This is a genomic window from Natrinema sp. DC36, from assembly GCF_020405225.1.
GTDB lineage: Archaea > Halobacteriota > Halobacteria > Halobacteriales > Natrialbaceae > Natrinema.
In genome coordinates, this window is record NZ_CP084475.1 from 115,343 (window position 1) to 161,989 (window position 46,647).

Sequence of the window (46,647 nt, forward strand, 5' to 3'; positions counted from 1 at the left end):
AGACGAGGCGAGTACGCGACGCCAGCTTTGTACATCGGCCACCGCGCCATGGCGAACGAAAGCGCCGTCAGCGACAGAACGGACAGCGGTATCCCCAGCACAACCCACTTCCGCGTATACATTGGAAAGTGACGTTGCAGTCCGAATCGCTGGGTAAACCGAACGATCGCTCCCATCGGACAGAAGTAGCACCAGATTCGACCGAGAAAGACGAGGCTGAGAAGCATAACTGGAGTCCACCAAAGGCCGAAGAACGCGACGTTACCGAAGTTAGTTGCTGAATCCGTTGGACCCACCGCGGCCCGATAGATCGCGTAGAAGAAAATCGCAACGGTGACTAGGTTGACTGCGTGTTGGACGTTCTTGTTCGTGAATAAGAACCGAATCATTCGGTTGTTCGTAATTGTGATCCCTGTACCGGAGTCATGTTGGTCGGGAGTGGTCTGATTTGACCGTTGCTCTTCAGTCGCCATAACTGGCCTTCGCCCTCAACAGTCGTTAGTCGCTCTGGTACAGCAGTCGAACCTACAGATTGTGAGTCGGTTATCGAGAGACGTTATGTCGACACCGAATTGACCATCGCATTCAGTTTGGTTATCTGAGAATCCGAGTGATGCGAGCCTACATTCTGTCCTTTGACTTTTGGATCCAACTGTTGGTGTTCGATGGAAGGACGGATTCGACTGTGAGTCCGAAGGTCTCCTTCCTTCTTAGTAGTCTGCAGAAGTGTAGAACAAATAAGACTTCAGCAGAGCCATTCAACGACAAATTCACTGTTCTGATCGAGTAGTTATCAGGAGATAATAGCACAATTTCTCTATTTAGAAGGAACCGTGAAACCCGCGGTAAGTACAGTCCCTATACTTACCGTGGTTTTCGCGGGCTACTCTGAAGAAAGAAGCCGTATTATCAACTACTATTATGGCCAACTTTCCCTGCGCTGATGGTGGATTGTAGCGACCGATCTCGAGGTTATGAAATCCGTCATAGATCGGAGTACCCCGTTTTCTATTTGTGAGGTCAGCTGTTGGCTGGATCGACATTATTCGAATCGGCTACTCGTTCATTTTCCGACTCTGGATACGTTACTATCTCGTCTTCTATTGTTGCGAACCGTGTGAGTGAATGTTCTTCAGACCGATTTGCATCAAAAATATGAATAGCATCGTGGCCACGTGCGAGCAACCAATCGGAGATAATACGTCGGTGACAGTGCCAGTATACCTTCTCTGCACACATATACGCTACCGTGAACTCCTCCCCGAACTCGAGCAGTTCATTCAACCCAGTTCGAAACCCCTCGGTAAGGGCATAATCAGCGTAAGCATGGAATGAATCGTTAACCCACGCTGCATTCGGAGATTCATTCAACTCAACGTCCTTGTACCCGCCCAGATTACCGATATGTTTATATGATATGTCATGTTCTGGGAGTCGTTCTGTCAATCGGTCACTGTTAAACTGTGGGTTCGTCCGGGAGCGAGGAAAACTCCGAACATCAGCGAGGAGGGTGATCTCGTATTGATCAAGAATCGATAGAAGTTCGTCGAACGATCTCGTCGAGTGACCGAGAGTATAAAACTGTGACATAGGTATAGTACTGTCCCCAAAGGAATAACAGGAATGGTGAGATAGAGTCGTTCTCTATTCTCGTTTCAGTAAACCCAGCCGACAATAGCTGCGACGAGCATCGTTGCAGTATCTGAGTCGGTGACCGGGATATAGCCGGCGATTCCGATGCCGGCACACGTGACAAAAACGACAATCAGGAACAGACCCGTGATCATGTACCGGCTTCCGTCGAGCAATATCCACCGTTTGATCGGCGATTCCTGCAGCCGCTCGTGGACAAGACCACTTCGACTTACTTCCCCGTCGAGTTACTCATTCGTATCGATACTGCACTCATCCGCACTTATGTCGCCGGTTTCTACACTGAAGCGGAAAAGTATAGAGTCGACACAAACTGCAATAACAGCTCTGAACTATCTATCCGCAGCGCTCGCGAATCAACTATCTGTTGATAAGATATTTACCGAAGTGGAACAACGGCTTGCATAATGCCAGAATGTGATGGCTGTGGTTCTCATGTTACCGAGAACTACTTCCGCGTTTTCTCTGTTCAGGGTAATCTTCCAGCATGCATCCATTGTGCCAGCAATCGTGATGCTCGAGAGGCAGGAATCCCTCGACAATAGCTATTGAGTAGGCCAATTTTTAACTCTTGTTTTATCGGATCTGCTCATTCTTCGATATCCTCAGTTAATTCTGGGGAAATGATTACGTTAATCGCCCCCACCGATCGTCCAAAATATACTCTGAATCGCTTTTCCGAAGAAGTACCCGACGAGAGCCCAGAGGATACCGCTCTCTATGCCGTGAACTGTGATGCCGACGATACCACCGATGACTCCCAACCCGAGCGCAAGATAGTGTACTGTGATCAATACCGATTTCATATTATCTCCGAACACATGTACCGAGGAGGATGTTCGTCCGAACATCTTCGTTTAATAAGCTATGCTAAGAGATTGGGTGGATTTCACTATCGTGAGAACGTACTTAGTAGCGTTTCCAGTTCTGAAAGATTGAAACATCCTACCAGACAAGCCACTCGGTTAACAATACGATGACCATAAGGAATACATGTTCGCCGTCGACGACAAACCCGTAGTATAATGGGCCGCGGTCCGACGTTGCGAAAGGGATATACATACTGACGTATGCGTTCATCGCGAGTACAACTAGGTACCGTCGCGAGAGCATGCCAGCCGCTATGAGGAAGACGACTGCAGCGGCGACGACGACTGTGGCAACCAAAGAACTGATACGGGCCCACCCCGGGCCGAAGCGGTTGGGGACTGTCGAAATTCCCTCTGTGCGGTCCCCCTCAATGTCTTTTATGTCGAAGATCACTGCAGCGATCGTGATCATAGTCGTGATATAGACGAACAGAAACAGAATCTCGAGTGAGCGGAGTTGGCCGTAATAGTAACCGACGCCCAATGGGATCGTGCCCCAGGCGAGACCGACAACGAGATTTTTCACGAAAAATAGTCGTTTGACGCCGCCGACAGAATACAGTAGGACGACCACCAGCGGTAGGAATAGGTATGCGGCCCCAGACAGGCCGAGTGTAATCGCAACGCCGACAGCGGCGATGTAGAGCGCAATACCGGTGACCAGCCAGTACCGACCGTACCGCTTCGTAAACGCTGCACGCTGGGGGACATTCTGCTTGTCCTCCTCGATGTCAGTGAACCGATTGACTGTATAGACGAACATCGTAGCCGCGAAAACAATAAACAGTGGCAGCGACTCAAGCGGAAGATTCGCGAGAAAGATCGTCGTGACGGCGACACTGACCGTCGCCAGTGAGATGAAAAGGTTGCTATGAACCAGGAAGCGAAGGACAGCGATTATCAATGACGTCAAGCCCCTCCTCCACTGTATTCTGGTAGGATTATGCACGGAAAGCCTCGTATACCCTATGGAGAGGCTGACTTTGAATGCTGTGCCGGTCTCGCACGAAGTTGGGCGACACCACCGTATAGCTGGAGCCGGTCGTGAGCATTGTTTGACTTAGGGCTGAGCGGGTTCTCATATGATCATTACGCTTCGTTTTTGAATACACGAATAGTCGACTCGTGTAATCATATGGTTGATCCAGATAACCACCTCGAAACATGGTAACCCATTTCGATTGGACTAACGTCGGTGCGACCAATGCTGGCGACGTCGTCTCGGCGATTCACCTTTCAACGACCCACGAGATGCACAGTCCTGGTGACTCGGATCACGGCTACAAGTACACTCGCTTCGGAAACCCTACACGCGTGACGCCCTTGAGGACCGGCTCGCCGAGCTGTGAATGACCATGCAATTGCATGTACGTCCGGAACCGCTGCGATGGCAGCGACCTGCCTGTCAGTCGTCGAAGCCGAAGATCACGTCGTCGCCTTCGACGGAATCTACGGCGGGACGCGGTTGCTCTTCGAGGATCTGCTCGTCGATCCACTCGGCGTTACAGTTGGCTACGTGGATGCGACGGATACGGATGTCGTCGCCGCGGCAGTCACCGAAGATACAGCGTTGATTTGGATGGAATCACCGACGAATCCGTTACTACAGCTTTGCGACCTCGCTGCTGTAGGCGTGATTGCAGCGGACGTCGATGCGACGTACGTCGTCGATAACACGTTTGCAACACCATACTTTCAGCGACCGCTAGAGCACGGGGCCGACGTCGTCGTCCACAGTACGACGAAGTATCTGAACGGCCACAGCGATTCGATGGGGGTGCTATCCTGACTGATGACGATGAAATAACAGATTCAGTGCGGCACACACAGGCTTACGACCTCGGTGGAACGCTTGCTCCGTTCGACTGTTATCTCATCCTCCGAGGTCTCCGGACGGTCCCACTTCGAATGGATCGTCACGAAACCAACGCCGCCAGACTCGCGCGGTTCCTCGACGGTCATCCAGCGACGCTCAGGTCAATTATCCCGGATTGCAGCAGCATCCCCAACACGGCCTCGCTCGCGAACAGATAGACGGGTTCGGCGGTATCGTCTCGTTCGAGTTGGACGCGACGAGTGCCGAAACACGAGCTGTCCTCGATGAACTCACTACGTTCACGCTTGCCGTGAGTCTCGGGGGGACCAAATCGCTCGTCGACCATCCCGCGACGATGTCTGCATCGTACCTCTCCGACGCGGAGCGAGAGGAAGCCGGAATTCCGGATTCGCTCGTTCGCAGTCCCGTCGATATCGAGCACTTTGACGACCTCCGCGCCGATCTTGATCGAGCATTTTCACATCTTTAAAGTGATGTGATTTCAGGATTTTATAGACTACCGAAATTGGCGGATTTCATCATTAGAGCCAGATTCCTTATAGCCCCATTCTTCCTCTGAGTACCTTCTTAAAACCGGCCTTCAAGTAAGTTGTAATTTTATCAAAATTTTATAAGATAATAGTAGGTTTCTAACCATTGGGGATCTGATCTACATTTATAGTTAAATCAGTTCTATGAACTATAGTAGGCGTTAGAACTTTCTACTCAGAAACTGTAGTTGGATGTAATGGATCACCTTGACGAGATCTCTGTCGAGGAATTGCAAGATGCTCTCGACAATGCTGAGGGAAAGAAGCCGACCCAACGGCTAATAGCCGCAATAGCGTACAAAAATGGTCTTACACAAACTGAACTAGCCGAGTGGTACGGCGTTCAGCGACGGACAATCTATAGCTGGCTCAAGCGACTCGTCGGTCTCGAGTCGCTTGAACAGGCCATGACTGATGCTCACTGATCTGGAAGAAAACGAAAGCTCTCAGAAGATGAGCAAAAGATGTTCGAAGAAACTGTCCACAAATTTCCTGCGGAAGTTGGGATCGACGCGCCGGCGTGGACGCCGGCGCTTGTCCAGCAGTATCTGGAGGAGACGTACGATGTCGAGTACTCAATCCCGAGCTGTCGGCGCTTGCTCAAAGAAGCGGGATTGAGTTACCAAAAACCACGCCGTACAGCCGCCGAGTCTGATGCTGATGACCAAGAAACGTTCCGCGAGGAACTCAAAAAAAGCGGCGGGAGATGGACGCCACAGTAGTCTGTATCGATCAAACCAAGAAATCCGTGCAGGTCGAGCCGCGTGCCGCGTGGTTTCCGCGCGGCACGCGGCCAGCTGTTGAATTATCCGGACAACGCGACTGGACGTGTCTTTTGGGCGCAATTACCGAAAACGGTGATCGCTTTTTCTCTCGATTCGAAGAGTACGTGACTGCCGAACACGCGAAACATCTCATTCTCACATTATGCAACGAATTCGAAGATAATTTGATTATTGTGCTGGACGGAGCACCGTATTTTCGGGCGTCGGCCGTCACGGACCTGGCGGCCCGTGACGACCTCGCCTTCGTGAGATTGCCAGCGTATTCGCCAGAGCTCAACCCGGTCGAGGAGTGCTGGAGACAACTTCAATCAGCACTAAGCAATCAGTTCTTTGATTCACTTTCTGAACTCACAACAGCGATTGATACCGCTCTTGATCGGCTCTCTATACCAAAGGTGAGCAATTACTTCTAATCTCTACTATAGAATCATCGTCTCCTCTGGTAGTTGTCTACTCGCGCCAGCAAGAGACTGGCGCGCGTCGGTGACCGTACCGACGGGCGTTGAAGTGGTTCAGATGCATATGGTCATCTACGCGCTCGTAGAGGCATCGACAGAAAACGAAGCATTGGCTGCAGGGAAAACAGTGTTCAATCGGTTAGTCGGCTCTGAGCCGCATTCCTGCGCAGTATTCGACTATTTTGTGACCTTCGACGAGGAGGACACGTCCGTTGCGGGGAAGGCGCGATGGGGTGAGCTCCCGACTGCAGCCCCCGTCGACTCCGATGACGGCTAGGATCTCCTCAAGCGTGGGTGGGAGGCAACGAAGGAGGAGTTCGAGCGCAACCTCGAACGGGTGAAAAAGGCCATCGACGAGCTCTCCGACGAGGAGATCATGCGCGACGAGGACCTCGCCCGGCACGTCTTCCACCAGGTCGGTGCGTACGACGGCCCGACGATCTTCCTGTACACCGAACACGGAACCGGCATTCGCCACCGTGGACAGTTGGACCGACTCCTCGAGGAAAGTGAAGAGCTCTGGGTCGTGCCCGCTGACGTCCATTTCTGAACAATGCCGCGCATCACCAACTGGCGACGAGAGAGTCGCTCGCCGACACTCGCGTATCGGAACACCGAGACCGGTGCGCGAGCCGTCCTGCATCGAGCCCTGGGCTCCTACCGGTACAAGTGGCGTGGAGCAATCATCGTCGACGGCTACCCGGTGTGGTCGCGGGGGTACGAGACGAAGGACGCGACATCGTTCCGTGACGAGCTCCGAAAGCGGCCCGCTCCGGAACTCAGCTGTCCGGAGTGTCCGAACGACGACGTCTGCGTCGGCGAGAAGGCGGCAGACGGGGCGAAGGTCCAGCGGTGGTACGACTGCCCCGACTGTGGGTACGAGGCCCCCTCACGCATCATCTACGGCGCCGAACGGTGAGTGAGTGAATGCTGGGCGCTGTTTTTCGTCCGGGCACGAGGTGGTGGCCCGGGACGGCCGGGTTAGTCAACCAATGACCCTTGAAGTACCTGACCGACACAGTGAGGCACTGTTCGAGTTCCTCTGGTGCCCCGTCTGCGGGCAGGAGGTCTTCACTCACATCCCCTTCGAGGGGGTTCTGCAAGAACTGCAACACGCAGGTCGAACTCCAAGAATCCCGAGAGACACGCGGCTACGAGGAGGCCGTGCTCGCCTGCTTCGATTCTACCACGACCTGGAACCTTCACGTCGACGAGAAACTGCGTCGCGACCTACCTGATGGGTCGGCGCGAGTGAAGATCCTCGGCGCACCTGGCGCCTACGAGGTCGACTGGTGGAGTCCGGAGCCGGGTGAGGACTGGGAGCCTGTCAAGCGCGGCGAGTTCGACGACGTCGAGGAGCCTGAGGAGGTCTCCCACCTAGCGTAACGAGTAAATTTTCGTTGTGAGAGTGAGAGGGCCACTTATCCGAGTAGCGGGTGTAAGTGAGAGTGTATGCCTGAAGAAGTCCTGTTCAAATCCGAGAGTGCCCAGAGTAGAAACGAAATCGCGTCGTACCTCCGGAGCGTCGCCGAAAAGCTCGAACAGGGAGATTCGATCACCCTGAGGGCGGGGGAAGAGTCCGTCACGATGGATCCCCCGGCACGGCCGACATTCGAAGTCAAAGCCGAACGGGAAGGGCCGGCCGATGTCCCTGGAGAACTGAGCATCGAGTTCGAACTCGAGTGGGATGAAAACAGTGAGAGTGCTGAAGGAGGAACGGGGAATCTGGAAATCGAGTAAGTAGCTGGCATCAGTGTTTGTGGTGCGCCGGTGATGGGCGCCGGCGCACTCGTGCCGGCGAGTACCGATGTCGACACGGAGTCAACTGCGGTTTATGCAACGAGTCGAACAGACCACTGAAACCGAAGGCGACGCCGACCGTGTTGCACAGGTGTATCGCCATTCGGATGGATACCCGGCAAGCGTCCTGCAGGATCTCACACAGCTGAAAGACCTCCTCGATGCGACCTGCGCCGAGAGAGGACCAGCCTACACGGCAGCGGCGTTGGTGTTCCTCGACAAGCACTCGACAGTCAGTCTGTATCTGGATGGGGATTCAGAGCGAACGATCGACGCAGCGCAGCCAGCGGACCTCCTTGAGCCATCCAATATGGAGCACCTCGATCAACCGCTGTTCCTGCTGAGCCATGGCGTTGAGGATCCATCTGACGGCATCCACAGCGACGAAGAGTACCTCTACTTCGTCGAACTCCCGACGCGGAACCCGTTCGACGAGCCGACCGAGTGGAGTGCCAAGGTGAGCGAGCATTCCGGGCACCCGCGATAGGACGGCCCGACCGACGGGGCCTTCAAGCGGGCGAGTTGGCAATTCCACGGGTCGCTCGAGGACGCTCTCACAGAACTGGGGTCGGGACGAAGCAGTCGTCAAGTAAAATCCCAAATCGTATTTATATAGTTAGGATTTAGAAAGACCCAGATGATTACGAAGGCCGGACTCGCCGTGCTTGACGCGCTGAGTACCGGCTGTGAACCAACACCGGAGGAACTCGCGGCTGAAACCGAGTACTCACGAGAACATCTGTACGACGTACTCAACGAATTGCTCGCAGCGGGATTGCTCGCAGAAACCTGGTGCCCCAGCAATCAGCGTCGAGTCCGCATCGCGGAACATCCCGTCACCGAAGCGTATCGAACGCTCCAGTCGGAGTTCAGCCACGTAGACTGGACGGAACTGCTCTCCCCAGCCACACTCCGCGTGTGTTGGTATCTCGATAGGCCACGGCATATCGCTGATATCGCAGACCGGCTTGGAATCACCCGACAAGGTGTCCACAGCGCGTTATCACCGCTCAAGCACCGAGCATTACTCTCCAGATCCGATCCGAAGTACGCCCTCCGTGACGAAGTCTCGCCGCTGCTGGCGTTCGCTCGGGCCACCGTAGAGCATGAACATCGAGCACGAGTCCGGGAAATCGCCCCCAGCGCCACGATCGCGTGGTGCGATCCGAAGCGATCCCTCGTCCGCGTACAGACCGCTGAGGATGCGGACGCGCTCCAAGCAGCTCCAGACTGGGAGATGACCGGACTGGGCCGGTTTGCAGCGTATGGTCTACAGTTTTTCCTCGCCGGCGAGCCTCCGTTCTGGTATGCTCCAGACGAGGAGCTAACGCCTGCTGAAGCCGTGTGCCATACGCTCCTTCTCGGTAGCGGATCCCGTCGCGTCAGTTATTCGATGCTGTTGATCGAGACGCAAGATATCGATCAAGAAGCACTCATCGAGACCGCACGGTGGTACGACCTGGAACCTACTGTGGACGCGTTGTATCGGCCACTTCAGGGTGACTACGACAGGACAGATGATCTGCCAGTCATCCTTCCAAAGAACGACGAATATATGGCACTCAAAGAGCAGTACGGAGTTTCGTAACAACAACGCCCGCAGCCCGGCGGAAAATTGCGACCGATTAGATGATGCCGCCGATCACGAGAACGCCGAGGACGATTAACAGGGTCGCAACCACACTCCCGCCAGCCAGCAGCTTGTTCTCCATTGCCTTCTCGTGGAGTGGCATCTCTGCGTACTCCTCTCGGAACGACTCGAGATTCTTCTCGTCGTAAAAGTACTTCGTCTTCAGCGCGAACCGTTCGGTCACCGCACAACCTGTACAGACCGGTTCCTCTTCGAGCCGTTCGGTCTTGATGTGGCTGTCGCAGGCGATCGCCCCGCAGTTCGGACAGTAGGTGTACGTCCCGTCGACGCCGCTCGTCTCGCAGTGGACACACCGATGGATCCCGTCCTCCAGAGTGACCCGTGAGGGGCCAGCGGCATAGTGTTCGTACGGATACGAATACTCCAGTATCTCTGTCGTCTGCCGAACCTCAGGTAGATACACCGCCTCAATCGATTGCACTGAGATGTCCGAGAGATTCGGCTCACACGTCTTGTTGTAGGTGACGTTGTTGTCGCCGGTGTAGGTCACCGTCGTCGTGTGGTAGTCCTGAAGGCGGTCAACAGCCCACTCCTTGTACTCCGTTTGGGTCTGGCCAAACCGGCGCTCCTCGACGTCATCGAATACCTCGGTAAACTGCCCGGTATCGAGGGGGACCGTCGCGTGGAGATTCTCGGTGACCAGCGTCGCGACATCGTCGTCGGCCACCTTCGGATGGCCGCGCTCAGCGTGGACAACGAACTGTGTGCGGTCGTTGATCCGGTGGATGACACCGACGGAGGTCTCGAAGACAGTGTTCGTGTCGGCGGTGATCGCGACCACCGGCCGAAACGTTACCTGCGAGTGCGGCACCGGCAGATCCGCGGCCTCGATGTGCTCGATGTCGCGGAACGCCTCCTGGACAGGTGCGTCGACATCCACCGCCGGGTCATACGGCCGTAGTGTCTCGTCACAGAGGATCTCGATGCGGCCGTTGTAGAGATCGAGAGCGATCTCGTCGGCGATCTCCCGGAGGTCCTCGCCATCGATCAGCTCGATGGGATGGGGATCATCGTTCTGCTGGAGACGCTGGGCGTACTCCTGGGCGGGATTCGTGAACCGGCCGGTCGTCACGACCATCCCGCGTTTCGGGCCGTCAAAGTCGAACGTCGCGATCGCCGAGTGGAGCTTCTGGACGACCGGGCGCCCGACCGTCCCCGTGTGCTTGCACTCCACGATGATCGCGCGCCGAGTGCCGTCGACGACCTCCTCCATGATGACGTCCCGGCCCTCGTCAGCGGTTCGCTCAGCCTGACGGACGTTCTCGTACCCGAGATTTCGGAAGACGTCCTCTATCACGTCCTCAAACTCGAACCCTGAGAGATCGTCCAGTACAGCCATCCCGATATACCTGAACAGTACGTTGCAACTGCCAAATACGTTGCCGAACGCAGTCCTGTCCTGTTTTTGAACCCCCGAGAGGGGTGCGGGGGTAATCGGACGAGCCTCCCGCGAACCAACCTATGAGTGGAATCAGCGACCCACGTTCGCACGTACAGTCACGGACCTCGGCTGATCCCGACGTCATCTACGTCGGTTACCGTCGTCGAGGCCGCGCTATCGTCGAGAACCAATCGGACCAAGAACAGCTCACGCCAGAGCGGAGTCTGGAGGTGGCGAATCACAGTCCTTCGGGATTCGAATGGGGATATGGTGGCAGCGGGCCGGCCCAACTCGCACTCGCCCTCCTGCTCGATTACACTGAGAACGAGGAGTTGGCGCTTGCGGAGAACGAGGAGTTGGCGCTTGCGGAGAACGAGGAGTTGGCGCTTGCGGAGTACAAGGCGTTCAAGACCGAAGTAGTGAGCCAGCTAGAGTGTACAGGACCCGACGGCTGCTGGCGACTCACCGGCCGCGAGATAGATGCAGCCCTTCGTGAGATAGTCGACGATCCAGTCGCACCGTCCGTCAACTAACGATCACAGAAAGCAATCAATGTCAGAACACACCCAGCAGCCACGTACGGGCCTAGAATCGCCGCAGAACCGTGAGTGTCAGGCACCAACCGAGTACGTCGAGCGAAGCGATGTCGGCGTCTCACTCACGGTCAAACTTACTCGCGGTACTGGCACCCGCGATCAAGACAAGATCACGGCCAAAGTGAAGGGTAAAACGCTCGAAGACGCCCGCGAAGATATGGAAACCCTCCGCGAGTATATCCACGACCTCGCTGAGGACACTCGCCAGATCCAGCCAGCCGACCCACACGAATAGTATTTCTTTTGACTATTGCACAGAATCGTGTAGCCTTAGAATGTACGAAGTGTGCGGTGAGAAGGAACTCAAGGTCATCCTCGCACTCGACTCAGATGATTCCATCTCCGGTGTCGCGTCGTGAATCGGCTCGAGGAGGCGGGATACGTCGCGTACGACAATGGGAACCATCTCGTCGATCAGACACTCCGAGACGCCGGTCTCGAATTTCTGACGGCGGCAGCAGACACCTCACCAACGTCGATCCCAGAGGTGTACGTCCTCCCGCAATTCGCGGGGATGGAGTATGCATACACTGGCATCGATGCGGTCTACGTCTGGACCCGCGGTGGCTACCAGGTCGCTCGCGACCCAGAGGACTATCCGCTGTTCATCGCCGTCTACGAGTCCGACCTCGACGCCTGGACGGAGTTCTTCGATCGGTTCGGAATCCCGACTTCGGAAGAGCGCCAGCCTACTGAAGATCTCGATGGCACCATCCAGGTCGTTCTGGAGTCACGGTCACAGATCGATGCCGAGATGGTCGACGGACGGCCCGTCATCCCACTCAAAGAAACCGTTGCGTTCGCAAACGAGCACTACGCGCACTTCCAGTCAGCACTCGACATGCTCGGCCGTATGTACGACGAGGTCAACACTGACGCGAACTACCGCCTAAACTAACCTGGGCTGCCAACAGAGTATCCAGGGATGTTTAATTCATCGTAGAGCAATGGCGGAGACATGGCCACGGATCTCACCGAACGGGTGCTCTCACGGTACGTGAATGACGAAATCGGTCGAGAAACAGCGATCGAACTCGTTGGACGTGACTGCGTCAAGCGTGCAGAACGCGAACTGCAGGCAGTCGAAGACGATGTTCGGTGGGGTCTGAGTGCGTGACGTGCAGCTGATAGCCGGTCACGGAAGCAGGTCAACCTAGAGCCGTTTTTTCTCGCCTCAAAAGTGCGGAGGCGAACATCAGTGAGTGATCCATCAGATCAATCTGTCGAATCGGGCGGTCTTACGCCAAAACAGCGTCTCGAGCCACCAAACACGCGGCTCATCAACGCCGGTATCGTGACAATCAACGACATGGAGACGTTGCGAGCCTGCGTTGCCTACGAGAATGCAAACCGGGGAAGCGTTCAGATCCTCCGCCGGCTTGAACAGCAGGCCAACGAAATCCGCTCACAAGAGGACTGACGGGACATTCGGAAATGTCTGTCGGAGCCTTAATGGTTGCTAGCTCGAATAATTGGCCCACTGAATTAGAGTTTTGACTATTATAGTTCAGACTATTATAGTCTGATTCCTAACTTCGGAGCATATATGTACCTCCCACAACGACTCGGGGTATGGACCAGTTCGTCAATCGTATCGATGAACTCGATCGGTTGCAGGCCCTCTATGAGAGTGACGCTGCAGAACTCGCAATTATTTATGGGCGCCGCCAGATCGGCAAGAGCGAACTCGTCCGCCAATCGATTGCCGACCGCGACGATGCCGTGTACTATCAGGCAGTCCAAGGAACAGCGACGACACAGCTCAGGCGATTCGTCGAGGCAGCAGCGACGACCTATCCAGACATCACGGCCGTCAAAGAGGAATGGGAACCGCTCTTAACGTACCTCACCGACAGAGACGCCATCATCGTCATCGACGAATTCCCGTACCTCATTGAATCGAACGAGGGGCTTCCGTCGGTTATTCAACACCTGTGGGATACAGCTGTCGAGGAGAGTCAGGCGACGCTCGTACTCACAGGCTCTGCAATCGGCATAATTCATACCCACGTCCTCGATGGCGGTGCGCCACTCTACGGCCGGGTATCCCAGACACCGAATGGCCGCCTCGAACTCACCCAGCTGCCGTTTCGTTCCATCCAAGAGTTCGTGCCGACGTACGATCCCGAAGAACGGGTGTTCGTCTATGGCGTCTTCGGCGGCACACCCCGATATCTCAGCCCTCTCGATCCATCACAGAGCTTTGGAGAGAACATCACGCGGCTGTTGTGCGACCCGGATGGCCCACTCCACGACGAGCCCGAAACCGTCCTCCAGATGGAGCTCAACGAGGTGAACACGTATTTCTCCGTACTGGAATCGATGGCCAGCGGGAACCGCAGTCGAAACGAGATCGCCCAGGGAGCCGGCATCGAGAGCACCAACACGTCGTACTACTTCGACCGGCTGGAAACGCTCCAGATCATCGAGAAACACCATCCAGCACTCGCCGACCCGGCACGCAGCAAGCGGACGCGATACCAGATCCGGGATCCCGTGTTCCGGTTTTACTTCCGCTATCTCTACGGCCGCGGGGGACAGTACGAACTCTACGGCGAGAACGCCTACGCGGATCTCATCGAACCGGAATTGCCCGACTTCGTCAGCGAAACGTTCGAATCGCTCTGTCACCAGGCGGTGCCGGCGCTCTATGCAGACTACCAGCTCACACAGGTGCCAAGCCAGTGGTGGTACAAGGGCCGGGAGGTAGATGTCGTCGCACCAACTGACGAGTCAACGCTGATCGCTGGCGAAGCGAAATTCACCAACACCCCCCTCGGTTATGACGTGCTCACGGATCTCGAAGACGACGTGGAGCACATCGACTGGACACCCATTGGAGGTGGTGAGCCGACGTATGAATTCGCCTTGTTCAGCCGCTCTGGGTTCAAACGCTCGGTCGAGGAAGCTGCAGACGAGCGTGATGATCTTCGTCTCTTCGATCTATCTGATATCGTTGCTATTCTTGAGAGTAAAACCGACCAGTAACACCAGAGGGTAACAGCTGGGAATGGTTTTTCGACCCCCAAGGGGGCGCGAGGGAATCGAACGTACACCCATAGGTCAATAAATGAAAGAAACCAATGAGACGACAGCGTCTCGAGTAACGATCACTCTCGATAGCGCCGAGCTCCCTGTCGACGAGCAAGCCCGCAACGCGCTTCTCACCGAGTTCCGTTTACGAGTCGGCCATCTTGTCGATTGGCTTCGTGGCATCGACGCTGAGCAAGATGACATCGACATCAGTACGGGCTACCGATATGCGCAAGTTCCGGCAACGTGCCCACTCTGTAGCGAGCGACTCGATCTCCAGAGTGTCCATCTCGATACAGAGAACGGAGCCCTGGCTAGCGCGGTGTGTTCGAGCGAGGAGTGTGACTGGAGCGGTGATGCAGTTTATCGAATCATCGACCCCGAGGGCAGCGAAAGCGACGCCTTCGAGAGTAGTGTACTGACCGGGGATATCGCGCCGGACTACCTCCCTTACTGAACTGAGATCTGCGAGGTATCTCTGCTGAGCCGACAACGTAGCAGCCCCCACAGGGAACCAGCCTGATTAACCAACATGGCATATCCAGTAGCAACCGATGTTGGTTAACGGCTAGCCGCCGGGAGCAGTTTTTCTCCCCCAGGAGGGGCGCGGGGAGAGTTCCCGCGTTGATTCATTATGGCACTCACTGCGAGTACGACCAGCAATGCAGCTAGCGAAATTGCAGCTGCTCGGCAGGCTGACCACGTGGCGTTCCTCCATCGAGTTCCGTTCGCATATGACGCGCGACGACTCGGCTTTCTTACAGGCTTTCGCGAGGACTGTACCTACCAACAGCAGCAGTTCAAAGCGTTAGAGTTGTCTGTTGGGATGCTCGATAACGATTTTCGAAATCCAGACCTAGAGCGGTACGTCGAGCGCTTTTTCGAGCACGAGCCCCAGGTCGGGGTGATTGGCGATGCCTACGGAGTCGAAGAAGTGGACCGATACGTCGCTGCTGCTCGCGAGATCAAAGGAAGCTACCCAAAATCGGACCTCGTCATCGTCCCCAAATGCCGTGGCGCGATTCACGCGGTCCCTGATGACCTCGTCGTCGGGTACTCCCGGGGATACGCCGATCGACTCGCTCACGAGTTCTCAGAGCCGAGTGATTGGCGTGGTCGTCGCGTCCACATACTTGGAGGGAGTCCGCCGAAACAACTGGACGTCATTAAGCAGCTCACCCGTCCCACACTGACGGGAGACCCACCCGCAGATATCGTCGGCCTCGACTGGAATGGTCTTCACCGTGGCGCACAGTTCGGCGAGTTCTGGACAGCTAATGGGTGGGACGACAGTGGTCGCGACGCCGAGCACATGACGATCCGAAAAACCGTTCGGTGCAGTCTCGCGAAGGTTCGAGAATTCTGGCAGGCACGAGGCGTATGGCCCGAATCGACAACTCGGAAAGACAGCGTCGAGTTCGAGTATCGCGGCCCGTCACCGAGTGATATCGAGAGTGCAGCTTGTACTGAGTGCGATGTGAACGTTTGGACGACTGAACGGGGTCCCTTCGTAGCAGAGTACGATACGGGAGTGATCTGTGGGTACTGTAGCTACGACTGCTACTTCACGCATCGGCATCAGAACCAGCTCGAAGGGCTAGCCGGCGAACAAAGCGTCTACTTCCCGCCAGCCTGAGCAGCGAGCTGTTTTTTGCGCCCCAAGGGGTGCGGCGCGATCTGAATCGGCGCAGTTGCGATAATTCAATCCTGAAAACAATGGCTACGAGTAGTGATTCGTCGGTCTCGTTCGAGAAGACCGACACCCGACACGACGAGATGCAAAGTACCATCGAAGAGTGGATCGACGACCTCGTCGACCGCGTCGACGATGCACAAGCAAGTGAGGAGTTCCAGGAGTGGTTGGATGTCCAGAGTCGTTTCCACGACTATTCGCACCGAAATACGCTCCTGATCAAGCTCCAGCATCCAGAGGCAACGAAGGTCGCAGGCTACAATACGTGGCGAAACGACTTCGATCGACACGTCCAGGAAGGCGAACAGGCCATCTGGATCTGGGCTCCGATCATCACCAAGCGATGTCCCGAGTGTGAGAATTCGCCCAGCTACCACGAGAAAATCGGCTGTGAGTACAACGAGACGTCGGCGGATGAGTGGTCGAAAGGCCTTGTCGGGTTCAAACCAGCACCAGTCTTCAACGTCTCCCAGACGGACGGAGAGCCGCTCCCCGAACTGAAGACCGCAGCGATGGGCGACGCCAACGACCTGGTGCCAGCGCTCAAAGGAGCAGCTGATAAACTCGGTGTGACGGTACGCATTGTCGATGCTGACGACTGGGAGCATGGCGACGCGAAGGGAGTCTGTAAGTACCGGAGCCTACACAACCTCCAGCCAGTCGTCGAAGCGATAGCCCGATCGAATCAGGCAGATCTCGCTGTCACGCTGATTCACGAGTACGCCCACGCGTTGCTACACTTCGATATCGAGGATGAACCCGAACGGGCAAAGCGCGAGGTCGAAGCAGAAGCCGTCGCGTACATCGTCGGTCGGTATTTCGGACTCGACACGAGCGGATCTGCATTCTATCTCGCTGCTTGGCAGGGCGATGACTCAGAAGCAATTCAAGAGCGCCTCGGTCGAATCAGTTCCACTGCTCAGGAGATCATTGGATCACTCGTGGAGTAACGATTCAGACAACTTCTGGAACTCGTAACAGTCGAAACTAATCGAGTGAAGTTCCGGGTGCGTTGAAAGCGGTTTTTCACGCCGTCGAAGGGCGACGGCGTGCGCGAACTCGTCACGTCGATTCAGCCGAAATCATGAGCGAACGAACTGACGACGTCGAGACACAGAACGAAGACGAAACAGAACACGAAGAGCGGGTGTACTCTCCTGATGGTGGAGTTGTAGCATCGACTCCTGCAGCTTCAACACCTACTGAAGCTGTCCAGCAACCCACCATTGGCAAAGACCCGTCTCAGGAGGAACTCGAGCCTCGCACAAAGCGAGCTCGAAACGAAGAGATGGACGTCTCGCTACTCCAGAAGGGAGGAATCTACGAGGTGCAATCGGAGTCAGGGAACATCTACGAGGTCGACATCGCGAGTAAGACGTGTACGTGTCCAGATTTTACGAAGCAGAATCCAAGCGGTGGATGTAAACATGTACGGCGAGCCGATCTCGAAATTCGGAGTGGGAACGTCCCTCGTCCCGATGGCCGTCTCCCGGAGACGATGGACATGGTCGAACAACTTGCAGCAGAAATTCGTGAGTTGGACCAAGAGATCGAAGAACGAGAGGAGCGACGACGAGAACTCGAAGCTACAGCGTTGGTTATCGAGGAGTTCACGATCCAATAGACGAGAGATTTAACCAACAGTTCTAAGATATTGGCCAACAACGTTGGTTAACAGAGCCGTGACCCATGTCATACTCTCCACCAGACCCACCTCGTGAAGTCCCAGCTGACATTGTTTCGAAGCTCGATGAGCAGTCCTCAGAGGTACTCCGACAAGTCGCTCGATTCGCCGAGAAACTTGCCGAGCATCGCGAGCGAGAAGTACGATTAACTGAAAACGAGAAGGATGAGGAGGTCGAAGAGCGACCAGAGGACCTCCCGGATGACGTTCCTTCGAAGGCGACGATCACGATTAAGGAGATCAACGACAACCGCTACTACTACTGGCAGTGGCGAGAAGGAGAGAAGATTCGTTCCCAGTACAAAGGCCCCGTCAGTCCCGACGAGTAGACGAGATCGAACCATAGCTGAATGTTTGTTTTAGTACTATCGGAAACGGAACAGACGACACCCCCCAGAGTGTGAATGGGTCCGATCAATCCGGACGAGGGAGACTTGGGGGGAAGACACTCACCCCACGTTTCCGTCGTTACTGGATGTGGATGGAGGGGGTGCGGCTGATTTCGAAGGGATCACACCCCCCGCATTTCCGTCGTTTCTCCACGACGACGTAGGGAGAAGCTACGATTAGTACTAGGTAGCCACTAATTATGTTGGTCTAGGAACAATTTATAGATGAACTAACTGCTGCAATACATAGATTAAAGTAACATAGCTGAGAAAAGCCCACTAAGTGTACTTCGACAAAAGAGGAGACGAAGTACTTCGCCTCCTCAGGTGAAATAATCCTCTCCAGCTGATTCTGTGGATGACTGGCTATGGACGATCAGACCCATCTCGTCTTGGTAATCTCGTCGTGGACGTCTTCTTCAAGTCCCCTCCCCACCTGTTCGCTGATTACGACGGAAACGTGGGGTGTGTGGGTTCGGAATCCGAGATCGCGGCCACGCTTCCGTCTTCGGGTTTCCTATCTCACGTCGGAAACACGGCTATATTGTCAACAATCCAATTCCAGCGAATTATGGCATCTTCACGCTGATATCGGACAAGGAACGTCGGAAACGTGGGGTGGTGTCCTCCACTAGATTTATACTTCTTCCGCTCACACTGTGTGATATTCAATGACGCCCGACTCTTCACCCAATTCTGTCGACGATCCCCTCTTTGAATCCGGGCATCGTATCTTCGCGAACAAGGATCTCCTAAAAATCGGCCATGTTCCAGAGGCTGACCGGATCGTCGGTCGCGACGAGGAAATCTCGAAACTCGCAAAACGCCTCAATGGCGCTGTCCACGGGTACTCTCCGGAGAACGTAATGATCTACGGGAAAACAGGGACCGGTAAATCTCTCGTTTCAAAACACGTCTGTCAACGAGCTCAAAATGCTGCTCAGGATGGCGTCGAGATTGGAACAGCGTATCTCGACTGTGCAGAAGACAATACCGAGACCCAGGCAATCTCCTCACTTGCCGCGAAGCTGAACGATGAATCTTCTACTGGAATCACCGTTCCTCATACCGGCCTCAGTACGTCGAAATACTACAAACTCCTCTGGAAGACGCTTGACGCTCAATTCGATTCTGTGATCATCATCCTGGACGAGATCGACTTGATGAACGACGACAGCGTGCTGATGAAACTCTCGCGCGCTGAAGAGGCGGGGAAAATCGACTGTAGCGTCGGTGTCATCGCGATCAGCAACAAGATCCAGTACGTCGACAACGTGAACGAGCGCGTGAAAAGCAGTTTTCAACACAAGGAGCTGTTCTTCAAGCCATACGACGCCAACCAGCTCCGGGAGATCATGTTCAATCGCGAGGACGCCTTCCAGGACGGCGTCCTTTCCGAGGACGTGATTCCGCTCTCGGCTGCCTTCGCCGCACAGGAACACGGCGATGCTCGGAAGGCGATCGATATTCTTCGCCACGCCGGGGAGGTCGCCTACGAGGCCGGGGCAGAGCAAGTGGCGGAGGAACACGTCCGCCAGGCGCAGCAGCACGCCGAAAAGGACCGGTTCAGAGAACTCGTGAACGGTGCACCCACGCAGGCGAAGGCGGCATTGCTGGCGCTAACGGAATTGAGTGTCAACACCAACGACGATGCTTTCCTCACGAGCCGGGTGTACGACCAGTACGAACGCATCTGCAACCATCTCGATATGGATATCCTCTCCGTCCGTCGGTTCCGCGACATCCTGAAAGAGCAAGCCTTCCTCGGGGTTGTCGAAATCGAGAAGATCAACAAGGGGAGTGCGGGCGGCATCCACCTCCAGAACCGACTCATCGAAGATCCCCAGGTTGTCCGCGAAACGATCCTCGAGGACAGCCGGATGCAGAACTGGACTCGCGAGTAGGGATCCCCCTACTACTGAGTGGGCGCGGACGACGGAAATCCGGGGTGGGGCGTGAGGAAACGACGGAAACGAGGGGGGTCGAAAATTACGTCGGAAACGTGGGGTTGGATCGAAACGACGGAAACCAGGGGTGGGGTCCACTATGACAATCCGTCGGTGGCTCCGAACGAGCTCAAAACAGCGTCCCTCTCACCGGAGAGCTCTCGGCGAATGTCGGAGCGGTCCCACCCGAGCGGTGAAAGCACGCTCTCGACGGCTCTGACCAGCTGCGTTTCGTAGTACGAGGCGTCGTAGGTCTCGATCGCTTCGTGGGCGAGGGCGACACGGTCTCGCGAGGATTTCTCGTCGTCGACGACCACGTACTCGATATCCTGGCCCGGGTGGACTGCCAAATCCTGCTCGCGAGCCCGTTTCAAGGCCGCCACGTTCTGGGTGTTCTGTGAGTAGCCTCCCAGCGGCTTGGAAACACGATTCCGCTCGACGAGCCGCTCCACTGCTACGTTGCCCGCCTGCAGTTCGTCGATTGCTCGTTCGAGACGTCCGAGCACCGCGTCCGGTGACCGCGTGGCATCGAGCCGGTCGAGACAGTCCCGCTGGATGTCCTCAATGAACGGCGAGGTTGAGCGCTGCCGGGCTTCGATGCCTCTAATCTTGAAGTCGTCGTCGCCGGCGACCTTCCCGAAGTACTTCGTCAACGCGCCGGCGTCGCTCTCGCGCTGCGGCACGAACGCCACCCAGTCGTAGTGGGCCTCGTGTTCGAGCCGAATCTCGACGCGTTCCGTGATCTCCGTCGCGAGCGTCTCGAGGTCCTCGTGGTCCTCGTCGTCGACGTCGGGGTCCGGGGTCACCCAGATGGAGTCGACGATGCCGTGGACGACGCGCCAGCCGCCCGCTTCCAGCCGCTGTTTCGCCGTCAGCAGAATCTCGCGAGCAAACGCGTTGATCGCTTCGTGACACTCGATGCGGCCGAATTTCGCGTTGCTGAACCCCTGATAGCCGAAGCAGGCGACGAGGATCCACTTCAGCGCTCCCGACCGTCCCTCGAGTTCTGCCAGCCGGTCCTTGTCGGGGTTGTCCTGTTCCTTCTCGCGACGGATGGCCGCCTTGATCTCGTCGCGAGCGTCGATGATCGGCTGTAGCACGTCGACGAGGTAGCCCCGGTCGTCGCAGATCGAGTACCCTAGGCCGGGGACGTCGTCGCGGTCGCTGTGGCAATCACACCGGATGACGTCCGGTGAGACGTTTCGAGTACAGATGATGTTCGGGTACAGGCTCGAAAAGTCGAGTTCGTGGACGTTCTCGTGGAGGCCGACCTCGGGTGCGAAGATGAAGCCGCCGCGGTCGGCATCGTGGAGCGTTCCCATCGGCTTGTAGAACTCGTGGCGCCAGGAGTTCCAGGGGACGAGGACGCCGCGGTCGTGGGCCTCGCAGATTTGGATTGCGGTGAGCACGTTCCCGATCGACGCCCACGCGAGCTCCTGGACGGGCTTTTTCGAGCGCGACACGAGGTCGAGGACGCCGTCGAGATTAGTCTCCCCGTAGAAGAACGTGTTCGACTCGTCGATGATCGCCCGGCCGGGCACGTTGTACCGCGCCGGGGAGTGACCGACGCGACCGTAGCTCGAGTATGTCGACCGGCTCGCAAGCTGCTGGTAGTCGACGTCCGGCCACCGACTCAGCGAGAAGTCGTCGGCGCCGGCGTCCGTTGCCATCTCGTACAGCGTCGGGACGATCTCGCTGGTTGAGCAGACCAGGACATCCGGATCGTGCGCTTCGAGTGCACCTTGGACGGCGGTCAGGATATCCGTCGGCGAGCCGGTGACGGCGTCGCCGGCGACGGACAGTTTCTCGTAGACGTCGTTGCTCGTTTCGGTCACCGGAACACTGAGCCGGAGCGTCGACAGCTCGCTCGCCGGCGTCGGATCGGCGCCGGTCTCCAGACAGTACCGAAACTCTCGCGAAAAGTCCACGTTGAAACAGGCGAGATCCCCGACTGGATAGTCCGACAGTTGACGCGCCTGCCGGGCGAGTGGAGTGACGCGATCGATGTGGGCAACGTCGACTGCGAGAACGGCCTCCTCGTCTCGTCGAAAGCCGGGGCGTCGCGCAACCAGTTCGGTCGCGACGACATCCGGGTGCTGGTCGTACACCGATTGGAGCGTCGTGAGGTCGATGTCGGACGCTGGGTCGCGAGCGGCGACGTAGAAGCGTGGGGTGTAGTCATCGCGCTCGGTCGCGACGGCGCCGTCGGCGGTTGCCTCCCACTCCAGGACGCGGCCGTCGTCCAGAAAGTCGATACTGAACGGCATCGTCACGGGTTCGCGTCCGGTGGGGCACTCTCTTGATCATCGCTTGTTGCGACCGCGGCTTCGAGCTCCTCGAGGCGTTCTTCGTGGTCGTCGAGGCGGACCTCCTGTTCGAGATCGATGCTGAGCAGCGCCGGCAGCAGCGGGTTCTGGTGGTTCAGCAGCCCGCTCGCGTCGGCATGCTCGCGGGCGTACTCGAACAGTCGGTCGAAGCGCGGCTGGTCGCGACGCCGCAGTGCCCGCCGGAACTCCGCCCAGCGCTCTTCGATGGCCCGGAGCGCATCTCGATAGGTAGGGTTCGTCCGCCCCATCGCTATTGACCTCCTGTCCCGGTCGCCGTCCACGCGTCGAGCAAGGGGTCGGCGGTGGCCGACACGGTCTCACCGTCAGCTGTGACGCCCATTCCGACACCCTCCGGGGTCGGCGTCGACGGCGCCGGGGTCGTCGGTTCCACGCCGACCTGCGTGGCGCGTGCCGCGAGCAGCTGCCGCCAGTACGCGAACGTCGTCTGGTAGTACGCGCCGCCGTCGACGGGATAGACGAGCGTCTCGAAGTCCTCGCCGACGACCCGTGGCCCCATCCGGGTCTGCTCGCACTCTAGGTGGTAGTCGGCGACCGTCGCGACTGGCTCGGTGAATTCGTTTCGTTCGTTTCGCGTAACGAGCACCGGGATGTCGTATCCCTCGGCAAAGGTCGCCAACTGGGCGAGGGTTCGGGCCTGGAGGGTTTTCGCGTGGGTCTCGCCGAGGGTATCGTCGGCGCGGTACTGGGCGTCGACGGCCGGCGCGACGATGAGGGCGGGTGTGTGGGGCGACGTGTCCTCGTCGCGGCCTGGTGCCCGTCGACTGGCCGCCCCGGCGTCGGTGGTGGACATCTGGATCGACTTATTCACCGCTGACGGGAGATCACAGACGGCGCCGTAATGCTGGTAGGAGGTAAATCCGCGTGCCACGTGGATTCGGTTGAGCAATCGTTGACTGGGGGCTATCTGCGTCAGCGTGGCCGTCGTCGCATGGCCGTTTGCGTCAATCCAGAAAGCGGGCCCGTCGTGCAAGAGGAGATGATCGAGTACCAATGACTGAAGGATCGGAACACCCCGATCACCTTCGACATCGAGGAGCGTGATACCGTCATCAAGGGAGGGAAGCAGCATTCCGTCCGTCGCGGGATCGGCTTGATTAGCCAGATTCTGGTTGCGGTCAGCGCTTCGTTTTGGCTGGTCTACCGCCAATCGGTTCGACGTCGATGTGGAGCGGTCGGGCATACTCCAGTAGATGGCCACGTACCAGATAAGCCGCGGCGTGTCGCTTCCGCATTTCCAAGGAATGACTGAGTAATGCGGTAAATCGGACTCAGGCGCTGGATATTGGCGATCGTCCGAAGGTTTCCGAGAAGGCTTCCAAAATGACTTTGATTCGAATGACTCGTAACGAGTGGGCCATCCTTTCAGGCTGGGTCTGAGCGACAACACGGCCCCACAATCCAGACGCTATGGCTCGTCTGGATGTTCCACCGCCTCTAGACCGGCTTCGATAATCTCTTGATAGGCTTCTTCGAGGTCCTTGTCCTCTTGTTCGGCGTAGTCTTTCACCCGCCCGTTCAGTGTGTGCGAGATGTCGATGTTCGGTCGCATCGTTTGTGTCCAAAAGACATTTAGACATTCAGGTACAAATGTCTGTTGTCGTGAGGCGAACCAATACGTTCGCGGTGCGACCACTCTCCGAGCAGGATGAGCAACTGCTCCGCGAGCTGTTGGACGCCTCCGCCAGCCTGTGGAACGAACTGAATTACGAGCGCCGCCAGAACTTCTTCGACGGCGACTCCGTATGGGATACTGCCGACTACCGCAAACAGTACGTCGGTGTCCTCGGGTCCGCTACTGCCCAACAAGTCATCCGTAAGAACAGCGAGGCGTGGCGGTCGTTTTTCGCCGCCTGCGAAGATGGCGAGGACACAGCCCCTCCCGGTTACTGGGGCAACGAGGAGGCCGGTAGAGAGTTGCGGACGTACATCCGTAATGACTCCTACACCATCGAAACTGGTGAACGGAGTCGCCTCGAAATCCCGGTCGGCCAAGACCTGAAAGATGAGTACGGACTTGGCTACTACGACCGCCTGCGGCTCGAAGTCTGCGGCGCTCCCAAGTGGGACGGCGAACAGGGCCGATTGGAACTGTACTTCGACGAGATCGACGACACGTTCAGAGCCATTCAGCCTGTCACTGTCCCGGATTCTCGACAGGATTCACCACTGGCTTCCGAAGAAGCCGCTCTAGACGTGGGCGCGAACAATCTCGTCGCCTGTACCACCACCACCGGCCAACAGTATCTCTACGAGGGACGCGACCTGTTCGCCCGCTTCCGTGAAACCACCGAAGAAATCGCGAGGCTCCAATCGAAACTCCAAGAGGGCCGAAACAGCAGTCAGCGGATTCAATCCCTGTACCGCAAGCGAACACGCCGCCGCGACCACGCCCAAGACGCTCTCGTGCGGAATTTGATCGAGCGACTATACGACGAAGGTGTCGATACGGTGTACGTCGGCGACCTTACGGACGTGCTGGTGGACTACTGGAGCGCGGAAGTGAACGAGAAAACCCACCAGTTCTGGGCGTATCGCTCGTTCATCGATCGTCTCGCCACGACCGCCGAGGAGTACGGTATCACGGTCGAAGTCCGCTCAGAAGCATACACGACGGCGGAATGTCCAGTGTGTGGCGAACGAGAGAAGACGGAACGAGACGGTGACGTGTTCCGCTGTTCGTGTGGCTATGAGGGGCACGCCGACCTCGGTGCGTCACGGACATTCCTCGAGCGACAGGCTGGCGTAAATCTGGACGTCGGGTCGATGGCACGGCCTGTGCGCCTCACGTGGGACGACCATATCTGGTCGGAGTTATCACGCTCTCCCGAGAGGGCCAGTCCCAACGAGGAGCGCACAAACCGGAGTACCCGCACGGGGAAACTTGCCTCCGTGGGTGCGGCATAGCCAATATCCCCACCGGAGGAATCCCATTCCCCTAAGGATGGGAGGATGTCAATGGGCGCGATCTGGGCGAGTGTCGTCGTCGCGTGTCCGTTTGCGTCGACCCAGAAGGCGGGCCCGTCGTACAGGAGGAGATGGTCGAGTACGAGCGACTGCAGGATCGGGACGCCGCGGCCTCTCTCGACGTCGAGCAGGGTGATGCCGTCGTCGAGCTGCGGCAGCAGCATCTCGTCCGTAGCCGGATCGGCCTGGTCAGCGAGGGACCGATTGCGGTCAGCTCCCCGTGTCGGCTGGTCCACCGCCAATCGGTTCGACGTTGAGTGTTCTCCCATACTCGACTAAAGGTCCACATTCCCGATAAGCCGCGGCGTGTCGCTTCCGCGTTTCAGGGAACTCGACTTGATCCCCTCCAATCCCGGTACAGTCCCGAGTAGTCTCTGTTTGGATCCCGTTTCCGAGAATAGTTCCTGAATCGAGCGTTCTTCGTGTTAACCAACACCCGGCCGTATTGACGGCGGTGTGTTGGTTAAACCTACACAGCTGCAGTCTCGTGCCTGACTGCTCGGAATGTTAATGCTCGACACCACGTTGGAAGAGGTGCTCTATGAGCTACCCACGAACTCACGTCGACCACCGAAACCCCGACCACCATGAGTCAATGCATCCAACTCGAAATATCGTGAACGCCCACGTTGTTGCCGGGGAATTCCTCACTTCACGATACCACGATGCGCTTCAAACTGTTCTCCATCCTCTCGGTGAGTCTTTGGACACCAAAGACCAACATGCGCTCAACGACCTTGGCATCGTCCATGCTACTGGTTCCTTGAACGAGCAATCCCCTATTGTTCGCACATACGTCAAACTCGACGAGTATTGGACACGCACCCATCGTACTGCGCTCAACGAATTATTCGCTGATCGACGTGCTCACGTCCTGAGTTGCTGTACACGGTTCCTTTCTGAGTTCTCTCGACACACACTCGAAGTCGAATCTGGCCGTTCCGGAACTGCGCTGGATAGTACCCTTGCTCCACTCCTGGAAAGCGGAATTCTCTCACACACAGACGATGAGAAAACGCCTTATTCTGTTGATGAACACCACGCGCTGTATCGACCGACTGAACGGCTCTTCGACGCACTTCTTGACCAAGCAGCTGTTCTCTGTGAGCTACTGCCCCCGACCGAACTCTAATCGAACGATTCAGAGCCGTTCCCATTTCCAGATACGTTGAAGACTCTCCCGGTCGGACCCAGATGTATGTGTGGCCGGAACTCGCTCTTCATCGACCAGGCTGACCTCGAGACTCGCTTCGACGCCGAGGTCGTCACGGACGGGGGCTATACACCCCGATACAACATCGCACCTGGCGACGACCTCCACATCATCACGAACGAGGCTCCAGACGAGATCGACACCTACCACTGGGGGCTGATTCCGTTCTGGGCGGATGAGCCCGGGGAGGGCATCATCAACGCTCGCTCCGAGACTGCCGGCGAGAAACGCGTCTTCGAGCGAGCGTGGGAATCACGTCCCTGTTTAGTCCTCTCGTCGGGGTTCTACGAGTGGAAATCGCCGAACGGCGGGACAAAACAACCCTACCGGATTCACCGCGAGGACGACCCCGCGTTTGCGATGGCCGGGCTCTGGGACGTCTGGGAGGGTGACGACGAGACGATCTCGTGCGTCACGATTCTTACGACGGAGCCGAACGACCTGATGAACTCAATCCACGACCGGATGCCGGTCGTCCTCCCGCAGGACGCGGAATCTGACTGGCTCGCCGCAGACCCGGACACCCGCAAGGAACTGTGCCAGCCGTACCCGAAGGACGACCTGGACGCCTACGAGATTTCGACGCGGGTCAACAACCCAGACAACGACGATCCCCAGGTCATCGAGCCGCTGGACCACGAGCAATCGGGCCTCGGCGAGTTCAGTTCCTGATAGCTGACGGGCTTACGGTCACTGCATCGGCGACGCAGCTGCTGAATCGACGAGCGAGTACTCTCGATCCCGACTCGTCCCCTCCGCCTCAAGGAGGTTGTACTGCTCCATCTTCGAGAGGTACGTGCGGATAGTCCGTTTCGTCCGTGGGTCATCGACCTCCTCGGAATAGCGCTCGTGAATCTCGCTCGGCCCGACCGAGCCGTGCTCGCGAACGATGTCGTAGACGACGCGCTGATGGGGGGTGAGTGAATCGAGGCTCTTCTGCTTAATCTGCGCCCGGGCATCCTCGGCGGCGTCCAGGAGGATGTCGTCGGTGATGCGTTCGTGGTTCTCGCGATCGGCCTTGCCGGCGGCCGTTCGGAGGATGCCGATTGCGAGGCGGGCGTCGCCGGCGGCCGCGTCGGCGATCCGGTAGAGCTGGTCGTCGGTGATGACGTCCTCGTCGAGGCCCCACTTCGCCCGCGCACTCAGAATGTCGTACAGCTGCTCGTCGTGGTATTTGTCCATCCGGACGTGTTCGCTGGAGCGCAGCCGGCTCACGAGGCGGTCGTCGACGCGGCTGAACAGCTCCTCTTCCTTGTTCGCGATGCAGATGATCGCGAACTGCGGGAGGCTGTGGAGATCGCAGATGACGCTGGGGTCTTCGAGCTGGTCGACCTCATCGAGGATGACGACCGTTCGCGGGCCGTCGTGCTGCTGGAGGCGGTCGACGAGTTCGTCGTGCGGCGTCGACTGTCGGTGGATGTCGATGGTCGCGCCGAGGTCGTCGAGGATCTGGTAGAGCGTGCGGAACCGCGTGTAGTTGCGCCAGCAGTTGACGTAGGTCGTCTCGACGTCGAGGACCTCTTCCCGGAGTCGTTCCGTGACGAATTGCGAGATGCAGGTCTTGCCGGCGCCGCTGGGTCCAGTGACGATGGCCGTGTCGGCGGGTTCCCCGTTCGTGATGGGCTCGAGAACGCTGGAGAGATGGTTGACTTCGGCGTCGCGATGCTCAACTTCTCGAGGGACGAACCCGGCGCGTAGAACGCGAGCATCGCGGATCATTGTGTTAGTGAGTGACTGGTTCTGCGTCAGACCATAAATACGTGACCGGGTTGTTTCCGGAAAGCAAATCTCACCAATTGGCCATCGGTTGAATACCGGGTCTCTTTGTGGTGATTCGGGAGGAATCTGTCGTGGTGGCTTTTCGGAAGTTCACGGAAACACGAACCTTCCTGAATAGAAGATATCCCCTTGGGTTTAAATATCCAAATTGCGATGTATCGCCTGTGACACCAAACGAAAACGACCCTGTCACCAACGTGCCGACCGTCGAGGTTCAAAGCCCCACCGGAAGCCTTGACGTGAATGCCCTTATCAAATCAAACGGGGAAGACGATCCGTTTGCCGGCCTATTCGAGGACACTACTGGAGGCTCCGATACGACATCCGTTCCAACCACAAACCAACAAAACACCGATGTCGTCGATCTCGGAAAAGACCTCCTCGCCGGATACGCCGACTGGAAAGGTGGACAAGTTGATCATGATCCACACGATGATCCACTTCGTTACCTTTGGCACGACGCCCCTGAACTCATTATCGCTGCCGCCGTGGCAGGCTATTTCACATACAAGGGCGCTCAAGGACTTGGTGGCCTAGTTTCATCTGGTTCAACAACAGATGAAACCGGCACGTCGACGCAGCCGCGTCTCCCTCTGGAAGATCGGCCGTATCGGGTGTTTGTGAGTCACTCGTGGAAGTACTCCGAACAGCGTGAACGCATTGAGGAGTTCCTCGATGATGAAAATCGGCTGGACTGGCAGAACTTCTGTGTCCCAGAGGACGATCCGATGGAGTTTGAAGATAAGAATGATCTTCGTCAGCAGCTCTACCAGCAGGTTGGGCAGGCAAATGTGGTCGTCGTCGTCGCTGGGATGTACGTCTCGCACAGCGAGTGGATCGAGGAGGAGATTGAGATGGCAGACCATTTCGAGAAACCTATTATCGGTGTGCGACCGAACGGGAACAAGCGACTTCCAGCTGTGGTAAAGGAGGAAGCCGATGAGATTGTCGGTTGGCGGCAGAAGTCTATCGTAAACGCCATCGCGAAGCATGCATGATCTACCCTCGGACGAGTATGGCCCAAGACAGAGGGATGGCAGTACACGATCTTCACCCAGACGGCCAGAGCGTGATAAGACGCTCATCAATCAGTACAGGCACTACGCAGAAAGCGTAATGGCGACCGAACAGCGTTTGGATCTGAACTGTTTCTACGGTCCCCTATTCTTAGAATGGCGCAAAGCATCATTCGCCGACACCTTAGCGGAATATGTCTGAATCAACTGACGAGACCTCTGGCGAGAGCGAGCCGAATAATGCAAATCTTGGCGAAAATACCGAGGACAAAGACACGCCTGAAACAGAGCCGGAACACCCCGAAGAGGTTACTGGGGGAGATCCGGCCGAATCGGCCGAGCCCAATGCCGTAGAGAATGGGCCGTTAACGAATCTGAACGACGAAGAGACGGATCGCTTGATGGATCAATACATCCACTATGGAGAGGTGGCAATCGAGACTGCGAATCAGCGGGTCCAGATGAACCGATTTTTCGGCTTGATTTTGACGTCGATACTAGCCGGACTCTTCGCTCTCGCCCGAGGAAATTTGACGACTACGAGTGCTGCAATCGTTCTATTCGCCTCTGGATTTGGAAGTCTGATCTGTTACTTTTGGTATCAGAGTTTACAGTCGTATCGCCGGCTGAACAAGGCCCGATATGCTATTCTCAACCAAATCGAGTCTGCCCTTCCTGTCCGAATGTATCTTGATGAATGGCGATACCTCAAGCGGGAAAAGCCCGATCCGGACATCGTTGAGCCCCGACCTGATGACGACCCAGATCACCGCTCGCATACGATTGTCGAACAGTGGTTTGTCCGTCTCCTTGCCGCTGGATATCTTACTGTCGGAGGATACGCTGGCGGGTTCATTCTAACTCCTTTGCTCACGAATGCAGGCTATTCTCTGCCGTCTCCGACGGCAGTCGGGCTAATAACCGGTGCGACCGTTATGGCTGGTTCGATAGGGCTATTCTGGATTCGGAGCTGATGACACCTACTATGAAACGATTCGATATTGGAGACACGGTCCGAATCGATATCCCGGACGTGACAGATCCAGATCACGAGCGTCTCCATGGACGTCGAGGAACAATCGTTGAGATCCTCTCAGACGATGCAGGAACTGTGACTGGTGATCAACGAGAAGGCTATCTTTTCCGGGTTGAAATCGCCAATGGTGACACTGTTGACGTCCGCTGGCGGGATCTTCGGCCAGTTTGATTGGCTATTGTCTGGTGCCACCTCTGTAGTCTAAGTTCACTAAACACTAAGTTAGCGTACTGAATACATCTCGGCATTACGATGCTCTCGCTTCCTCCGCTTGTCGATAACGCCAATAGAACACTAGAAGACGCTTACAAGCGGATTATTCCCCAGATCGAGGAAGGCCGTATCGCAACTGGCTACTTTTATCTCTCAGGATTCGACCTCTACCGGGAAGACCTTGAAAATCTGGCTGACCCCGAGGAACTCGGCCACGCTCCACTTCGGATCTTGATGGGACGTCAGACGAATAGGGGAACTGCTGACGAAATCGGTGAGGGGCAGAATCTCAAAGAGGAGCTCAAAAGAGAGGTGAGAGAAAGCATCTCGGAGCTGAATAACGCTCAGATCGGGCGACTAGACCGGCTACGAGACTTTATCGCCGAAGGCGAGGTGAGCGTCCGTGTGCGAAATCCTGAAAACGGTTACTTCCACGCAAAGGGTGCATCATTTCGAGCGCCACTCGAAGACGACGAAGATTGGGGACAAGACGAGGATGAAGACACCCGTCCATGCGCTACAGTTGTCGGCTCCTCGAACTTCACCAAGAGCGGCCACCAGAACAACATCGAACTGAACCTCACGAGTCAGGATCGACACAAGGCCGAAGCGTTCGAGGAGTGGTACGACAACCAGTGGGCCAACGCCGAGGAGTTCAGTGAGGAGATCATCCGAATCATCGAGAACAGCGAGGAGTACCAGGACTGGAAGGAACAGCAGGAGGACGAGTCCGACAAGGAGACGTCACCCGAGGAGCTGGGTACATATCTCGAACCGTTCGAGCTCTACAAGCTGCTCGCCTACGACGAACTGAGTGGGAACGTCAACATCCGTGACAGCCCACTGTACTACTTCCAGAAGCTCGGGTACGAGAGTGCAAAGGAAAAGCTCTCACAGTTCAACGGGTGCATCGTCTCCGACTCGGTCGGCCTGGGGAAATCATTTATTGGAGGTGAACTCCTCCACGACTACCGCCAACGTGGCGACCACTGTCTCCTCATTGTCCCGGCAAACCTGACTGATCAGTGGGAAGACCTACTCCAGAACGACACTGACAAAGACGGCAATCCGTACTTCGGGTTAGAGGTGGACGGCACGCACCTTGATGTGATGAGTATCAGTAAGTTCCAGAATCTTTCCTACGGCGAGGTGCAGGACCTCAAAGATGAGTTCGATGTCCTGCTTATCGACGAGGCTCACCGGTTCCGGAACTACGGGAAGTGGCGGCCGAACCCGGACCACGATGACGACTACAAGGGGACGCGACGACACGCGAATCTCAGGCAACTCCGCGGAAAGACGATGATAATGCTGACCGCGACCCCGATCAATAACAGCGCTACCGACCTGAAGAACCTCATCAGCTTGTTCACCAGCCCGGAGGAACTTCGGAACAAGGCGTCACTCGACTTTGATGCGTTCGACGAATATATCGAGCTCTCGGAGACGCGAAAACGCATCGCAGCCGGGAAAGAGGAAGTCGGCGACGACGAACAGCAAGAAATCACCGAGCAGCTCCAGCGACACTCCTCTGAGATATCGAATATCCTTAACGAAGTGATGGTTCTCCGGACGCGCAAGCACGTCAAAGACCAGATACAGGACAGCGAAGACTTCGAGATGAGCTTCAAGCCGCCGAAACTCAACAAGCAACAGTACTCCCTGCCGGCGGCCTACCAGCCAATATATCGGATGCTTCCCGACGTGATGGACGCCCTCCACCTACCCCACATCACAGTCAAAAACCCGAAAGCAGGGAGCACGCTGAAAGCTCTCTACAAGCTGAACCTCCTCAAACGGCTCGAGTCCTCAACGTACGCGTTCGTCCAGTCGATCGAGACGCTACATCAGAGCGAACGCCAGCTTCTCGGCCTTCTTGGTGAACTTCCCGAGGACGAAGACATCGATATGCTCCGAACTGTTCGGGAAGGGGATGACTCTGAACTCGGTGACTTTGTCGAAGGAGCCGACGCTGCTGAAGATCTCGAACAAACACTCGAAGAATTCGGTTTCGATACCACCGCTATTCAATCGGAAGAAGGAGCTGATACCGAGGGAGATGAACTGGCAGACGCCACCATCGGCGAGGTGAAGACGTACATCAGGGAGGACCTCACCCTTCTCTCGTATTTCCTCTCGCAGTTCATCGGTGATGTCGCCCGTGATGCGGGTGATGTGAGTGATTATGCGGTTTCCACGCGGCAATGGCTCGCTGACCACGACGCTGGTGTCCTCCCAGATATTCCTGAAGAAGAGATGAATCCGATTCTCTACCCGAATAGTGACCTGAGCGAAGTCGACCCCGCCACACGCGACTTTTACGAGGCCGTCTTTTCACTCCGCGAGTTCCGCGACCCGAAGATCGACCGACTTGCAGATGTCCTCACTAACCACGATCAGAAGGTGCTCATCTTCACGCAGTATCGGGCAACTGCAGACTACGTCTATCGAACCCTCTGTGACAACGAGGATTCACCACTCACAGAGGCGAACAGTGCCGTCGTCAAGGGTGGCGACGAGAATAAACAGGACATCATTCAACGCTTTGCTCCCGAGGCGTCAGGCTACCAGCAAACGCTCGCCGAGTCGGGGGACTCAGAGCTACAGTACGTAGTGGCCACTGACACGCTGAGTGAAGGGGTTAATCTCCAGGACGTTCATGTGGTGGTCAATTACGACCTGCCGTGGAACCCGATGCGGATTGTCCAGCGTGTCGGGCGAGTCGACCGGATCGGGAGTACCGCCGAGAAACACGTCCACAACTTCTACCCGGACGGCGACATCGAGGCGGCGATTAAGCTCCTGAAACGCCTGCAGGCAAAGATCAACGATATCGCGCTCATCGTCGGAAAGGAGAACAATATCCTCGATCCGAACGAAGACCAGATTCTCGAAAAGACAGGTGTAGACACGGAGAAGACAATCGGGGAATTACAGGTGGACGAGATTGAGGACTCTCTCCAGAAGTCCCGTGAAATTGACGACGTGAATGAACTCGACGACACGAGCAAGAATCCGCTCCTCCGCAATGCTGGGAGTAATGAACACGCTGCGTTCGAGCGGTACCTTCTGAAGCGAGAACTGAACGAGGATTATGACCTAACTGCGGAAGACTTCGAGTACGCTGAGGACTTCTTCGATGACCCGCCCGAAGAACGGGAATTCCTCTACACGAATGTAACTGACCACGATGCCGGTCCTCGTCCGGGCGTATTCGCCCTTGCCCACCTCTGGTTCGACGATGATGACCACGAGTCCCCGCTTGGTCGCGTCCGTCGTGCTTTCTACTACAAGCCCTTCGCCGACGAGGTCAAAGAGCGGCCCGTGAGCACGCTCAACATTGACCCTTCAGTTGACGGCGACCCGATTACTGGAAATCCAGATACGGTGTTATCGAATCGCGGTGAGATTCAAGCAGTGCTTGACGAGCGCCTGGAGGTGATTCGAGAAGGCCAAGTTGAGGGTGCTTTCAAACAGGGGGAGGCCTTCTCGAAGGAACAGGAGACGATCCTCGATTTCATCAGTCACTACGTTCAGCCGAATCACGGCAATGAGCCGGCTCCTGTCGAAGAGTTCGAAACGATAGGAGAATGGGCTACCGACATCGAAGAGCGGCTGCAGGAGGTAAAGCTGGCGAACACGGATGAAGACCGAATCCTACGAGAGATCTTTCGCCAGAACGAGCAGTACGACTCTTTCCCAGAGTGGCCGACCGGGGAGTTCCTCAGTCAGCTTGAGGAGTTCTTAGAAGAGAACGTCGAAGCCTCTACTGAATACCAGACGAAACTGATGGGAGAGAGTGATGTACAAGCGAAGCTCGTATGTTGGGGGGTTGTCGGACAGTGATTCGGGAGCTACGGTAGGGGCCCCTTCTGATCCAGTAAATCATATTTCTCCAAGACCAGATCGAAGTACATCTCGTCCATCAGCTTCGGATTCTCAACGCGATGGAAGTCGTCGAGAATAAACTTCACGTCACGACGTTCCAGGCCATACGCGTGGAATGCGGCCGCGTCGATTTCAGCCTGTAATTCTCTGCGTTCTTGATCTTCTACCGCTGCCTCGATTCCGCCGAGTCGCTCACGCATTTCTTTGAATTCTTCCCCGTAACAGTTCAATCGGGCAGCTCGTTCAGCGATATACTGGAACCAGTCATCTCCGTCGGTGAGCCGTGGTAGCTGGGATTCCAAAAGCTCGCGCTTGACGATGTGCGTCTCGACTTTAGTTCGCATCAGGAAATCGAACGCAATGCTGTTCAGGAGTCCCGTTGCCACGAAGAGTTCTTGATCCGTAAATCGCCGGACGTAGGGTGACCGAAGTGGGGACTCTGTGAGGTGTTCCTCTTCCGGTTCAATAGCGAACGGCTTGAACGTGTTAATGGTGTGGAGACAGATGACGTCCTTCGGAAGTACCGTCGCTATTATCGTCCGCTCGTCCCGGGATCGAGAAACGTCTCGAATGCCAATTCGGTATTCAGTACAATCAAGCAAGACATCTTCTTCCTCAAGTCCGTGACCACGGTGTTCTTCGAGTAGTTCATCTACGAATTGAACTTGAGACTTGCTCGTCTCTGAACCTCCAAAGGCGTCGTAGATTGCTCGCTTGAGGTTCCCCCGATTGAATTTCTTCTCTCGAACACGGTACTGGGCACTATTCGGTGGATCATACATCCCCCGACTCCAATACCGAGGGTTGTCCAAACTCTCTGTGTGGGTATTATCGTGTTCGAATTGGTGGATATTCGCTCCCCCGTATACGGGATAATCAGCATTATCAGGGGAATCTTGCAATCGATCTTTATCGGTGGACTCGACGAACTCCTTCGTCAACATATCCACTGACCAAGCACCTTCGATATTTTCATCTAGAGGCGGTTGAGTGACAACCTTGCTGAGGACGTCGGCTTCGACCTGTGATGTGATCGAGGGGAAAATTCTACCCTCAGGAGAATAATTGAGAAGCACTTGACGTGGGATTTCTGCGGCTACATCCTCGATATTATAGACAACGTCCATACTCCGTTGATTAAAAATACCCCGGAGTCGACTGGTCTTACCACCATACTCAAATGTCAGAATGGCAAATCGGTACTGTCGATGTATCTGCTCAAAGATCCCCTTATTTTCGAATCCGATGAGGTTCTCTATGTCTGTATGGTCCAGTAGATGCGTTCGAAGGTCTTTCCCCATCACTCCCCCGAAAATAGTCCCCGGGAGAAGTAGACTCACCTTCACGCCGTCTCTGGAGAGTCTGAAGACCCGCTCTAGAAAAAGAGCCGAAAGTTCGTTCTTTGTCGGCATCGTCCGACCGCCCACCACCGGAGATTGGAGCTTGTAGACATCTCCCTGCGTGAAAAAGTCTGCCTGAGTTTCCATCGATTCCTTGTAGTCCTCCCATTCCCACGCAACTTCAGGGCTTGAGAGGAGGTCTTCCATCACACCGTCTTTTTCCTCCGACGGATAGGTACGGAACTGCTCATCGTAGCGAATGAAGAAGTCGTCGCGATTCGCGTAGAGCATGTCCCACGGCGGGTTCCCGATGAACACGTCGAATCCACCTTTCTCGAAGACATCGGCGAACTCCAACGGCCAGTGGAAGGGGGACCACTCCCGAATTTCCTCGATCGTTATGTCGTCAAAGCCAGCGTCTTGAAATTCTCGCTGAAGGATTTCGTCAAATTTGTCCCGGTGTTCCTCTATTCTGTCTTCTGCCTCCTTCCGCCATTCTTGAGCTTCAACACTGGTTTCCGCTTTCTTGTGCTTCTTGATGGCCTCTTTCACGTCCTCAAAACGAGTTTTCACCTCCCAAGAATCGAGATCGCTGTCTCCGTCTTCGTTACTCTCGATGTCCGTATCGAGTTGACCAATTAGGCTGTTGCCCTGTCGTACGTTGAAATCGATGTTGGGGAGCGGCTCCACCTCGCTCGGTTCATCCTCGATATCAGCGACCATCGACAACCAGAGCCTGAGCTTGCAAATCTCAACAGCACCTTCGTCGATATCGACTCCGTACAAATTGTTGAGTATGGCCGTTCGCTTTGCGTACAGTGATGAGGAGCCTTTTCCAGACTCGATTTCCTCTATCTCTTCTCGCGTTCTGGATTCTAGCTCCCATCCTTGCCCCTCGGATTCGAGCCGCTGGAAATACTCAATGCATTGCATCAATTGAGCGTCTCGCTATTGGCTGTTTTCGACTTGATTTACGAATGCTCGTGAAATGCGAGCTGCTTCTTACATACTACGCAACGGGTGGATTGACCAGTTCAGTCGAAAGTCACCCTCGTATCCATCATTTTCATATGAGTAAAGCAACTTTCAGGTGGTATGACTCTCCAGCAGATCACCGCATCCGATATCGCGGGCTGGGACTCTTTACAGGATATAGCGAACTCCTTTGAAAAACGCGGGCTCAAACCACGCCCGAAATTGGGCGTGTTTAGACGCTAGTAAGAGCGGCTAAATGTCGAACTTACTAGGAAGTGAAGCGGGAAGACGGGTTTGTGTCCAGCAAACTCGCCCGCTTCACTGAACGCGTTGTCTCGCTTGCTCAAAAAACCGTCGTCGGCGAGCCGTCTCCAGCAGTCAATAAAGGAAATGGAGGGTACGCAGACTGGGTAATTATCGCAATTCACGGTCTCCAGCAGTATCTAGACCATCCGTATCGGCGGCTGCTAGATGTCCTTTACGAGATGCCTGGAATCGTCTCGACACTCGGTCTAGAGGTGGATGAACTCCCTGATTTTACCACCGTTAAGGTACGGAAGACTGCCGAAATCAGGGTTCTGCTTGTCTTCTGCGAGGTATTCGAAGAAGAGCGGTTCGTAGAACTCTTCGTAGTGGTCACCACCCTCGTCAACGACTTCATTCGGCTGTTCGTGAAGGTAATTCGGGTTCCGATCAAGAAGGCGTTTTTCCTGGATGAAGTATAGGAAGATCATCCGGTCAAGAATGACCTGCACATATCGTTGCTTCGCATCACCACGATCGTCAGGGATGCCTGTAACCTCTTGAATGAGATCTGTCCGGAGTTCCTCGAACTGTTCATAGAACTCCTTGACAAACTGAATATTCTCACTGCAGACAAAGGATATGACTGGTGGCTCCTTCGCCACAGACTCCGTGCAGAAGGCGTTAAACCAGTAATCAAGCACCGAGAATCTGGGTGGTACGGTATCGCCAACAACTTCTTGCTAGATGATACTATCTACCATCAACGATCGAACGTCGAATCGACATTTTTCGCGCTTCGACGCAAATACGGCGAGATCGTTCGAGCGAGAACCTGGTTTGGTCAGTTCCGCGAACTTGTCCTGAAATGCGCCGTCAGAAACATCGAACTCAGCGTTAGCACCTCACAACCGTGAATTCGTCATCATCAAGCTGGACTACGAGTTCGTTATCGCCCCCTAATTTCGGGGGCCTTGTTTAGACGCGTGAATTCACGGTTGTGAGGTGCTAACGCTGAGTTCGATGTTTCTGACGGCGCATTTCAGGACAAGTTCGCGGAACTGACCAAACCAGGTTCTCGCTCGAACGATTTCGAGACCTTCACCTTCATTACGCGAAAAATGTCGATTCGACGTTCGATCGTTGATGGTAGATAGTATCATCTAGCAAGAAGTTGTTGGCGATACCGTACCACCCAGATTCTCGGTGCTTGATTACTGGTTTAACGCCTTCTGCACGGAGTCTGTGGCGAAGGAGCCACCAGTCATATCCTTTGTCTGCAGTGAGAATATTCAGTTTGTCAAGGAGTTCTATGAACAGTTCGAGGAACTCCGGACAGATCTCATTCAAGAGGTTACAGGCATCCCTGACGATCGTGGTGATGCGAAGCAACGATATGTGCAGGTCATTCTTGACCGGATGATCTTCCTATACTTCATCCAGGAAAAACGCCTTCTTGATCGGAACCCGAATTACCTTCACGAACAGCCGAATGAAGTCGTTGACGAGGGTGGTGACCACTACGAAGAGTTCTACGAACCGCTCTTCTTCGAATACCTCGCAGAAGACAAGCAGAACCCTGATTTCGGCAGTCTTCCGTACCTTAACGGTGGTAAAATCAGGGAGTTCATCCACCTCTAGACCGAGTGTCGAGACGATTCCAGGCATCTCGTAAAGGACATCTAGCAGCCGCCGATACGGATGGTCTAGATACTGCTGGAGACCGTGAATTGCGATAATTACCCAGTCTGCGTACCCTCCATTTCCTTTATTGACTGCTGGAGACGGCTCGCCGACGACGGTTTTTTGAGCAAGCGAGACAACGCGTTCAGTGAAGCGGGCGAGTTTGCTGGACACAAACCCGTCTTCCCGCTTCACTTCCTAGTAAGTTCGACATTTAGCCGCTCTTACTAGCGTCTAAACACGCCCAATTTCGGGCGTGGTTTGAGCCCGCGTTTTTCAAAGGAGTTCGCTATATCCTGTAAAGAGTCCCAGCCCGCGATATCGGATGCGGTGATCTGCTGGAGAGTCATACCACCTGAAAGTTGCTTTACTCATATGAAAATGATGGATACGAGGGTGACTTTCGACTGAACTGGTCAATCCACCCGTTGCGTAGTATGTAAGAAGCAGCTCGCATTTCACGAGCATTCGTAAATCAAGTCGAAAACAGCCAATAGCGAGACGCTCAATTGATGCAATGCATTGAGTATTTCCAGCGGCTCGAAGCTGAAGGGCAAGGCTGGGAGCTGGAGAGTCGTAGTCGTGAGGAATTAGAAAGTATCGAGGGTGGGCATGGTGGGGAGTCGCTATACGCCAAACGCTCGATTATTCTGGATAATCTCTACGGGGTGGATATCGACGAGGGCGCTGTGGAGATCTGTAAACTCCGTTTGTGGCTCTCGATGGTTGCGGATATCGAAGACGAGCCAGGGGAGGTCGAACCGCTCCCGAATATTGATTTCAACATTCGGCAGGGGAACAGTCTAATTGGATTTACAGACCTCATCGAAACCGTCAATGAACAGGGTGATACCTCACTCACAAACTATGGAATCGGTGAAGAAACACCGGTTAGCGAGTATTATGAGGACGTAATCCACGCTCAGCGGAAACACAAACGGGCAAATTCCTCAAAAGAAGCAACCAACGCCCGTCGTCAGGCAGAGTCGCTCATCACCAGCTACAGTCAGAATCTGGACAACAAGGTGCTAGATGAGTTCCATAATGCCGGCGCTGAAATCACTCTGGATCAAGTTCAAGAATTCCACCCCTTTCATTGGATTCTCGAATTCGCGCTAGTCTACGACCAGGGAGGTTTTGATCTTATTATCGGGAATCCTCCTTGGGACCAGCTTCGAGCGAGTCGCGATGATTACTTCGTCAAGTTTGATGAGCAGTTCCGGTCCCGGATGCCTTCGAATAAGGACGAGATGCAGAAACAGCTGCTGGAAGACGAGGAGATTGCCGAGGGATGGGAGGAGTATCAAGAGCAGATAGAGAAGCAAATGCGGTACTTCACTGATGGTTCTGAATACATCCTCCAGAAACCTGTTATTGATGGACGGAAGGATCCAAATGAAAACAATCTTGCGGCACTCTTCTTTGAGAGATTGTTCGATCTCGTGAGCGACGAGGGGTATGTAGCGCAAGTTCTACCCGGGGTGATCTTCAGTGGCTCTTTCTCGAAAGATCTCCGGATGAAACTTTTGAATGATGCGGAAATACAGTCGTTGGTTGGCTTCGAGAATCATGGAATATTCGGTGATCTCCATCGACAGTATCAGTTCGCTGTTCTCACGTTCAAGAACCAGGGGGAGTCGGAGCAAATCAAGGGAATATTCGATCAACAGGCACTGTCTAGTTCTGTACCTCCTCGATCGGTGTCTTTCCATCGAGAGCTTGATGCGGTCTCTGATGGTTGTAGTAATGCATAAACTGTTCAAGCCACTCGCGGACGCTCGACCGACTGCCCACCCACGAAGTATGGAAGCGGTCGGTACGCATTTTGAGGGTGTGAAACCATTTTTCGATGAGATTTCGGTCGGTATAGTTGACTCGACCGCTCAGTCCTAATCGAGCAAGGGCAGTCCGGTAGCCGAATTGATCAACAAGGAACTCAGCGTCCGAGAGATCGTGTTTCTCGGTGAGTCGATGGAGAAACGCAGCCGCCGGATCTGTGCCATGCCGCCCAAACAACGCAACATCGAGAATTAATTTTGTCTCGATGTCTATTGCAGCGTACAACCAAGACCATTCGCCGTTAATCTTGACAGCGGTTTCGTCAACGGCGACCCGCTTCGGCTGCGCCTCAGGCGGGTCGCAACCGCTGTCAGTCAGCCGATGTACCCAGTTCCAAACCGCTCCATGAGAGCGTTGAACGCCTAATTCCGCTAAGATCGTTGTTGTCTCTCGAAGCGAACAACCGGTCTGATGGAGGCGGACGGCGAACGCCCTGACGGGCGTCGCCGTCCGCTCATTCTCCCAAGATTCTTCTAAATCCGATTCATAGCTCTCGCTGAGCAGGTCTGCGAGCATCTTTGGACAAGAAACTCAACGACCTGCTCGCTTCTCAAACTGACTCAACTAGACAGTGCCGATCAACATGATGTTTCTGTCCTCCGTCATTTCGACGAGAAAGCGGTTGAGATCCCACGAGAAGTACTAACCCAATATTCGTTGAAAGCGCGGATATTCCCCAATATTACCCATCCTGAGGAAGTGGGTATCTTGGAGAGTATTGTCTCACACCCTCCGTTGGGAGAAAAAATCGACAATAAATGGAACGTCACTCCGCACCGTGAACTGGATCGATCACGGGCGTCTGACCGCTTCGTCGAAGAGGAAAATGAAGGTGACTACCCTGTGTACGGTGGAGCAAACATTCACCAGTTCCAGCACGACAATACGTTCGATTCGAGTCTTGATTCCCCTTCACTATGGAGTGTCGATGAAGATCAGCCTGATCTGAGCGCTAAATACCGTGTTCGGGAACGGGCGTACAACGGTGGAACGCCGAAAAAGGACATATACGAAGCGTTTGGTGGACCGAAGACCAGCAAATCACAGAAGGGATTCGTCAACGATCTTCTTCAGAAACACCGTGGACAGGACCTCTGTATGGATGATCTCCTTCCAGACTTCACGGAATACCGGATTATCTACCGAGATATCGCCCGACCTACCGACGAACGGACAATGATTTCGACTGTGTTACCCAAAGGGCTCGTTTGTGTTCACACACTCCAGACATTTTCGCCATATGAAGTCAATCCGGAGCAGGACGATCTCTCAGAGTATCCCCTGCGTTCAATCTATGAACGTGCCTACGATGACAAGGAACTGTTCGTCATCACCGGTTTACTGAACAGCATTCCGTTCGATTACCTAATGCGGACGAAGGTCGATTCACACATTGTCCGGTTCAAACTGGAAGAATCACAGGTCCCGCGTCTCACAGAGGGCGACAACTGGTTCCACTATATTTCTGACCGGGCGGCCCGACTCAACTGCTACGGTGAGAAGTTCGAGGAGATGCGGGAACGGCTCGGCGGAATTGACCCCGCTAAAGAGGAATCAGAGCGTCGGCGACTTCAGGCCGAAATTGATGCAGCTTCTTTCCACGCCTACGGACTCGATAGGGAGGAAATGCAGTTCGTTCTTGATGACTTTCATCGAGTGTCGAATCCTCGAATTATGACGGAAGCCTACATCGATAGGGTCACTGAGAAATACACTCATCTTGGAGACGTAGGGCCAATGGAGTAACTTCTGAGCTAGCACTACGCCGGTTCTTGGATTTTAGTCCAGTCAGGCTTACTGATGAATGCTGTCCAGCGCTCGTCGGGTCATTGCTCCGTCGACATTCAGATATTGACGTGCAGTGGTGATGTCCTCCCACCCGAACATTGCTCGGAGAGCGGGAAGATCTAAGCCTCTTCCGGCGTGATAAGACGCTGCTGTGGCACGTAATCCATGTAATGAGGTTGCGTCGTTAGACAATTCTGGGGACAATTTCAGGGCCGTTTCTAGACGTCGCTGTAAGGTCGAGAACGAATACGGCCAGCCACTATGTTCGTCGAGTAACAATTCAACCGCGACTCGAACCCGATACGAAAAGTGGTAGGGAACTGTTCGAGATGCGGCTTCTGTTTTCGGGAGCCAATAACGCTCAGCAAAGCTCTGAAAATCCGTATTGGGATTGTGATCTAGCCGTTGTTTCACCGCCTGCCGGCAGTATCCACAGATGCCACCATCCCGTCCCTTCGTACAGTTTTCCTGTGTGGGAATCTGGATCATCTGCCGCTCTAGGTCAACCCACGATTTCGACAAGTGTGTTGTTTCTCCTGGTCTAAGTCCAAGACGGCCTCCAAGGAGAATGGCCGCTCGTGTTTCGAGTCTCTGTTGTGTATCATCTATTCGCCCAGCACCTTCTAACAGTAGTTCGAACTCGCGTTCGCTAAGGGCCCTCTCTCGTGTTGCTACCATATCCATCGCTGTCTGTCGATACAAAGATAATCCGCTTCTTCTTCTTCGAGTGGCAAGGTGAATCGGTTCACAGCCGGGCAGAATTGCCGTCTGATATGACAGGAAGTACTTATGGGTCCCCTCCGGACGAAGCGTATGGGACTCTTTGAGACCTTATTTAGCTCATCCACTGGGGATACTGTCCCTCAGGCACAGCAACCGAGTCAGCACGAAATCTTCCCCGAGGACAAGTACAATGTCGCATACGCTGTAGCCGCTCGGCGTGAAGAAATTCGGGCGTTAGAACACCTTCTAGAAGCGGATCAGACCTCACCTACCGCCCTGGAGGCTGAGCCTTTCCTTCAGGATATAATCGAAGAGATGGAGCGGGATCGGGAATACTCCCTCCGCCTTCGCACCTCTGGGGAGGAGCTCGTCGACGATATCCGTGAACTCATAGAGCATTGGGACAATCAGGTAGATGAGAAGATAGGGACGATTTGGTGGCCTATCGGAGCAGATACGAGGTTCAGGTTGTACCTCCATTATCTGGAACTCCGTGCTGACGCGGAGGATGACCAATTTTCGTTCCCGGAGTCTGCTGGACAGGTTCACACTCTCGTCCAGCGTGGTCTCAGTGCAATAGAAGATGATGACGACTCGAAGCTCGCTGTAGTCCATAAGCGAGACATTCCTTGGGAAGAACCAGCTGAGGACAGCTGATCCAGTTCGCTCCTTCTCAAAGAGACCGATTAATTGTATCCAGTATCAAACCCAGTTATGGTAGAAATATCAGACTCCCTGTGTTCGCTTTTCACTGCGAAAATTAAGGAGGAGGATGGCACTTTCGTCATCGAGATTCCTCCGAGTGAGATCAAGCACGGGGCGCTGACCGGTGATGAAACGTACCGCATCGCTCTCCTTGATTCCTCCTCCGAAGCTGAATCAACATCTCCACAGGCCCCACGGCATCCCGCCTCTCAGGGGAGCACGAGCCATGATTCATCTGGTCCTCCTGTTGATGAGGGAGAAGTGCGCGACGTGACAATCGAAACCGTCGGTGATCAAGGAGACGGTATTGCGAAAGTCGAACGGGGGTACGTCGTGATCGTTCCCGGCGCTCAGCCCGGCGACGAGCCAACAGTCGAAATCGAACAAGTTCAGGAGAACGTCGCGTTTGCGAGCATTGTCGATAGCGATCCGTGAGCACTCTAACCTGTTGTCCCTTCTGTGGATCGGTCTTCTTCTCGGTAAACCATCGGTGTGAGAAGGCTCCGTTCGCGTTTGTCTGATGGAGGTGGTTCTGAAAGTCACGTCACGTTTTCTTCACGCGCTCGCGATGGCACAACCTTCCAAAGCCGAAATACAATCTATGACAAAGGAACCGATTGAGGTACTCGACGACCTGGCCAACCAGGTCGCCGATGAGTTTGAGGCGTATAGGCAGCCGGACGAATTCAAGGATGTCTCGCTCGTGATTGAGAACAGCGACGAGGAACATCCGACGCTGATCGTCCACGTTGATAGAGAGGACGCGGAGTCCCTTGCCGACCGTATTGATGAGTTCCTCCGCGAGCATGGTGCTCGTACTGAACGGGAACGACACTCAGCTACGGATGTCCGTGTGTTAGCGACGGTCGACTGACACCGCCCCTCCAATTTTTGACTGACTGTAAACACCGCTGAAGGACCCTATCTTCACTTCCGATCAAGGGGGTCCCGACCGCTTCAGCTCAGGTGGTTAATCTGTGCAGACAGATACTCTTGGAGAGCGGTGACCGTTTCTTCTGAGACAGCTGAGGCCCCGAAGTCACTCCGGAAACCGTGTTTGAGTTCGTCGCTCTCTAAGATTTCCAGTCCACGCTCAAGTTGCTCCCGGAGCGCATCGTCGTCCCCTCGCCGCAGGTGAGGTGTGACAGCGTCAAGGTCGATTTCTTCTGCCACTGCCAGGACATCTCGAAGGTCTGTTTCACGGCCGCTGTGAAGCTTTGCCGCGACGAGGACTGCCCCATCGATGACTCTGGCCGTCGTCGTCACTGTACCTCCGCTCACCTCCTGTTGGTGGCTGTGGTCGTACAGGTAGTCGAACGACCACTGTGCCTCCGTCTGGCGACACCCGAGTCCGTTTACCAGGAGATCGAAGCCGATCGGCTGGTGCGGCGTGAGCCGCTTCTCGTACTCGATTACTTCGGTGTCGTAGAACCATTCTTTGGCGTGGCTGTCCGTTTCCTTGAAGTCCCGATATTCGAGGAACTCGGCGAAGTCAGTCTTGGAGTCCGGTGCGACGACGATATCGAGGTCCGTGGAGAAGCGAGCATTGAACGCTGAGACAGCATAACCGCCGACAAGGACGTACTCGTGGCCCTCTTGAGTGAGGTCCTTGAGCAGTTCGATGAGCGTGTCACTTCGGTTGTTGAAGCTCATGGCTGTGCCCGTTCGGTCTCTCGATACGTGACGCTGAGGTCGAGGTCCTCGTACATCCGGTCGAGCATCGCCAGCCCCGACTGGAACTGGGCGTAGTTCTCGCGCATATACTCGATTGTCTCTGCTCTCGGGATCACCGGGTACCCTTCGACGTGCTCGATATCGAGTGACCTGCGTGGCTCGAGGACGATCTGCAGCGGTCCGTCCAACTCGTCTCGGGGCTGTCGTTCGAATGCGGTCGGGAGGTCGAACCACTCGAAAAATGTCTCCCAGGCGTCGACGTCCTGCTCACGAACAGCGAGGAACAGTGGATAGTCGCCGGGCTCGCGACCGACCTGGTAGCCGCCCTGAGTCCACACGTAGACGGCGTCGATCCGTGTGAACGCGAACGGCCAGTCACTGAACTGTGGGATGACGTACGTTTCCTCGATGGAGGGTGGACTGACGCCGGCGCTGGCAGCGACGAGATCGAGCGCTGCGTCGCGTACGCGCTCGTCGACTACAGTGAGGCCGTCGTCATAGGAAATGTAGCCTGCGTCTTCCAGCCGATTGACGGCCTGTCTCACTGTCTCGTAGGGCGTGTGGAGGTGTTGGGCGACACGGTGGATGGAGTCACCACTCTCGATGGCGAGGATAGTCTGTGCCGCCGTGTCGTCGAGCACCTCATACATCTGGTGGTTACCAATAATCCGGTAACAGTTAAAACTCTTACTCGACTGGCCATAAAGCACGATCTCCCCACTTGTCTCGAAGGTAGTCCAGATCCCTCCTAGAAACACATGGAACGACTATAATGAATTCAACGAGCAAAACGAACAGAACTAGAAAAACGAATGGATTGAACGCATTCTGAGGAACGAACTGGTTGAGGATGAGCTGGTCGGCTTCTACTCGGTGAACAGAACGAGTGAAACGAACGTAACGAATAGAACGGAT

The 46,647-nt window shown here is 55.4% G+C and carries 41 protein-coding genes and 9 pseudogenes (1 of these 50 running past the window's edge); 32 read left to right on the forward strand and 18 right to left on the reverse strand.

What is annotated here, in order from left to right:
* The 5 genes from LDH74_RS24870 to LDH74_RS24885 form a co-directional block, all read right to left on the reverse strand.
* Positions 1-473, reverse strand: partial view of a 4Fe-4S binding protein gene (locus LDH74_RS24870; RefSeq protein WP_226043195.1) — the 5' end (the start) only. Its footprint begins 886 nt before the window's first position; 473 of the gene's 1,359 nt are visible here — the first part of the coding sequence; it begins with the start codon at positions 471-473; the stop codon falls past the left edge of the window.
* A gap of 547 nt (positions 474-1,020) precedes the next feature.
* The gene (locus LDH74_RS24875; RefSeq protein ID WP_226043196.1) at positions 1,021-1,590 is read right to left on the reverse strand and encodes a DUF488 domain-containing protein; all 570 of its coding nucleotides are present in this window, start codon (positions 1,588-1,590) and stop codon (positions 1,021-1,023) included.
* Between the two features lie 65 nt (positions 1,591-1,655).
* Entirely contained in the window at positions 1,656-1,787 is a 132-nt protein-coding gene (locus LDH74_RS26595; protein WP_255681146.1) for a hypothetical protein, read from the reverse strand.
* A gap of 498 nt (positions 1,788-2,285) precedes the next feature.
* Positions 2,286-2,459 carry a hypothetical protein gene (locus LDH74_RS24880; protein WP_226043197.1) on the reverse strand — a complete coding sequence of 58 codons (174 nt, stop codon included), beginning with the start codon at positions 2,457-2,459 and terminating at the stop codon, positions 2,286-2,288.
* 139 nt (positions 2,460-2,598) lie between these two features.
* Positions 2,599-3,423 carry a UbiA family prenyltransferase gene (locus LDH74_RS24885; RefSeq protein WP_226043301.1) on the reverse strand — a complete coding sequence of 275 codons (825 nt, stop codon included), beginning with the start codon at positions 3,421-3,423 and terminating at the stop codon, positions 2,599-2,601.
* A 486-nt stretch (positions 3,424-3,909) separates the two neighbouring features.
* Between LDH74_RS24885 and LDH74_RS24890 the strand changes: the two are divergent.
* From LDH74_RS24890 to LDH74_RS24925, 8 genes and pseudogenes are all read left to right on the forward strand, one after another.
* A pseudogene (locus tag LDH74_RS24890) lies at positions 3,910-4,828 on the forward strand (aminotransferase class I/II-fold pyridoxal phosphate-dependent enzyme).
* 258 nt (positions 4,829-5,086) lie between these two features.
* Positions 5,087-6,087: pseudogene (locus tag LDH74_RS24895) on the forward strand (IS630 family transposase).
* A gap of 103 nt (positions 6,088-6,190) precedes the next feature.
* Positions 6,191-6,682: pseudogene (locus LDH74_RS24900) on the forward strand (hypothetical protein).
* A 3-nt stretch (positions 6,683-6,685) separates the two neighbouring features.
* On the forward strand, positions 6,686-7,051 hold the full coding sequence (locus LDH74_RS24905) for a hypothetical protein (RefSeq protein ID WP_226043198.1): 366 nt from the start codon (positions 6,686-6,688) through the stop codon (positions 7,049-7,051).
* 73 nt (positions 7,052-7,124) lie between these two features.
* A pseudogene (locus LDH74_RS24910) lies at positions 7,125-7,518 on the forward strand (hypothetical protein).
* A 66-nt stretch (positions 7,519-7,584) separates the two neighbouring features.
* Positions 7,585-7,872 carry an amphi-Trp domain-containing protein gene (locus LDH74_RS24915; RefSeq protein WP_226043199.1) on the forward strand — a complete coding sequence of 96 codons (288 nt, stop codon included), beginning with the start codon at positions 7,585-7,587 and terminating at the stop codon, positions 7,870-7,872.
* 67 nt (positions 7,873-7,939) lie between these two features.
* A pseudogene (locus LDH74_RS24920) lies at positions 7,940-8,548 on the forward strand (hypothetical protein).
* Between the two features lie 21 nt (positions 8,549-8,569).
* Positions 8,570-9,520: a helix-turn-helix domain-containing protein gene (locus LDH74_RS24925; protein WP_226043200.1), complete on the forward strand. Its 951-nt coding sequence runs from the start codon at positions 8,570-8,572 to the stop codon at positions 9,518-9,520.
* Positions 9,521-9,557: 37 nt separating this feature from the next.
* Here the strand turns inward: LDH74_RS24925 and LDH74_RS24930 are convergent, their stop codons facing one another.
* A complete protein-coding gene (locus LDH74_RS24930; protein ID WP_226043201.1) occupies positions 9,558-10,922 on the reverse strand; it encodes a restriction endonuclease in 1,365 nt (454 codons plus the stop codon).
* Positions 10,923-11,044: 122 nt separating this feature from the next.
* Between LDH74_RS24930 and LDH74_RS24935 the strand changes: the two genes are divergently transcribed.
* The 12 genes and pseudogenes from LDH74_RS24935 (at position 11,045) to orc4 (ending at position 20,263) form a co-directional block, all read left to right on the forward strand.
* Complete coding sequence (locus LDH74_RS24935; protein ID WP_226043202.1) at positions 11,045-11,497, forward strand: DUF6166 domain-containing protein; 453 nt, start codon at positions 11,045-11,047, stop codon at positions 11,495-11,497.
* 19 nt (positions 11,498-11,516) lie between these two features.
* Positions 11,517-11,795 carry a hypothetical protein gene (locus LDH74_RS24940; protein WP_006065870.1) on the forward strand — a complete coding sequence of 93 codons (279 nt, stop codon included), beginning with the start codon at positions 11,517-11,519 and terminating at the stop codon, positions 11,793-11,795.
* A 40-nt stretch (positions 11,796-11,835) separates the two neighbouring features.
* Positions 11,836-12,458, forward strand: a pseudogene (locus tag LDH74_RS24945) (RNA polymerase subunit sigma-70).
* A gap of 60 nt (positions 12,459-12,518) precedes the next feature.
* Complete coding sequence (locus tag LDH74_RS24950) at positions 12,519-12,677, forward strand: hypothetical protein (protein WP_226043203.1); 159 nt, start codon at positions 12,519-12,521, stop codon at positions 12,675-12,677.
* A gap of 81 nt (positions 12,678-12,758) precedes the next feature.
* Entirely contained in the window at positions 12,759-12,980 is a 222-nt protein-coding gene (locus LDH74_RS24955) for a hypothetical protein (RefSeq protein ID WP_226043204.1), read from the forward strand.
* A gap of 152 nt (positions 12,981-13,132) precedes the next feature.
* Positions 13,133-14,548 (forward strand): ATP-binding protein, encoded by a 1,416-nt coding sequence (locus tag LDH74_RS24960; RefSeq protein ID WP_226043205.1) that lies wholly within the window; start codon positions 13,133-13,135, stop codon positions 14,546-14,548.
* An 82-nt stretch (positions 14,549-14,630) separates the two neighbouring features.
* Positions 14,631-15,050: a hypothetical protein gene (locus LDH74_RS24965; RefSeq protein ID WP_226043206.1), complete on the forward strand. Its 420-nt coding sequence runs from the start codon at positions 14,631-14,633 to the stop codon at positions 15,048-15,050.
* 177 nt (positions 15,051-15,227) lie between these two features.
* Complete coding sequence (locus LDH74_RS24970) at positions 15,228-16,229, forward strand: DUF6610 family protein (protein WP_226043207.1); 1,002 nt, start codon at positions 15,228-15,230, stop codon at positions 16,227-16,229.
* 80 nt (positions 16,230-16,309) lie between these two features.
* On the forward strand, positions 16,310-17,236 hold the full coding sequence (locus LDH74_RS24975; protein ID WP_226043208.1) for an ArdC-like ssDNA-binding domain-containing protein: 927 nt from the start codon (positions 16,310-16,312) through the stop codon (positions 17,234-17,236).
* A gap of 134 nt (positions 17,237-17,370) precedes the next feature.
* Positions 17,371-17,910, forward strand: a complete 540-nt coding sequence (locus LDH74_RS24980) for a hypothetical protein (RefSeq protein WP_226043209.1) — start codon at positions 17,371-17,373, stop codon at positions 17,908-17,910.
* Positions 17,911-17,975: 65 nt separating this feature from the next.
* On the forward strand, positions 17,976-18,299 hold the full coding sequence (locus LDH74_RS24985; RefSeq protein ID WP_226043210.1) for a hypothetical protein: 324 nt from the start codon (positions 17,976-17,978) through the stop codon (positions 18,297-18,299).
* Positions 18,300-19,030: 731 nt separating this feature from the next.
* Positions 19,031-20,263 carry an orc1/cdc6 family replication initiation protein gene (orc4, locus tag LDH74_RS24990; protein ID WP_226043211.1) on the forward strand — a complete coding sequence of 411 codons (1,233 nt, stop codon included), beginning with the start codon at positions 19,031-19,033 and terminating at the stop codon, positions 20,261-20,263.
* A gap of 140 nt (positions 20,264-20,403) precedes the next feature.
* Here the strand turns inward: orc4 and LDH74_RS24995 are convergent, their stop codons facing one another.
* From LDH74_RS24995 to LDH74_RS25010, 4 genes are all read right to left on the reverse strand, one after another.
* Positions 20,404-22,572 (reverse strand): type B DNA-directed DNA polymerase, encoded by a 2,169-nt coding sequence (locus tag LDH74_RS24995; RefSeq protein WP_226043212.1) that lies wholly within the window; start codon positions 22,570-22,572, stop codon positions 20,404-20,406.
* A gap of 2 nt (positions 22,573-22,574) precedes the next feature.
* Complete coding sequence (locus LDH74_RS25000) at positions 22,575-22,880, reverse strand: hypothetical protein (protein ID WP_226043213.1); 306 nt, start codon at positions 22,878-22,880, stop codon at positions 22,575-22,577.
* Positions 22,881-22,882: 2 nt separating this feature from the next.
* Positions 22,883-23,833 carry a hypothetical protein gene (locus tag LDH74_RS25005; protein WP_226043214.1) on the reverse strand — a complete coding sequence of 317 codons (951 nt, stop codon included), beginning with the start codon at positions 23,831-23,833 and terminating at the stop codon, positions 22,883-22,885.
* A 225-nt stretch (positions 23,834-24,058) separates the two neighbouring features.
* Positions 24,059-24,202: a hypothetical protein gene (locus tag LDH74_RS25010; RefSeq protein ID WP_226043215.1), complete on the reverse strand. Its 144-nt coding sequence runs from the start codon at positions 24,200-24,202 to the stop codon at positions 24,059-24,061.
* Between the two features lie 38 nt (positions 24,203-24,240).
* On the opposite strand from LDH74_RS25010, the gene LDH74_RS25015 reads away from it, so the two are divergent.
* Positions 24,241-25,557 carry a transposase gene (locus LDH74_RS25015; RefSeq protein ID WP_226043216.1) on the forward strand — a complete coding sequence of 439 codons (1,317 nt, stop codon included), beginning with the start codon at positions 24,241-24,243 and terminating at the stop codon, positions 25,555-25,557.
* A gap of 53 nt (positions 25,558-25,610) precedes the next feature.
* Here LDH74_RS25015 and LDH74_RS25020 read toward each other — a convergent pair.
* Positions 25,611-25,886: pseudogene (locus LDH74_RS25020) on the reverse strand (hypothetical protein); the annotation flags it as partial.
* Between the two features lie 929 nt (positions 25,887-26,815).
* On the opposite strand from LDH74_RS25020, the gene LDH74_RS25025 reads away from it, so the two are divergent.
* The gene (locus LDH74_RS25025) at positions 26,816-27,502 is read left to right on the forward strand and encodes an SOS response-associated peptidase (RefSeq protein ID WP_226043217.1); all 687 of its coding nucleotides are present in this window, start codon (positions 26,816-26,818) and stop codon (positions 27,500-27,502) included.
* Positions 27,503-27,520: 18 nt separating this feature from the next.
* On the opposite strand, the gene LDH74_RS25030 is transcribed toward LDH74_RS25025, so the two are convergent.
* Positions 27,521-28,549: a Cdc6/Cdc18 family protein gene (locus LDH74_RS25030; RefSeq protein WP_226043218.1), complete on the reverse strand. Its 1,029-nt coding sequence runs from the start codon at positions 28,547-28,549 to the stop codon at positions 27,521-27,523.
* 224 nt (positions 28,550-28,773) lie between these two features.
* On the opposite strand from LDH74_RS25030, the gene LDH74_RS25035 reads away from it, so the two are divergent.
* The 4 genes from LDH74_RS25035 to LDH74_RS25050 all read left to right on the forward strand — a co-directional run bounded on the left by LDH74_RS25035 (position 28,774) and on the right by LDH74_RS25050 (position 34,720).
* Entirely contained in the window at positions 28,774-29,607 is an 834-nt protein-coding gene (locus tag LDH74_RS25035; RefSeq protein WP_226043219.1) for a TIR domain-containing protein, read from the forward strand.
* 212 nt (positions 29,608-29,819) lie between these two features.
* On the forward strand, positions 29,820-30,599 hold the full coding sequence (locus tag LDH74_RS25040; RefSeq protein WP_226043220.1) for a hypothetical protein: 780 nt from the start codon (positions 29,820-29,822) through the stop codon (positions 30,597-30,599).
* Positions 30,600-30,610: 11 nt separating this feature from the next.
* The gene (locus LDH74_RS25045) at positions 30,611-30,832 is read left to right on the forward strand and encodes a hypothetical protein (protein ID WP_071401626.1); all 222 of its coding nucleotides are present in this window, start codon (positions 30,611-30,613) and stop codon (positions 30,830-30,832) included.
* Between the two features lie 81 nt (positions 30,833-30,913).
* Complete coding sequence (locus LDH74_RS25050; protein ID WP_226043221.1) at positions 30,914-34,720, forward strand: helicase-related protein; 3,807 nt, start codon at positions 30,914-30,916, stop codon at positions 34,718-34,720.
* An 8-nt stretch (positions 34,721-34,728) separates the two neighbouring features.
* Here LDH74_RS25050 and LDH74_RS25055 read toward each other — a convergent pair whose 3' ends face one another.
* Positions 34,729-37,035, reverse strand: a complete 2,307-nt coding sequence (locus LDH74_RS25055; RefSeq protein WP_226043222.1) for a BREX-1 system adenine-specific DNA-methyltransferase PglX — start codon at positions 37,033-37,035, stop codon at positions 34,729-34,731.
* 317 nt (positions 37,036-37,352) lie between these two features.
* Between LDH74_RS25055 and LDH74_RS25060 the strand changes: the two are divergent.
* Positions 37,353-38,237, forward strand: a pseudogene (locus LDH74_RS25060) (transposase).
* A gap of 75 nt (positions 38,238-38,312) precedes the next feature.
* Here the strand turns inward: LDH74_RS25060 and LDH74_RS25065 are convergent.
* Positions 38,313-39,198: pseudogene (locus LDH74_RS25065) on the reverse strand (IS5/IS1182 family transposase).
* Positions 39,199-39,515: 317 nt separating this feature from the next.
* Between LDH74_RS25065 and LDH74_RS25070 the strand changes: the two are divergent.
* Positions 39,516-40,757 (forward strand): BREX-1 system adenine-specific DNA-methyltransferase PglX, encoded by a 1,242-nt coding sequence (locus LDH74_RS25070; RefSeq protein WP_226043223.1) that lies wholly within the window; start codon positions 39,516-39,518, stop codon positions 40,755-40,757.
* On the opposite strand, the gene LDH74_RS25075 is transcribed toward LDH74_RS25070, so the two are convergent.
* The gene (locus LDH74_RS25075) at positions 40,681-41,358 is read right to left on the reverse strand and encodes an IS6 family transposase (protein WP_226043224.1); all 678 of its coding nucleotides are present in this window, start codon (positions 41,356-41,358) and stop codon (positions 40,681-40,683) included. The genes LDH74_RS25070 and LDH74_RS25075 overlap by 77 nt on opposite strands.
* A 219-nt stretch (positions 41,359-41,577) precedes the next feature.
* Between LDH74_RS25075 and LDH74_RS25080 the strand changes: the two genes are divergently transcribed.
* Entirely contained in the window at positions 41,578-42,588 is a 1,011-nt protein-coding gene (locus tag LDH74_RS25080; protein WP_226043225.1) for a hypothetical protein, read from the forward strand.
* Between the two features lie 48 nt (positions 42,589-42,636).
* On the opposite strand, the gene LDH74_RS25085 is transcribed toward LDH74_RS25080, so the two are convergent.
* Positions 42,637-43,314: a site-specific integrase gene (locus tag LDH74_RS25085; RefSeq protein WP_321170479.1), complete on the reverse strand. Its 678-nt coding sequence runs from the start codon at positions 43,312-43,314 to the stop codon at positions 42,637-42,639.
* A gap of 129 nt (positions 43,315-43,443) precedes the next feature.
* Between LDH74_RS25085 and LDH74_RS25090 the strand changes: the two genes are divergently transcribed.
* The 3 genes from LDH74_RS25090 (at position 43,444) to LDH74_RS25100 (ending at position 44,932) form a co-directional block, all read left to right on the forward strand.
* On the forward strand, positions 43,444-44,010 hold the full coding sequence (locus tag LDH74_RS25090) for a hypothetical protein (RefSeq protein ID WP_226043226.1): 567 nt from the start codon (positions 43,444-43,446) through the stop codon (positions 44,008-44,010).
* Between the two features lie 57 nt (positions 44,011-44,067).
* Positions 44,068-44,493, forward strand: a complete 426-nt coding sequence (locus tag LDH74_RS25095) for a TRAM domain-containing protein (protein ID WP_226043227.1) — start codon at positions 44,068-44,070, stop codon at positions 44,491-44,493.
* A 166-nt stretch (positions 44,494-44,659) separates the two neighbouring features.
* Entirely contained in the window at positions 44,660-44,932 is a 273-nt protein-coding gene (locus LDH74_RS25100) for a hypothetical protein (protein ID WP_136689361.1), read from the forward strand.
* Positions 44,933-45,015: 83 nt separating this feature from the next.
* Here LDH74_RS25100 and LDH74_RS25105 read toward each other — a convergent pair whose 3' ends face one another.
* Both LDH74_RS25105 and LDH74_RS25110 read right to left on the reverse strand, forming a co-directional pair.
* Positions 45,016-45,711: a hypothetical protein gene (locus LDH74_RS25105; protein WP_226043228.1), complete on the reverse strand. Its 696-nt coding sequence runs from the start codon at positions 45,709-45,711 to the stop codon at positions 45,016-45,018.
* Positions 45,708-46,382: a helix-turn-helix domain-containing protein gene (locus LDH74_RS25110; protein WP_226043229.1), complete on the reverse strand. Its 675-nt coding sequence runs from the start codon at positions 46,380-46,382 to the stop codon at positions 45,708-45,710. Before LDH74_RS25110 ends, LDH74_RS25105 begins: the two co-directional genes overlap by 4 nt.
* Positions 46,383-46,647 lie beyond the last annotated feature (265 nt).

What these genes read in the sequence shown, in the direction of transcription:
- LDH74_RS24875 (WP_226043196.1), bottom strand. Translation starts at nt 1,590, where the DNA reads ATGTCACAGTTTTATACTCTCGGTCACTCGACGAGATCGTTCGACGAA.
- LDH74_RS26595 (WP_255681146.1), bottom strand. Translation starts at nt 1,787, where the DNA reads ATGATCACGGGTCTGTTCCTGATTGTCGTTTTTGTCACGTGTGCCGGC.
- LDH74_RS24880 (WP_226043197.1), bottom strand. Translation starts at nt 2,459, where the DNA reads ATGAAATCGGTATTGATCACAGTACACTATCTTGCGCTCGGGTTGGGA.
- LDH74_RS24905 (WP_226043198.1), top strand. Translation starts at nt 6,686, where the DNA reads ATGCCGCGCATCACCAACTGGCGACGAGAGAGTCGCTCGCCGACACTC.
- LDH74_RS24915 (WP_226043199.1), top strand. Translation starts at nt 7,585, where the DNA reads ATGCCTGAAGAAGTCCTGTTCAAATCCGAGAGTGCCCAGAGTAGAAAC.
- LDH74_RS24925 (WP_226043200.1), top strand. Translation starts at nt 8,570, where the DNA reads ATGATTACGAAGGCCGGACTCGCCGTGCTTGACGCGCTGAGTACCGGC.
- LDH74_RS24930 (WP_226043201.1), bottom strand. Translation starts at nt 10,922, where the DNA reads ATGGCTGTACTGGACGATCTCTCAGGGTTCGAGTTTGAGGACGTGATA.
- LDH74_RS24935 (WP_226043202.1), top strand. Translation starts at nt 11,045, where the DNA reads ATGAGTGGAATCAGCGACCCACGTTCGCACGTACAGTCACGGACCTCG.
- LDH74_RS24940 (WP_006065870.1), top strand. Translation starts at nt 11,517, where the DNA reads ATGTCAGAACACACCCAGCAGCCACGTACGGGCCTAGAATCGCCGCAG.
- LDH74_RS24950 (WP_226043203.1), top strand. Translation starts at nt 12,519, where the DNA reads ATGGCCACGGATCTCACCGAACGGGTGCTCTCACGGTACGTGAATGAC.
- LDH74_RS24960 (WP_226043205.1), top strand. Translation starts at nt 13,133, where the DNA reads ATGGACCAGTTCGTCAATCGTATCGATGAACTCGATCGGTTGCAGGCC.
- LDH74_RS24965 (WP_226043206.1), top strand. Translation starts at nt 14,631, where the DNA reads ATGAAAGAAACCAATGAGACGACAGCGTCTCGAGTAACGATCACTCTC.
- LDH74_RS24970 (WP_226043207.1), top strand. Translation starts at nt 15,228, where the DNA reads ATGGCACTCACTGCGAGTACGACCAGCAATGCAGCTAGCGAAATTGCA.
- LDH74_RS24975 (WP_226043208.1), top strand. Translation starts at nt 16,310, where the DNA reads ATGGCTACGAGTAGTGATTCGTCGGTCTCGTTCGAGAAGACCGACACC.
- LDH74_RS24980 (WP_226043209.1), top strand. Translation starts at nt 17,371, where the DNA reads ATGAGCGAACGAACTGACGACGTCGAGACACAGAACGAAGACGAAACA.
- LDH74_RS24985 (WP_226043210.1), top strand. Translation starts at nt 17,976, where the DNA reads ATGTCATACTCTCCACCAGACCCACCTCGTGAAGTCCCAGCTGACATT.
- orc4 (WP_226043211.1), top strand. Translation starts at nt 19,031, where the DNA reads ATGACGCCCGACTCTTCACCCAATTCTGTCGACGATCCCCTCTTTGAA.
- LDH74_RS24995 (WP_226043212.1), bottom strand. Translation starts at nt 22,572, where the DNA reads ATGCCGTTCAGTATCGACTTTCTGGACGACGGCCGCGTCCTGGAGTGG.
- LDH74_RS25000 (WP_226043213.1), bottom strand. Translation starts at nt 22,880, where the DNA reads ATGGGGCGGACGAACCCTACCTATCGAGATGCGCTCCGGGCCATCGAA.
- LDH74_RS25005 (WP_226043214.1), bottom strand. Translation starts at nt 23,833, where the DNA reads ATGCCCGACCGCTCCACATCGACGTCGAACCGATTGGCGGTAGACCAG.
- LDH74_RS25010 (WP_226043215.1), bottom strand. Translation starts at nt 24,202, where the DNA reads ATGCGACCGAACATCGACATCTCGCACACACTGAACGGGCGGGTGAAA.
- LDH74_RS25015 (WP_226043216.1), top strand. Translation starts at nt 24,241, where the DNA reads ATGTCTGTTGTCGTGAGGCGAACCAATACGTTCGCGGTGCGACCACTC.
- LDH74_RS25025 (WP_226043217.1), top strand. Translation starts at nt 26,816, where the DNA reads ATGTGTGGCCGGAACTCGCTCTTCATCGACCAGGCTGACCTCGAGACT.
- LDH74_RS25030 (WP_226043218.1), bottom strand. Translation starts at nt 28,549, where the DNA reads ATGATCCGCGATGCTCGCGTTCTACGCGCCGGGTTCGTCCCTCGAGAA.
- LDH74_RS25040 (WP_226043220.1), top strand. Translation starts at nt 29,820, where the DNA reads ATGTCTGAATCAACTGACGAGACCTCTGGCGAGAGCGAGCCGAATAAT.
- LDH74_RS25045 (WP_071401626.1), top strand. Translation starts at nt 30,611, where the DNA reads ATGAAACGATTCGATATTGGAGACACGGTCCGAATCGATATCCCGGAC.
- LDH74_RS25050 (WP_226043221.1), top strand. Translation starts at nt 30,914, where the DNA reads ATGCTCTCGCTTCCTCCGCTTGTCGATAACGCCAATAGAACACTAGAA.
- LDH74_RS25055 (WP_226043222.1), bottom strand. Translation starts at nt 37,035, where the DNA reads ATGCAATGCATTGAGTATTTCCAGCGGCTCGAATCCGAGGGGCAAGGA.
- LDH74_RS25070 (WP_226043223.1), top strand. Translation starts at nt 39,516, where the DNA reads ATGCAATGCATTGAGTATTTCCAGCGGCTCGAAGCTGAAGGGCAAGGC.
- LDH74_RS25075 (WP_226043224.1), bottom strand. Translation starts at nt 41,358, where the DNA reads ATGCTCGCAGACCTGCTCAGCGAGAGCTATGAATCGGATTTAGAAGAA.
- LDH74_RS25085 (WP_321170479.1), bottom strand. Translation starts at nt 43,314, where the DNA reads ATGGATATGGTAGCAACACGAGAGAGGGCCCTTAGCGAACGCGAGTTC.
- LDH74_RS25090 (WP_226043226.1), top strand. Translation starts at nt 43,444, where the DNA reads ATGGGACTCTTTGAGACCTTATTTAGCTCATCCACTGGGGATACTGTC.
- LDH74_RS25095 (WP_226043227.1), top strand. Translation starts at nt 44,068, where the DNA reads ATGGTAGAAATATCAGACTCCCTGTGTTCGCTTTTCACTGCGAAAATT.
- LDH74_RS25100 (WP_136689361.1), top strand. Translation starts at nt 44,660, where the DNA reads ATGACAAAGGAACCGATTGAGGTACTCGACGACCTGGCCAACCAGGTC.
- LDH74_RS25105 (WP_226043228.1), bottom strand. Translation starts at nt 45,711, where the DNA reads ATGAGCTTCAACAACCGAAGTGACACGCTCATCGAACTGCTCAAGGAC.
- LDH74_RS25110 (WP_226043229.1), bottom strand. Translation starts at nt 46,382, where the DNA reads ATGTATGAGGTGCTCGACGACACGGCGGCACAGACTATCCTCGCCATC.